Annotated in this window: 42 protein-coding genes and 2 tRNA genes (2 of these 44 only partly in view); 29 read left to right on the forward strand and 15 right to left on the reverse strand. The window is 57.9% G+C overall.

Translation table 11 applies throughout. The features are described 5' to 3' along the window. On the reverse strand, positions 1-112 hold the beginning of the coding sequence (locus FTW19_RS09090; RefSeq protein WP_147647325.1) for a VWA domain-containing protein. It extends 950 nt beyond the left edge of the window; only the first 112 of its 1,062 coding nucleotides appear in the window; the start codon lies at positions 110-112; its stop codon lies off the left edge, out of view. Positions 113-139: 27 nt separating this feature from the next. Further along, positions 140-3,178: a hypothetical protein gene (locus FTW19_RS09095; protein ID WP_147647326.1), complete on the reverse strand. Its 3,039-nt coding sequence runs from the start codon at positions 3,176-3,178 to the stop codon at positions 140-142. Between the two features lie 449 nt (positions 3,179-3,627). Between FTW19_RS09095 and FTW19_RS09100 the strand changes: the two genes are divergently transcribed. The 11 genes from FTW19_RS09100 (at position 3,628) to FTW19_RS09150 (ending at position 19,723) form a co-directional block, all read left to right on the forward strand. After that, positions 3,628-6,885, forward strand: a complete 3,258-nt coding sequence (locus FTW19_RS09100) for a TonB-dependent receptor (protein WP_246153654.1) — start codon at positions 3,628-3,630, stop codon at positions 6,883-6,885. Between the two features lie 168 nt (positions 6,886-7,053). Next, entirely contained in the window at positions 7,054-7,917 is an 864-nt protein-coding gene (locus tag FTW19_RS09105) for a c-type cytochrome (protein ID WP_147647328.1), read from the forward strand. 31 nt (positions 7,918-7,948) lie between these two features. Continuing rightward, positions 7,949-9,541, forward strand: coding sequence for an acido-empty-quinoprotein group A (locus FTW19_RS09110; RefSeq protein ID WP_147647329.1), 1,593 nt, complete (start codon positions 7,949-7,951; stop codon positions 9,539-9,541). Between the two features lie 13 nt (positions 9,542-9,554). Beyond that, positions 9,555-10,532: a ThuA domain-containing protein gene (locus FTW19_RS09115; RefSeq protein ID WP_147647330.1), complete on the forward strand. Its 978-nt coding sequence runs from the start codon at positions 9,555-9,557 to the stop codon at positions 10,530-10,532. Positions 10,533-10,559: 27 nt separating this feature from the next. After that, positions 10,560-11,627 (forward strand): sugar phosphate isomerase/epimerase family protein, encoded by a 1,068-nt coding sequence (locus FTW19_RS09120; protein ID WP_147647331.1) that lies wholly within the window; start codon positions 10,560-10,562, stop codon positions 11,625-11,627. Further along, positions 11,624-12,772 (forward strand): Gfo/Idh/MocA family protein, encoded by a 1,149-nt coding sequence (locus FTW19_RS09125; RefSeq protein WP_147647332.1) that lies wholly within the window; start codon positions 11,624-11,626, stop codon positions 12,770-12,772. Before FTW19_RS09120 ends, FTW19_RS09125 begins: the two co-directional genes overlap by 4 nt. A 166-nt stretch (positions 12,773-12,938) precedes the next feature. Beyond that, the gene (locus FTW19_RS09130; RefSeq protein WP_147647333.1) at positions 12,939-14,180 is read left to right on the forward strand and encodes an ROK family protein; all 1,242 of its coding nucleotides are present in this window, start codon (positions 12,939-12,941) and stop codon (positions 14,178-14,180) included. A 129-nt stretch (positions 14,181-14,309) separates the two neighbouring features. Continuing rightward, entirely contained in the window at positions 14,310-15,791 is a 1,482-nt protein-coding gene (gene xylB, locus FTW19_RS09135; RefSeq protein WP_147647334.1) for a xylulokinase, read from the forward strand. Positions 15,792-15,809: 18 nt separating this feature from the next. After that, a complete protein-coding gene (xylA, locus tag FTW19_RS09140; RefSeq protein WP_147647335.1) occupies positions 15,810-17,141 on the forward strand; it encodes a xylose isomerase in 1,332 nt (443 codons plus the stop codon). A gap of 208 nt (positions 17,142-17,349) precedes the next feature. Next, positions 17,350-18,705 carry a Gfo/Idh/MocA family protein gene (locus FTW19_RS09145; protein ID WP_147647336.1) on the forward strand — a complete coding sequence of 452 codons (1,356 nt, stop codon included), beginning with the start codon at positions 17,350-17,352 and terminating at the stop codon, positions 18,703-18,705. Beyond that, on the forward strand, positions 18,698-19,723 hold the full coding sequence (locus FTW19_RS09150) for a PmoA family protein (RefSeq protein ID WP_147647337.1): 1,026 nt from the start codon (positions 18,698-18,700) through the stop codon (positions 19,721-19,723). The genes FTW19_RS09145 and FTW19_RS09150 overlap by 8 nt, the downstream gene beginning before the upstream one ends. 317 nt (positions 19,724-20,040) lie before the next feature. Here FTW19_RS09150 and FTW19_RS09155 read toward each other — a convergent pair whose 3' ends face one another. After that, positions 20,041-21,093 (reverse strand): IS110 family transposase, encoded by a 1,053-nt coding sequence (locus FTW19_RS09155; RefSeq protein WP_147647338.1) that lies wholly within the window; start codon positions 21,091-21,093, stop codon positions 20,041-20,043. A gap of 692 nt (positions 21,094-21,785) precedes the next feature. Here FTW19_RS09155 and FTW19_RS09160 point away from each other — a divergent pair. After that, positions 21,786-27,338 (forward strand): RHS repeat-associated core domain-containing protein, encoded by a 5,553-nt coding sequence (locus FTW19_RS09160; RefSeq protein ID WP_187143387.1) that lies wholly within the window; start codon positions 21,786-21,788, stop codon positions 27,336-27,338. A gap of 629 nt (positions 27,339-27,967) precedes the next feature. On the opposite strand, the gene FTW19_RS09165 is transcribed toward FTW19_RS09160, so the two are convergent. From FTW19_RS09165 to FTW19_RS09185, 5 genes are all read right to left on the reverse strand, one after another. Beyond that, positions 27,968-28,849, reverse strand: a complete 882-nt coding sequence (locus FTW19_RS09165; protein ID WP_147647340.1) for an IS3 family transposase — start codon at positions 28,847-28,849, stop codon at positions 27,968-27,970. 146 nt (positions 28,850-28,995) lie between these two features. Continuing rightward, positions 28,996-29,244 (reverse strand): helix-turn-helix domain-containing protein, encoded by a 249-nt coding sequence (locus tag FTW19_RS09170; protein ID WP_147647341.1) that lies wholly within the window; start codon positions 29,242-29,244, stop codon positions 28,996-28,998. Between the two features lie 376 nt (positions 29,245-29,620). Further along, on the reverse strand, positions 29,621-30,031 hold the full coding sequence (locus FTW19_RS09175) for a hypothetical protein (RefSeq protein WP_222705550.1): 411 nt from the start codon (positions 30,029-30,031) through the stop codon (positions 29,621-29,623). Continuing rightward, positions 30,031-30,231, reverse strand: coding sequence for a helix-turn-helix transcriptional regulator (locus FTW19_RS09180; RefSeq protein ID WP_147647342.1), 201 nt, complete (start codon positions 30,229-30,231; stop codon positions 30,031-30,033). The genes FTW19_RS09175 and FTW19_RS09180 overlap by 1 nt, the downstream gene beginning before the upstream one ends. After that, positions 30,228-30,611, reverse strand: a complete 384-nt coding sequence (locus FTW19_RS09185; protein WP_147647343.1) for a hypothetical protein — start codon at positions 30,609-30,611, stop codon at positions 30,228-30,230. The genes FTW19_RS09180 and FTW19_RS09185 overlap by 4 nt, the downstream gene beginning before the upstream one ends. 297 nt (positions 30,612-30,908) lie before the next feature. On the opposite strand from FTW19_RS09185, the gene FTW19_RS09190 reads away from it, so the two are divergent. Next, positions 30,909-33,335 (forward strand): ABC transporter permease, encoded by a 2,427-nt coding sequence (locus FTW19_RS09190; protein WP_187143388.1) that lies wholly within the window; start codon positions 30,909-30,911, stop codon positions 33,333-33,335. 400 nt (positions 33,336-33,735) lie between these two features. Then, positions 33,736-34,788: an IS110 family transposase gene (locus FTW19_RS09195; RefSeq protein ID WP_147645765.1), complete on the forward strand. Its 1,053-nt coding sequence runs from the start codon at positions 33,736-33,738 to the stop codon at positions 34,786-34,788. A 368-nt stretch (positions 34,789-35,156) separates the two neighbouring features. Here the strand turns inward: FTW19_RS09195 and FTW19_RS09200 are convergent, their stop codons facing one another. The 3 genes from FTW19_RS09200 to FTW19_RS09210 all read right to left on the reverse strand — a co-directional run bounded on the left by FTW19_RS09200 (position 35,157) and on the right by FTW19_RS09210 (position 37,459). Beyond that, positions 35,157-35,510: a hypothetical protein gene (locus tag FTW19_RS09200; RefSeq protein ID WP_147647345.1), complete on the reverse strand. Its 354-nt coding sequence runs from the start codon at positions 35,508-35,510 to the stop codon at positions 35,157-35,159. Between the two features lie 142 nt (positions 35,511-35,652). After that, positions 35,653-35,728: transfer RNA gene (locus FTW19_RS09205), tRNA-Ala, on the reverse strand. A 129-nt stretch (positions 35,729-35,857) separates the two neighbouring features. Next, a complete protein-coding gene (locus FTW19_RS09210) occupies positions 35,858-37,459 on the reverse strand; it encodes a S41 family peptidase (RefSeq protein WP_147647346.1) in 1,602 nt (533 codons plus the stop codon). 213 nt (positions 37,460-37,672) lie between these two features. Here FTW19_RS09210 and FTW19_RS09215 point away from each other — a divergent pair, with 213 nt between their 5' ends. Together FTW19_RS09215 and FTW19_RS09220 are read left to right on the forward strand one after the other, a co-directional pair. Continuing rightward, entirely contained in the window at positions 37,673-39,475 is a 1,803-nt protein-coding gene (locus FTW19_RS09215; RefSeq protein WP_246153655.1) for a peptidylprolyl isomerase, read from the forward strand. Between the two features lie 224 nt (positions 39,476-39,699). Next, a complete protein-coding gene (locus FTW19_RS09220; RefSeq protein WP_147645765.1) occupies positions 39,700-40,752 on the forward strand; it encodes an IS110 family transposase in 1,053 nt (350 codons plus the stop codon). A 262-nt stretch (positions 40,753-41,014) separates the two neighbouring features. Here the strand turns inward: FTW19_RS09220 and FTW19_RS09225 are convergent, their stop codons facing one another. Next, positions 41,015-41,356, reverse strand: a complete 342-nt coding sequence (locus FTW19_RS09225) for a YXWGXW repeat-containing protein (RefSeq protein ID WP_147647348.1) — start codon at positions 41,354-41,356, stop codon at positions 41,015-41,017. 103 nt (positions 41,357-41,459) lie between these two features. On the opposite strand from FTW19_RS09225, the gene FTW19_RS09230 reads away from it, so the two are divergent. The 13 genes from FTW19_RS09230 (at position 41,460) to FTW19_RS09290 (ending at position 55,411) form a co-directional block, all read left to right on the forward strand. Further along, positions 41,460-42,452, forward strand: a complete 993-nt coding sequence (locus tag FTW19_RS09230) for a 3'-5' exoribonuclease YhaM family protein (RefSeq protein WP_147647349.1) — start codon at positions 41,460-41,462, stop codon at positions 42,450-42,452. A 254-nt stretch (positions 42,453-42,706) separates the two neighbouring features. Next, the gene (gene aroC, locus FTW19_RS09235; RefSeq protein ID WP_147647350.1) at positions 42,707-43,882 is read left to right on the forward strand and encodes a chorismate synthase; all 1,176 of its coding nucleotides are present in this window, start codon (positions 42,707-42,709) and stop codon (positions 43,880-43,882) included. Between the two features lie 111 nt (positions 43,883-43,993). Next, on the forward strand, positions 43,994-44,503 hold the full coding sequence (gene def / locus FTW19_RS09240; protein ID WP_147647351.1) for a peptide deformylase: 510 nt from the start codon (positions 43,994-43,996) through the stop codon (positions 44,501-44,503). 4 nt (positions 44,504-44,507) lie between these two features. After that, on the forward strand, positions 44,508-45,434 hold the full coding sequence (fmt, locus tag FTW19_RS09245; RefSeq protein ID WP_147647352.1) for a methionyl-tRNA formyltransferase: 927 nt from the start codon (positions 44,508-44,510) through the stop codon (positions 45,432-45,434). After that, positions 45,431-46,057 (forward strand): tRNA (adenosine(37)-N6)-threonylcarbamoyltransferase complex dimerization subunit type 1 TsaB, encoded by a 627-nt coding sequence (gene tsaB / locus FTW19_RS09250; RefSeq protein ID WP_147647353.1) that lies wholly within the window; start codon positions 45,431-45,433, stop codon positions 46,055-46,057. The genes fmt and tsaB overlap by 4 nt, the downstream gene beginning before the upstream one ends. A gap of 429 nt (positions 46,058-46,486) precedes the next feature. Then, positions 46,487-46,939, forward strand: a complete 453-nt coding sequence (rimI, locus tag FTW19_RS09255) for a ribosomal protein S18-alanine N-acetyltransferase (protein ID WP_187143389.1) — start codon at positions 46,487-46,489, stop codon at positions 46,937-46,939. A 32-nt stretch (positions 46,940-46,971) separates the two neighbouring features. Then, positions 46,972-47,172 carry a DUF465 domain-containing protein gene (locus FTW19_RS09260; RefSeq protein WP_147647355.1) on the forward strand — a complete coding sequence of 67 codons (201 nt, stop codon included), beginning with the start codon at positions 46,972-46,974 and terminating at the stop codon, positions 47,170-47,172. 330 nt (positions 47,173-47,502) lie between these two features. Then, positions 47,503-48,129 (forward strand): phosphatidylserine decarboxylase, encoded by a 627-nt coding sequence (locus FTW19_RS09265; RefSeq protein ID WP_147647356.1) that lies wholly within the window; start codon positions 47,503-47,505, stop codon positions 48,127-48,129. Then, complete coding sequence (pssA, locus tag FTW19_RS09270; RefSeq protein ID WP_147647357.1) at positions 48,129-48,962, forward strand: CDP-diacylglycerol--serine O-phosphatidyltransferase; 834 nt, start codon at positions 48,129-48,131, stop codon at positions 48,960-48,962. The genes FTW19_RS09265 and pssA overlap by 1 nt, the downstream gene beginning before the upstream one ends. Beyond that, positions 48,922-50,028: an Asd/ArgC dimerization domain-containing protein gene (locus FTW19_RS09275; RefSeq protein WP_246153656.1), complete on the forward strand. Its 1,107-nt coding sequence runs from the start codon at positions 48,922-48,924 to the stop codon at positions 50,026-50,028. The genes pssA and FTW19_RS09275 overlap by 41 nt, the downstream gene beginning before the upstream one ends. Before the next feature lie 3 nt (positions 50,029-50,031). Beyond that, on the forward strand, positions 50,032-51,018 hold the full coding sequence (locus tag FTW19_RS09280) for a magnesium transporter CorA family protein (RefSeq protein WP_147647358.1): 987 nt from the start codon (positions 50,032-50,034) through the stop codon (positions 51,016-51,018). 12 nt (positions 51,019-51,030) lie between these two features. Then, positions 51,031-51,117 (forward strand) — tRNA-Leu (locus FTW19_RS09285). A 334-nt stretch (positions 51,118-51,451) separates the two neighbouring features. Then, a complete protein-coding gene (locus tag FTW19_RS09290) occupies positions 51,452-55,411 on the forward strand; it encodes a hypothetical protein (RefSeq protein WP_147647359.1) in 3,960 nt (1,319 codons plus the stop codon). A 27-nt stretch (positions 55,412-55,438) separates the two neighbouring features. Here the strand turns inward: FTW19_RS09290 and FTW19_RS09295 are convergent, their stop codons facing one another. The 3 genes in view from FTW19_RS09295 to FTW19_RS09305 are tightly spaced (each overlapping or abutting the next) and all read right to left on the reverse strand, a layout consistent with a single transcriptional unit that may run on beyond the window. Next, positions 55,439-56,083, reverse strand: coding sequence for an SEC-C domain-containing protein (locus FTW19_RS09295; protein ID WP_147647360.1), 645 nt, complete (start codon positions 56,081-56,083; stop codon positions 55,439-55,441). Next, on the reverse strand, positions 56,084-57,250 hold the full coding sequence (locus FTW19_RS09300; RefSeq protein ID WP_147647361.1) for a nucleotidyltransferase domain-containing protein: 1,167 nt from the start codon (positions 57,248-57,250) through the stop codon (positions 56,084-56,086). After that, positions 57,251-57,671, reverse strand: the final stretch of a protein-coding gene (locus FTW19_RS09305) for an SAVED domain-containing protein (protein ID WP_222705551.1). It continues 599 nt past the right edge of the window; only the last 421 of its 1,020 coding nucleotides appear in the window; its start codon lies beyond the right edge, outside the window; it ends in the stop codon at positions 57,251-57,253.

Below are 57,671 nucleotides of genomic sequence, written 5' to 3' on the forward strand. Positions count from 1 at the left end.
GTACGAGTACGACGTTGACGCGAATACGTGAGGTGTCTTCCTGCGCACGCAGGCCACCTTGCAAAAGCACCAACAGACCCAATGACGTTCCAGTCAACAAATTCCTAAACATACTCAGTGTCCCGTAATCCCCAAAATTTCATTGCGCGCTGCTTGCCACTGCCTGCGCCGCTTTTTGTGCAGCAATACTATGCCGGAAGTCTTCTCCCGTTTCTCGCATGGCGCGGTCGAGTGCTGCCCAGTCCTCAATGTGCGATGCGAAGATCTTTGCCGTCATACGCCGTGTCAGCTCCGGGACAAGACGATGAAGCATGACGGGTTGATAGCCTAGCTCATCGGCAAGCCGAGCCCAATAGAAATTATTGGAGTCCCAACTTTCGCCGAAGAGGCGGCTCGAGAAGCCTCCGAAGAAGGGAAATGGCTTGATGGCCAAGAGATCGCGGCCATAGCTGGAGTCCATGACTGGATGCGGCACGCCGAAGTCGCGCGCAATACGATCAGGCCGAGATTCTTCCGGATGCTCTTTACTCAGTGTTTCGAGTTCCTGGCCGGCAGGACTCCATGCCGGCTCCTGCGGGAAGCGCGTACGGTACACCGAGGCGAGATAGAAGGCATCGGCTGGAGCTATCTTTGGCGGTGCGGGGGTTTTACTGTTCCATGCATCGTCTACCGTCATCATCTGACCGACGGTCAGGCGGTCTTCCAGGATGCTATGGACACGGGAACGGACTTCCGGGTTCTTGCGGGCGAGATCGATCAGGTCTTCTCCGGCTTTCTGATAGAGCGCGGCAGCGTGCATCTCCGGGGCGGTGATCTCCCACCAGCGCGGCATGCTCGCGGAGACCAGAAGCTCAGGAACCAGCTCGCGCCAGATAAGCGCCTGTACGTTCTCCGGAACGATAAAGTCCTGCTCCGACTTTGCCAGGGCAAAAGGAAGGTCGGCCAGAGAGCCGGCCAGATAAGCGCCGCCACTGGCGGGCGAGCCGGTACCGAAGAGCTCAGCGATCATCCAGGCACGTTCGGGGCTTGAAACGGTCATGCCAGTAAAGTCGTGCGCCCGCACGAAGACTGGATTATGGTGCAGCATCTGAGCGCCCGGCGGCTCGTAGTAAGCGTAGTTCAGACCCACCAGGGTGTCGCGGAGGAAGGCCGCCAGGGTGCCGCGTGCATTTTCAAGCTGCTGCTTGTTGGGTTGCGACTTCAGCAGCTTGGTCATGTCGGTGCGAGCCTGGAGCTGAGCATGGCGAATCGAGTATCCACGGGGAGCCCATTCAATGCGCTCCATGGTGGTGAGAATGGCGCGCGGCATCTCAAACTCGCGTAGTTGCTCGGCCATCGGCAGCAGCTTATCCGGGGTGGTTGTGCCTTGTGAAAGAGCAGAGAGACCGTCACTGAAGGCGAAGAGCGTATCGAGCGAGACCAGCCGCTGATCGGCCATGACAGAATGGATACGTCCCGCCATCTCCTGCTGCATGGCGCGGGCTTCGCGGCTGCTCTGGCGCGGGCCACCTAACAGATCGATCCATTCGTCCTGAGTACAGTTCGGCTTACCGGCGGCCGCCATGGCAAGCTGGCCGAGCGATTCGCGGGCGTGATCGAAGAGCTCGGTATCATTCTGTACCTTGTTGAATGGCTCCAGCATATGGAGCCAGGAAGCATTCAGCATCGTGGGCTGGATCTCATCCTGCCGCGCCAGTACCTGCCATATGCCGACTACAGCCTGGAAGGAACCGAGAGCATTGCCCCGAAGTGTCTCATTGGAGATGCCGCTTACAGCCTGTGCTGTATTGATGAACTGCTGAATCGAGTTATTGTCGAGTTCCGGGAATTCCGCAAAGAGCGGGAACCAGTTGGCGTACTGCGAGAAGTGCGAAGCCATCAGACGGACCGTCTGCGGATCGAGAGGTGTGGCGTTGCCGCGAGCGCGGTCGATGGCGTTGGCCTGGAAGAAGATCTGCAGCGGTCCGCTCTCCATATCAGTGCGGGAGATGCCAACCATTCCTTGCAGCACCTGATCCGGGCGATTCCATCCTTTCGCGTGTTTGGCCCATTCGCTTATCGCGCGGTTGCGCGGTGCATCAGCCAGGATCCTCTTCCAGGTATCGATATCGCCCGGAATATGAGGAGTGCCATCGGGAGCCCAGTTCGCACGGGAGAAGAGGACAAGAATATCCGGAGCGCGGCGGAAGACACCGCGGGTCGCAGGTGGATCCTGGTCGTACGGACGGAAGGCCTCGTAGAGCTGCTTCAAGCGCGTCGGCTCGGTGAGGTGAGCCTGTTGCTCACGGCTGGCGCGAGACAGAGAATCGAAGTAAGCCGCTGTCCAGCCACGGTCTTTCGCAAGCAGATGAAGGATGAAGTCTCCCGGTGACTGCGGGCTTGCTCCCACAATATCTTTCCAGGCATTGTCGCTGGCTGGGCCGCCAGGAACGATGACGCGGTTTTCGTGGACGTCGAGCTCGCCTCCATAGAAGTCGAGGACAGCGGCGACCGGCGCCAGGCGGCGAAGACCGGGCTGGTGCAGCAGCACGTTGCGTGTTTCAGGATCCAGCTTGCTCATCGCCCAGTAAAGACGCGCTACTGACGGATCGTCGACGATGGCGTCAATCAGGCTGCTGATGCCGCGGCGACGGCTGGTGCTGATGCTGAACCAGTCGCTCTCGTGCAACAAGCCTGGCACCTGCGAGTAGGTGTAAGGCATGGTGAAGGTCTGGCCGTTTTGCAGCGCTTCTTCAAGCTGGGGGAGGGGAAAGCCGGAATCGATCGTCAGGAAGGCCCGGTCGGGATCGGCGGTCATGAGCAGCGTGGTCTTTCCGCACCCATTGCGGATGCGGTAACCCAGGATCTGCAGGAGTGGCACTGCGTCCGTGCAGCTTGTCACCTTAAGAGCTCCCGCTGGTCCGGCGAGCGCCTGTAGCTCCCGTGCCTGGGCGACGTAGCGGTCCAGCAACATCAGATATTCGGATGGCCTGCCGCCGGAGTAGCCGCGGATAAAGACGCTACGCGCAAAGAGCGGAAGAATGTCTTCCGGAGCAGCCTTCTGGCTGACACCCGCCATGCGCAGGAACGAGCGTAATGGGCCCGGAATCAGCACAGTACTGTTTTGAGCAAACGCGACCGATCCAAGCCCGATAAGGCTTGCCGCAAAGATATATAACCCACGCCGATGGAACCGCATCACGGATACCTCGCACCTGGAAAAGCTTCTTTAAACTTGGTCCCGAAACAGAGCCGGTGTTCCGGTGCGAGCAAGACTACATCATCCCTTGTTCCGGGTCCAAGGTCGAATACGAGTTTTTGTTTCGTTGAATGTCATTTGATTGTCAGGCGCTTGCGAGGCGGGTCGAAGGAGCTGTAGCCGCTAAAACCGCCTGGCGAAGAAGGGCAGCCTCCAAACGATCTGAGACGACTCATAAAAACATTTTTTCTTCCCGCTTTTTGGCACCCATCAAAATTTCGGTTGACAGTCATTTGCCTTCTGCCTATATATTTTTGCCCGCGTAATAAAGCCGTCAAAGACGGAACTCTAAAAGCAGGTTGCCCTGTAACGCGGGGAAGTCCTCTTCCACACAGGGCAGCCACAGGAAGTCATTGAAACAGGGGGCGTATATGAAGCGAAGGCTTCTGATGTTTTTCCTAGTACTTATTTCGTCGATAGGAATTTCCGCAGCTCAGGCCGTGGACAGCCAGCAAATCACTGGTACTGTCACGGATCCATCGGGTGCGGCGATTCCTCAGGCTGATATCACGGTAACCAATGAAGCCACGGGCGTCAGCCGCGCGGTAAAGTCCAACGAGGACGGCAATTATGTCGTTCTGAACGTGCCCGTCGGTAAGTACACCCTTACCACGTCCGTATCCGGCTTCAAGAAGTCAGTGATTGCGGGCGTCCAGGTGGATGTGGGCGGAAAGCCTTCCGTTCCCATCACTCTCACCCTTGGACAGGCGACGGAAACGGTTGAAGTGCAGGCGGGTGTCGTTATGATCCAGACGACGACCCCTGAAATTGGCGGTGTTATCACCAGCCAGGAAGCTACACAGATTCAGCTAAACGGCCGCAACTACGTTCAGTTGCTTACATTGCAGCCTGGTGTTTCCACAACCGTGGCCAGCGGCTTCAATATCTTCGGAACCTATGGCGTGAATGGCAACTCGCAATCGGTCAATGGTATCCGTACCGACTCAGCAAACTACTTCATTGACGGCGTCGACAACAAGGACAACGGCGGTGGCGGCAATAACTTCGTGAACATCTCGCCCGACTCGTTGCAGCAATTCCGTAATGTGGCTTCCAGCTACGACGCCAGCTACGGCGGCACCTCGGGCGCGACGGTGTCCGTTGCCATCAAGAGCGGTGGCCGTGACTTTCACGGCAGCGCGTACGAGCACATCCGCAATGATGCAATTCAGGCTTACCCCTATCGCTTCCTGAGCCAGACCACGACTCCGATAAAGGCGCCACTTCGCTACAACGACTTTGGCTGGACGCTGGGTGGTCCGGTCTGGATTCCCGGGGTCTTCAACCGGAACCGTGAAAAGCTCTTCTTCTTCGCCGCCCAGGAGTTCAAGCGGCTGCGGAACTCAACAGCGACAGTGATCGCAGTACCGACTCCGACGGAGATGGCGAAGGCGCTTAGCGCTGGCTCGACAGCGACCGGACGGGCATTGGCTGCCACCGTGCTGACTGACCCTACTGGCGGCTTTAACTATCTGAGTCTGAACAATAACAACCAGTCCGAGTGGCTGATCAAGGTCGATTACAACCTGAATGAGAAGAACCAGATCAGCGGACGCTTTGTTCACGACAATGTTCTGAACGTCGGCAATCCGACCAACTTTGTTATCTACGACAGAACGATTCCCGGCCTTACATCTTCGGCTTCCTGGACGCATGCGTTCAATTCGAAGATCGTCAACGTTCTTACTGGCTCCTATTCAGGCAACATCATCAATGAAGGCAATAACATTCGCGCAAATCCTCAGTTCAGGGGAGCAAAGATTCTTCGCTCTGACTATGGGATGACGTATAAAACGCTCTACAGCGCCTCGAACATCATTCCCCAGATAAGCCTCGCCGGCTACAGTAACCCCAATGTCAGTCCGCGTCAGTTCGATAATTACCAACGCATCTATGCAATAAAGAACGACCTCTCGATGGTCTTTGGGAACCACTCCTTGAAGGCTGGTGGATACTTCTGGAGAGCGCGTAAGAACCAGACGGCCCCCCCGGCGCTGAATGGCCAGTTCACCTTCAATTCGCCTGCCAACGCTGCGCTGGGTACAACAGCGAAGGAGGAGACACTCAAGAGCCTCTTCAACGGAAACTTCGCAAGCTACACCGAAGGCAGCAATATTCCCCAGATTCAGGCGCGCTTTCCACAATTCGAAACCTATGTCCAGGATGACTGGACTGTAACCCGCCGTTTGACGGTGAACTTAGGACTTCGTTGGCAGCTGATGCCTCCGATCTCCAGCTGGCCTAACAACACCGCTTTCTTCGATCCGACTCTGTTCGATCAGACGAAGGCAGCAACGATCGGCTCGAACGGAAGCATTACCTCCAATCCTTCGCCGTACAACGGGCTCGTGCTGCCTGGCACCGGCTTCTCCGACAAGGCGAAGCAGGTGGTAGCGCCATCCGTATACAACAATCCGGCGGTGCAGGCGCTGTTCCGCAACAAGCCCGGCGGTATTGTCGAGACGAAGTACAACACCTTCGCGCCTCGTGTAGGTTTCGCCTACGATCTGAGCGGCAAGCAGGAAACCGTGCTCCACGGCGGCTATGGCATGTCGTACGAACGTGTTGAGGGTAACTATATCTATGGTGCGGCTTCACAGTTGCCGTTTGTAGCAGTGGCTTCACTGGCCAGCGCGGGTAACGCCGATAGCCTTGGCAGCATTGGAACGGCAGCGACGCCGACCAATATCACCAACTCAGCCGATATGAGTCTGTCTCCGCCGCGGATTCACAACTACAGCGTGGGTATCCAGCACAAATTGTTCGACAACACGTCTCTGGAACTGAACTACGTCGGTTCGCGTGCCGCCAACCTAACCTATCGCAAAAACCTGAATCAAGCTGCTGCCGGTACAGAGCAGGCGAATCCAGGTGTGCAGCGTAATGCTCTTCGTCCATACCGTGGGTATGGTGAGATCTACCAGTACACCAACGGCGCTCATGCGAACTACAACTCGTTGCAGTTCCGCATGCAGACCCGTTTCAAGCAGGGTGGACTTGTAACTATCTCCTATACCTGGTCTAAGGCTCTGACGATGGGCTCGGCCTTCGATTACCAGCCGCAGGACAGCCTCAACCTTGCGGCTGATTACGGTCCGGCAAACTTCAACCAGCCAAAGATTTTCGTTGCCAGCTATGTCTATCCCATTCCGTTCTGGCGGAACGGGAAGGAGTGGTACAAGCGCGCGATCGGAGACTGGCAGGTTTCCGGTGTGACTCGTATCGCAAATGGCCTTCCGATCAACGTCATCCAGGCCTCTGGTCTGTCGGTTGCTGGCAACCTGGTCACCACGGCCAACGTTGCCCAGCGTCCGAACCTGGTTGGTAATCCGTACGCCAACAATGGTAAGCAGTATCTGAACCCTGCTGCGTTTGCCACCCCGGCGGCCGGAACCTACGGCAACCTGGGCTACGACGCCATCAAGGGACCGCTATTCAACAATTGGGATGCTGCGGTGCAGAAGAACATTCCGATCCACGAGCAGATTGGCGCAGAGTTCCGTGCTGAGATGTTCAACGTGCCCAATCACATGTCCATGTTCACGATTGCCAACACGCTGGGTGCCTCGACCTTCGGCCAGGTAACCAGTTCCACCGGCGCGACGGACCCTCGGACCATGGAATTCGTTCTCCGCGTTCATTTCTAACCTCCAACGGGCCCCGGTTTTATGCCGGGGCCTGCATTTTCCCTGGACAACCCCGCTTGACACGCGATTTTCGCGCCTCTTATATTCGAGGCGGAAAATAAATCCATTTCTATTACGGCTGCGCCTTGCTTCTAATGGAGTTTGCGCGGCGCAAGAAGCGAAGGTTCGATGAGGCTCCGTTCCCGAAACATCCTGCTGGCCGCTGCGGTGGCGGCGCCAGTGATGCTGTTTACCTTTAGCCGTATGACAGCTCAGGCCCCACAGACTCCTGGTCAAAGACCCACTCCTGCTCAGAGACCCAGTTGGACGGTGGGGTCACAAGGTCCTCTGCCGGAGCATGCCAAGTTCACGCCGCTGCAGGCAGAGAGCGGTGGAGCGCTCTTCATCCAGAACTGCGCCTTCTGCCATGGCAAAGACGCCGGCGGTGGCGAGACCGGGCCCGACCTGACACGCTCGAAGCTGGTGACCGGTGATAAGAACGGCGAGGCGATCGGTGCAGTCATCCGCAATGGCCGTCTGGATAAGGGGATGCCGCGCTTCAGCCTGTCGGATACGGAAATCCTGAACCTCGTAGCGTTTATTCACACCCAGCAGGATGCCTCCATGTCGCAGTCGGGCAATCGCCGTGGTGTCGACGAGAGCGACCTGCATACCGGCAATGCCGATGCAGGCAAGAAGTATTTTGAAGGACCGGGCGGGTGCACGCAGTGCCACTCGGCGACGGGCGATCTGGCCGGGATTGCCTCGAAGTTCAGCGGCCTCAGGCTCGAGATGCAGATGCTGTATCCCCGCGACGCGAAGACGAAGGCGACGGTGAAGACCAAGTCCGGCCAGACCTTTGCCGGCACCGTCGAGTATGAAGACGAGTTCACGCTCGGCATTCGCGATAGCTCCGGTATCTATCACTCGTGGCCGATGACTGCGATCACGGCAAAGCTCGATAAGCCGGTTGAGGCTCACGTAACCGCCATGAGCAAGTACACCGATGACGACATTCACAATGTTCTCGCGTATATCCAAACCCTTAAGTAAGGAAAGAGAGCGCACGTTGAAGCAGGTCCGGATGAATTGGAAAAAGAGTGCACGGGTGCTGACGCTGGCTGCTGCCGCGACTGTCACCACGGGTTTGAATGCGCAGAACGTCGATAGTGCGATGCTGAAGAATCCTCCGCGCGATAGCTGGCTGGGATATCACGGTGACTACTCCGGCCGCCGCCACAGCGCCCTGACGGAGATCAATACGCGCAACGTCAGCGGGCTGTCGCTGGGATGGGCCTTTCAGACACAACAGAACGGCGTTCTGAAGGCGACGCCGATCCTGGCGGACGGCATTCTGTACTTCACCCTGCCGGACCACGTGTGGGCTATCGACGCGCGTTCCGGTCACCAGTTGTGGCACTACGCCGCCCCGCCGACCAAGGCGTTCCACATCGGTCAGCGTGGTGTCAGCATTCTGAAGGACAAGCTCTACTACATGACCTCGGACGCGCATCTGCAGGCGCTGGATGCGAAGACCGGCAACGTGTTGTGGGATGTGGAGGTCGCTGACTCGAAGAAGGGGCAGTGGGCAACGATGTCTCCGCTCATCGTTGGCAATCACGTCCTGGTGGGAGCGTCGGGCGACTTCGATAATCTGCAGGGCTTTCTGCGCGCTGTCGATCCGGATACCGGAAAGACACAGTGGACGTTTTATTCCACACCCACGGTCGATACACCACGGGTCGCCTACAGCGGCAACATGTGGATGACCGGTACCTACGATCCGGAGCTGAACCTGATCTACTTCGGCACAGGCAATCCTTCGCCAGTGCTGAATGGTAAGGTGCGGCCGGGCGACAACCTTTATACCTGCACGATCCTGGCGCTTGATCCCGAGACCGGCAAGCTGGTGTGGCACTTCCAGCCTTCACCGCACGACACCCACGACTGGGACGCGGTGGAGATTCCAGTACTGGCCGACGGCCTCTTTGATGGCAAGCCGCGCAAGATGCTGATGCAGGCTTCGCGTAACGGCTACTTCTTCGTGATCGATCGCACGAACGGCAAGAACATGCTGACCACAACCTTCGGTCCTGTGAACTGGACGAAGGGTGTGGATAAGGATGGCCGGCCGATTCCGAATCCGGATAAGGAGCCCGCTCCGGATGGACGCCTGATCGCACCGGACGAGGGCGGCATGACGAACTACCGTTCGCCTAGCTTCGATCCGAAGACTGGTTTGTTTATCGTGAGCGCTTCGCCGAGCTACAGCCTCTACTTCAATAAGCCCGCCGACGGCGCATATGGCTGGGCCGGAGCGGACTACGGCCTGTGGAGCAAGGGTGTCCTGGATGCGATCGACTACAAGACCGGCAAGATTCGGTGGTCGCATGAGCTCGGCCAGCGTGCGGGCTCGGGCGTTCTGACTACAGAAGGCGGACTGACCTTTACCGGTGATGCAACCGGGAACTTTCTGGCGCTGGATACAGCGACCGGCAAGACGCTATGGCATGCCGGCGCCGGCGGGCAGATTGCGTCGTCGCCTATCAGTTACGAACTGGACGGGCATCAGTACATCCTGACCAGCGGCGGCAATGTGATGTTTGCCTGGCGCCTGCCGGAGGCTCCTGCGGCGCCCGCAGCGAAGCGGACTCCAACTGCAGCAACAACGAAGTAAGAAGAGGCAAATCATGAAGCATTGGTTTCTTGCACTCGCAGTTGGCTTTGGCTCGCTGACACCGGCGGCGATGGCCGCATCGAAGATTCACGTTCTTATCCTTGACGGTGAGAGCGCGGCTCCTTATCACAACTGGGCGGCTGAGACGCCGGTCCTGAAACAGGAGCTGGAGGAGACAGGCCTCTTCGATGTAGAGGTGCTGACGATTCAAAAGGACGGCGACTTCTCTCAGTTCCATCCCGCGTGGTCAAAGTATCAGGCAGTGGTGCTGAACTACGACGCTCCGGATGAGCGCTGGTCGAGCGAGGTGAAGTCTTCCTTCGAGCAGTACATGAAGAATGGCGGCGGTCTGGTGACGATCCATGCTGCCGATAATGCCTTTCCCGATTGGGTTGCTTTCAACGAGATGACCGGTATCGGCGGATGGCGCGGACGCACCGAGAAGGCTGGTCCGCACTGGGTTTATAAGGATAGCAAGCTGGTCGCCGACGACAAGCCGGGCCGGGCAGGTTCTCATGGTTTGCGGCTTCCATTCCAACTCACGGTGCGCGACGCCAACCACCCCATTACCAAGGGACTACCGAAGCAGTGGATGCACCAGGGCGATGAGATGTATGCCAATATGCGTGGCCCCGGCAAGATGACCGTGTTGGCCACCGCCTATTCTGACCCCGAGAACCACGGTACTGGTTTTGACGAGCCGATGCTGATGGTCTCGCAGTTCGGGAAGGGACGCATCTTCCATTCGACACTGGGGCACGATGTGATGGCGATCAGCTCTGAGGATTACGTGGTGACCTTCCAGCGCGGTGTGGAGTGGGTTGCGACCGGCAAGGTGACTCAGCCTGTTCCTGCCTCGTTTCCGACCGCGAACTCGGTGAGCTATCGTACCGATCTGGCGGCGAAGGATCCGCACTACAGCAAAGGGCTGAACCCGATGGATGGGCCGCCGCCGATGCGCCCGGCTCCACAACCCACGCCGCAGAAGTAAGATGGTCGGGAGAGAACATCGCAAATCATGAAGACGATTAAGGGACCTGGAATCTTTCTTGCGCAGTTTGCCGGCGATGAACCGCCATTCAACTCACTGAACGAGATCTGCAAATGGGCCGCCGGAATCGGCTTCAAGGGGGTGCAGATTCCCACCTGGGATGGCCGCTTGTTCGATCTGAAGCGCGCCGCAGAAAGCACAGCCTATTGCGATGAAGTCCGTGGGATTGCGGCATCGCATGGTCTGGCGATTACGGAGCTCTCTACACATCTGCAGGGGCAGCTCGTTGCTGCTCATCCGGCCTACGATGCGCTCTTCGACAGCTTTGCGCCAGCGTCCCTGCACGGCAAGCCTGCTGCGCGTACGGAGTGGGCAATCGAGCAGCTTCGTTTCGCAGCGAAGGCTTCGCGAAACCTGGGACTCGATCGTCATGCCACGTTCTCAGGAGCGTTGGCATGGCCGTATCTCTATCCCTGGCCGCAGCGTCCTGCCGGCCTGGTCGAGACCGCCTTCGGAGAGCTGGCGAAGCGTTGGCTGCCGCTGTTGAATTTCTTCGACGAGCAGGGCGTGGATGTCTGCTACGAGATCCATCCTGGCGAAGACCTGCACGACGGTTCATCGTTTGAGATGTTCCTGGACCTGGTGAATGGCCACAAGCGTTGCAACCTGCTTTACGACCCCAGCCACTTTATTCTGCAGGGGCTGGATTACCTGGAGTACATCGACCTGTATCACGACCGCATCAAGATGTTTCACGTCAAGGACGCCGAGTTCCGGCCGACGGGACGGCAGGGCGTCTATGGCGGCTTCCAATCTTGGGCGAATCGCGCGGGCCGTTTCCGTTCGCTGGGCGATGGCCAGGTGGACTTCAAGGCGATCTTCTCCAAGCTGACGCAATATGGCTTTGACGGTTGGGCAGTGATGGAGTGGGAGTGCTGCATCAAGAGCTCCGAGCAGGGCGCTCGTGAAGGAGCGCCGTTCATCCAGAGCTGCATCATTCAGGCGGTGGAGAAGGCGTTCGATGACTTCGCCGGAGCGGCGACCGATCAGCAGATGCTCGACAACCTGCTTGGTATTGGAAGGAAGGACGCATGAGCAAGAAGCTCGGACGGAAGCTGCGCCTGGGCATGGTAGGTGGAGGCCCGGGAGCCTTCATCGGAGAGGTGCATCGCATTGCGGCACGCTTTGATGGCAAGTATGAGCTGGTAGCCGCGGCGTTGTCTTCCAATGCGGAGAAGTCGAAGACCTTTGCTGCAGAGTTGGGAATTCCGCGCGCGTACGGAAGCTTCGCCGAAATGGCTGAAGTGGAGTCGAAGCGCGAGGACGGCATCGACGTCGTTGCGATTGTGACGCCGAACGACACGCACTACGCGATTGCCAAGGCATTCCTTGACGCTGGTATCCACGTCATGTGCGACAAGCCCATGACGACCACGCTGGACGACGCGATCAAGCTGGCTGAAGAGGTTGAGCGCTCGGGCCTGATCTTCGCGCTGACACATACGTACTCGGGTTACCCGATTGTGCGGCAGATGCGCAGCATCGTGGAGAGCGGCGTACTCGGCAAGGTCCGCATGATCAATGTGGAGTATGTGCAGGGCTGGCTGGCGACTCCGCTTGAGAGCTCGGGATCAAACAAGCAGGCGGAGTGGCGCACCGATCCCAAGCGCAGCGGTCCGGCTGGGTGCCTGGGTGACATTGGAACGCACGCCTATCATTTGGCCTATTTTGTCGGTGGCCTGGAGCCGGCATCGATCTCTGCCGACCTGACGACCTTTGTCGAAGGGCGCCGGCTGGATGACAACGTCCAGGCGATGATCCGTTACGAGGGCGGAGCCAAGGCAAGTCTGTGGTCGTCGCAGATCGCCATTGGGAATGAGAACAACCTGAATCTGCGTATCTACGGCGAAGCCGGTTCGCTGGAATGGAACCAGGAGAATCCGAACTACGCACGCTACACGCCGCTGAATCAGCCGACGCAGATTCTGAGTCGGGGTGGTGGAGCGTTGAATGCCGCGGCGGCACGGTTGCCCGCAGGGCATCCCGAGGGATACTTCGAGGCCTTTGCGCAGCTCTATGCCGATCTGGCGGAGCGTATTACGGCCCGGCTGGAAGAGCGTGATCCTGCACCGGCGTCGTTGTTGCTGCCGACCTGCCAGGATGGCGTAAACGGACTGAAGTTTATTGAGGCGGCATTGCGCTCCTCAGCGAACCAATCTTCCTGGACATCGCTTAAGTAGTTACGGCGATGTGACTTGCTGTCGTACCATGGTGGCACTAGAGCATTTTCCCTGTTGCTGGGTATCCCGGAAGAGGAGTGCAGCGGCGTTTTCATTGCGGAAAACGCCCATAGATACGGAAGCCCGACTCTACACCTACAGGGAAAAGGCACAACTGATCGGTACGATGAGTTCTCTGAAGTCCAGAAAACCGAATGCACGGCAGACCCATGGAGTGCGCCAGATCGATCTGGCGTCGTTCCAGCCTGCCTCCAGCGAGATGGCTCGCGATATCAATCGCGATATCATCCTCGAGCTCATTCGTTTTAAGCAGCCGCTGGCGCGTGCGGATCTGTCGCGTTTCTCCGGTCTGCGCCCGAGCACGGTTTCGGCGATTGTCGAGCAGTTGATCCAGGAGAACTGGGTGCAGGAGGGTGCGGTTATCAAGCCCGCGCGCGGGCGACCCTCGACCATGCTTTCGGTCAACAGCGACAAGGTGACGCTGGCGCTTGATCTGCGTCCGGACCGCGCCATCCTTGCCGTGGCCGACCTGAGCGGCCGCTTCCTGTCTCGCGAGACCATTACGACCTCGTCGGATCTGAAGAAGACGGTGGCGCAGATTGGTAAGCGGATGCGGGCATTGCGCGACGAGCACTCCACCAAGTCGTTTGAGGGGATTGGGGTTAGTCTGCCGGGCCGCGTCCAGCCGGCGACCCAGCGTGTGCTGCTGGCGCCGAATATGCACTGGCATGAGTTCGATCTGAAGAAGGCGCTGGAAGATGTTTCAGGCCTGCAGGTAGAGATCGACAACGACGCCAACGTCTGCCTGATCTCAGAGCTTTGGTTTGGCCGGCTGCAGGGCGCCAGGGATGTCGTGCTGGTTGCCGTGGCCGAAGGTGTCGGCGCGGCCATTCTTACCGGCGGGCACATGCACTCCGGGTACAACGGTATGGCTGGCGAGTTCGGACACGTCTCGATCGACCCCAATGGACCGCTGTGTCAGTGCGGGCAGAAGGGCTGCTGGGAGATGGTAGCGTCCTCGCGTGCAGCCATTCGAAGCTTCAACGAGACCAGCCGCCGCAAGGTGAAGGACATCTATGAACTGCTGCAGCTCAGCGAAGAAGGCGATGAGAGTGCCATTGAAGCGCTCACCGAGCAGGCTCGCGCCCTTGGCCGGGGGTTGCGGCTGATCACGACCAGCATCTCCCCGGAGCTGATTCTGGTTGTGGGCGATATCACTGCCTCGTGGGATCGTTTTGGCCCCGTCGTTGCCCAGGAGCTGGCGGCATCCATGCTCGCTGGCCCCCCGCCGTTACTGCGCGCCGCGGGTGATGCAGAGCTGGCCCGCCTGAGCGGCAGCGCGGCGATGTTGATGCAGCGCCACGTCTCGTACCACCGTTCGACACACGACGCATCCCGCAGGTCCTGATTCCGAAAACGGTTTTCATTGACCATCGAAAGAACATGTTGATATATTTTTGGACGGAAAATAAAGAAACTGCGGCCCCTTCACAGCCTCCTTTCTTTAGAACTTTAAGCCAGATGGGAGCTCTGATTTATGTACTTGGGAATTGATTGCGGGACCCAGGGTACAAAGGCACTTCTCATCACCGAGGCGGGCGCAGTCCGTGGTCGCGGATATGCCAGGCATCAGTTGATTGAGCGTGCCAGCGGGGCTCGCGAGCAGGACCCGCAGTGGTGGGTCGATGCCTTGCGCACCAGCGTGACGCAGGCGGTGAGCCATCATGGCGCCGAGGTTTTGGCACTGGGCGTAAGCGGACAGCAGCACGGCCTGGTGGTTCTGGATGAAGCGAAGCAGGTGATCCGTCCCGCGAAACTGTGGAATGACACCGAAACCGCTCCGCAGAACGCCGCCTTGATTGAACGGCTGGGCGGAAAGAGCGCCATGATGGAGCGCTTCGGTATTCTGCCGATGACCGGCTATACCGTCTCGAAGCTGTTGTGGATCAAAGAGAACGAGCCCGAGAACTTTGCCCGTATCCGCCATATCCTGCTGCCACATGAGTATTTGAACTTCTGGCTGACCGGACAGATGTATGCCGAGTACGGCGACGCCTCCGGTACGGCCTTCTTCGACATCCGGACGCGGGAATGGGTTCGCGAGATTCTGGATGAGATCGATGGAGGTACCGGCCAGCTTGCGGCAGCCCTGCCTCCGCTGCTGAAGGTTGACCAGATTGTCGGTGCGGTTCGCCCCGAGGTCGCGGCTGAGCTTGGACTTTCACCGCAGTGCGTTGTCTCCTCCGGCGGTGGCGACAACATGATGGGCGCCATCGGAACCGGCAATGTGCGCCCTGGGATTGTGACGCTGAGCCTGGGCACCTCTTCGACGGTCTATTCGTTCCTGGAGAAGCCGTTAGCCAGCGTGGATCCGAGCGTTGCTCCGTTCTGCTCCTCCTCGGGTGGATGGTTGCCGCTGGTCTGCACCATGAATGCCACCAACGTGGTGACGCAGACTCTGCATGTGCTGGGCAAGGGCGTGGAAGATATAGATCCGATTCTGGCCTCGACCAATCCTGGTGCGGACGGAATTACCTTCCTGCCCTTCCTGAACGGTGAGCGTACGCCCGACCTTCCGACGGCACAGGGCAGCATGCATGGTGTGACGGCCACGAACTTCAGCGCCGGCAACCTGTTGCGCAGCGTGATTGAGGGCGTGACCTTCGGTGTGCTGAATGGCCTGGAGCTGATTCTGCAGGGCCAGCCTGCCAGCAAGATTCAAGTGATTGGAGGCGGTTCGCGCTCAGCGGAGTGGAGGCAGATGATTGCCGATGCCACCGGCGCGGTGATCCAGGTACCGATTGAAGAAGAGGCCGGCTGCCTTGGGGCGGCGATTCAGGCCATGTATGCCTATAAGAGCCAGCAGGAAACTCCGGTGACTTTTGCTGTGCTCTCCGAGCGCCTTGTCAGCGTCGATGAGGAGAAGACAGCTCACCCCCGGGCGGAGAAGCGTCCCGCCTATCGTGCGGCGCAGGACCGCTACAACGCTGTACTCAAAGCTCAGTTTCCGAACCTATGATCCAGATTGGAGAACCACTTGTCTGAAACTATCTTCAGCAACTTTCCTAAGGTGAAGTTTGAAGGTGCCGCGAGCACCAATCCCCTGGCCTATCAGTACTACGACGCCGACCGCGTCGTGCTGGGCAAGCCGCTGCGCGAGCATCTTCGTTTCGCCGTGGCCTACTGGCACTCGTTCGCGATGACGGGAAGCGATCCCTTTGGCGGGCCTACGATTCATCGTCCATGGACGGCAGCGGGTGATCCCATTGCTTTGGCGAAGCTGAAGGCCGATGCCGCGTTCGACTTCTTCCGCGTGCTCGATGTGCCGTTCTACTGCTTCCACGATGCCGATATCGCCCCCGCGGAGGAGACGCTTGCCGGCACGCTGAAGAACCTGCACACCATCGTCGACTACCTGGGCGAGAAGATGAGCTCGTCGAAGACGAAACTGCTGTGGGGAACCGCGAACCTGTTCTCGCATCCGCGCTTCATGGCCGGCGCTTCCACCAATCCTGATCCCGAGGTCTTTGCCTGGTGCGCTACCACGGTGAAGCACTGCATGGACGCGACCATGAAGCTCGGCGGCGCGAACTACGTTCTGTGGGGCGGACGCGAGGGCTATGAGACACTGCTGAACACCGACATGAAGCAGGAGCTGGAGCAGATGGGCCGCTTCCTCTCGCTGGTAGTCGACTACAAGCACAAGATCGGCTTCAAAGGCCAGATTCTGGTCGAGCCGAAGCCGAAGGAACCCACCTCGCACCAGTACGATTTCGACACGGCGACGGTCTACGGCTTCCTGAAACGCTTCGGTCTGGAGAACGAAGTGCGTGTGAACCTCGAAGCTAACCACGCTACGCTGGCCGGGCACACTTTCGAGCATGAGATTGCGACCGCGGGCGCCTTCGGCATCCTGGGCTCGCTGGACATCAACCGCGGCGATGCGCTGCTGGGCTGGGATACTGACCAGTTCCCGAACGATCTGTGGAGCATGACCATGTCGATGTACCAGGTCATCAAGGCCGGTGGTCTTGGCGTGGGCGGATGCAACTTCGACGCGAAGGTCCGCCGCCAGAGCTTCACGGCCGAGGACCTGGTGTATGCGCATGTCGGTGGTATGGACCTGTGCGCCCGCTCCTTCCTGACAGCCGCGAAGCTGATCGAAGAGGGCGAGTACGACGCCATCCTCACCGAGCGCTATGCCGGCTGGAAGAGTCCGGAGGCGCAGGCCATGTTCAACGGCAAGCTCTCCCTGGAGGAGATTGCGGCCAAGGCGGAGAAGGACGCGATTCAGCCTCAGCCTCGTTCGGGGCGTCAGGAGAAGATCGAAAACCTGCTCGCCCGCAAGATCTACCGCGACCTGCAGTAGATTTTCGTAACGCTTCTGAAGTGCACAAAAAGGCCGTGATGTCAGGAAAGACATCGCGGCCTTTTTTATTGCAAGTCGATGAATTGCCTGACCTGCGCGGGGAAGAAGACGGCCTGCGTCGGTTCGAGACAAGACAAAAGTACCGTTGGCTCTGTACACTGTCGGTCCGCCAGTAAAACCTTTCGATTTTGACGTACGGAGATGATCCATGGCCACTTCGCAGACCGACCGCCGCGAGTTCCTCAAGCTTTCCACTGCCGCGCTAGCCACCTCTGCGCTCTCGATGAACGCCCGCAGCTATGCTGCCGTCGTCGGAGCCAACGACCGTGTCCGCACCGCCGTGGTCGGCTGCGGCGACCGTATGCGGCAGGCTCTGATTCCTGCCTTTCAGGCCTGTAAGCAGGAGAACAACTTCGAGTTCGTCGCAGTATCTGACATCTGGTCAATGCGCCGCGAATCGGGCCAGGCGCTGCTGAAGAAGCTCTCCGGCGGAGACATCGCCATCTGCCGTAACAACGACGAGCTGTACTCGCGCAAGGACGTGGATGCGGTTCTGATTGCCACCGCCGACTTCCAGCACGCACAGCACGGTATTGAAGCTGTGAAGGCCGGCCGTGATGCCTATTGCGAAAAGCCGACGGCGGACATGATGTCAGACGCGCGCGATCTGCTGAAGGCCGTAAAGGAAAGCGGACGGGTCTTCCAGGTGGGAACGCAGCGCCGGTCAACGCCCGCGTATCAGAAGGCATATGAGTACATCCGCTCCGGTAAGTTCGGCGACATCAACATGGTGGAGATGACCTGGAACGTTAATCAGCCGGGCCGCTGGCGGCGTCCTGATGTTGTGCCGTTGCTGAAAGAGGAAGACACGGATTGGAAGCGCTACCTGCTGAACCGCCCGTATGAGCCGTTCGATGCGCGTAAGTATCTCGAGTTCCGTCTCTTCTGGCCGTTCTCCTCGGGTATTCCCGACCAGTGGCTGGTCCACCAGATCGACACCGTGCACTGGTTCTCCGGCCATCCGCATCCTCGCTCAGTCGTCGCCAACGGAGGCATCTATCAGTGGCATGACGGCCGCCGTAACTGGGATACGTTTACCGCGGTCTTCGACTACGGCCCGCAGGATGATCCGAAGAAGGGCTTCCAGGTGCTGTACTCGTCTCGGCAGACGAATTCGGCCGGCGGTATCAAGGAGATCTACTACTCCAACGGCGGCAGCTTGAACATGGATACGCAGGAGGTAACGCCGGATGGCGGCCTCACCACGAAGGCGGCTGCGGAGATGAAGATGCCGGCCAACCAACTGCCGAAGTTCTCGCTGGCTGAGAAGGCAGAGAAGGTTTCAACCGATGCGAACACCGGCGGCGACCCGATGACGACGGCCAACATGCATAACTGGATGGAGTGTGTGCGCAGCCGCAAGACGCCGAATGCCAGCATTGAGGCCGGCTATTCGCACTCGATCGCGCTGTGCATGTGCATTGCGGCGATGCAGACCGGGCAGAAGGTGACCTTCAACGACAAGACGCAGCAGATCATCGCCGGAGGCAAGGTCTATGCGTAAGTTGTTGGCAGCGGCTATGGTTCTGCTTCCACTTACTTCGGTTGCGCAGATGGTTAAAGTAACTCCGGTAGAGAGCGAACGCCGCATCGATGTCACTGTCGACGGCAAGCCCTTTACCAGCTATATGTGGCCCACCACGCTGGAGAAGCCGGTGTTATATCCGCTGACGGCTCCGGACGGCACCATCGTGACTCGCGGATATCCGCTGAAGCCTCAGAAGAACGAGCGCACTGATCATCCGCATCACGCTGGTCTGTGGTTCAACTACGGCAATGTCAACGGATTCGACTTCTGGAATAACTCTGACGCTATCAAGCCGGAGCAGAAGCCGAAGATGGGCTCGGTGCATCACACGAAGGTCGTTAGTACGCATAGCGGCCAGGGGAAGGGCGACCTCACGGTCGAGTCTGTCTGGACCAATGGAGCAGGGCAGGATGTACTGCGGGAGACGACGCAGTATGTCTTCGGTGTAAAGAACGGTGTCCGCTACATTGATCGCATCGGCAAGCTGACTGCGCTGGAGAAGATCACCTTCAACGACGATAAGGAAGGCGTGCTGGGCATCCGCGTGGCGCGCTGGCTCGAGTCGCCGACGGAAAAGGGTGGAACCTTCCTGGACGCCAGCGGAAATCCGACGCAGGTGGCTGCAGTGGATAACTCCATCGCGACCGGTGTGTATCTGACCAGCGAAGGCATCGAGGGCGATAAGGTATGGTCGACCCGTGGCCGCTGGTGTGTACTGGGCGGACATACTCCGGAAGGCAAGAAGGAAGCGATTGCCATCATCGATAACCCGAAGAACCCGGGATACCCCACCTACTGGCATGCACGCGGCTATGGGTTGTTCGCGGCGAATCCACTGGGAGCGCATATCTTCAATCCCAAGGCGGAGCCCTTCAATTACACAGTAGAGAAGGGAAAGACCGTCACATTTATCTATCGTGTTCTGATCTCATCCTCGCCTCTAACCTCGGATGAGATGAACCACGAAGCCGATGCATTTGCGAAACAGTACTAAATAGCTATAACGAACAAAGGCCGTGAAGGAATAAACCTTCGCGGCCTTTGTCTTTGCTTATAACCCATACACCAGGGTGCCCCTCGATAAGGAAGAAGACTGTGTCAAGGGTAAAAAGAGCGTACGTCATTATTCGATGCGAGAGCACCGTTTGAGAGTCCAGAGGCAAGGGGTTAGAGGACCGGTGTCTTCTGGGGTAACTCAACGCTGCATCACATCTCTGTGGGGCCTAGCCCCACCAACCATCGATTCGACCGTATGAAACAGGCCATGATGCTTCTATGCGGACATCCAGCCTGTGCTGGATGCGAGAGCGCTCACTCAACGTCACGACCATGGATGGCCAGGGGCACCCCCGAGCTGCTCTCGATATGGGCGATCTCTGGATACGGTTTATTCAGCCTGAGCATCCAGTAGAGCCGCACTGCTAACTTCCTTGCTGCCGCCACCTTGGCCACTGCTTTCGGCTTGTGGTGGCAGCGAGCCTGATACTGCTTTCGAAATCCTTCATCCAGCCGGCAGGCCGTCTGAGCTGCTTCGACCAGCAACTGGCGCATGAACCGGTTGCCCTGCTTGCTGATGGCTCCCAGTTTGCGCTTGCCGCCCGAGGTGTATTCGCTGGGGATCAGGCCCAGATAGCTGGCGACCTTCCCGCTGTACTCGAACCGGCTCACATCGCCGATCGTCAGTACGAAGGCCATCGCCGTGATCGGACCCACTCCCGGCTGGCTCATCAACAGCTCCGCCTTCGCATCCTCCCTGGCCGCCTGCACGACTGCCTCATCCAGCTCCTTGATCTGCTGATCCAGACCCTTCATCAGCTCCAGCAGATCCTTCCGTCGACGAGCACTCCAGCCCTCCAGGGGAAGCTTTTCCAACTCAGCCCTCCCCCGAACGCTCCACAGCCGCGACTGCTTCTGTACGCCACGGTTCATCGCCAGGTGCTGCAGCCCGTTCTTCACCCGGGTCCGGATCTCCACCAGCTTGTGACGGTGGATCAGCAGCTGACGAAGATCCCGCTGCTCGGCTGAAGGCGTCCACAACCGTGGAAACCGGTCCTCCACCAGCAGCTTCAGGATATGGTCCGCATCCCGGCGGTCCGTCTTCTGCTTCCGTACATAGCTGGCTCGGATCTTCGCCGCATCTCCGACCCACACCGTGTGACCCAGACTGCCTAGCAGATCAATAAACCACTGCGCGTTGCCGCACGACTCGATTCCTACAAGCGCTCCCGGAGACAGAGACCGGTAGAACCGTTCCGCCTCCCCATCACCGTTGACTAGCTTCGCTTCCCGGTACTCGCCAGTCTCCTGATCTAAAAATGAAACCTGCTGCCACTGCGGATGGAAATCACAACCTACAATCTGCATAAGAAGGCTTCTCCTGATCTTCCCGATAGGTCAGTCCTCTAACCCTTACCTATCTCGATCTTCGCTGAAGCCTTCTTCCTTATCCCATCAATGTCCCTAGGGGACATGGGTTATTCGAGCGAAGCTCGAATTGCTTTTTTGTCATTTCGCAGCGACCAACGGGAGCGGAGAAATCTGCTTTTCTCCCGGCGATAGACAAAATCTCAGGGACACTACTTTCCCACGCCGGTATTGGGCGGGAAGGAATGGGTTGAGAAGCAGCGTGGATTCAAGGTCCAAGCTGATTTCTCCGCCGCGCTGCGAAATGACAAACAAGAATGACGTTCCCGTCTGTTCTGTGCACCCAGCCACTTTGCCAGCGTGGCGCCGGTTGCCGCATCCATCGCAATAAACAGGGAATATGGTGCACTGTCGCAAAACCGAACAGCACTAAAGAATTTGTGAACTTGACAATCCACAAGCCAAGACGAGAGTCTAAGGCCACAACACAAAAATAAACCAAGTTTTTTCTTTTTCCCAGGTCCTGCTTGTCTGGAGGACTGTTCTTGATCTGCCTACAACTCGTTTCTTTCCTGCTGCGCTCTTTTCTTCGCGAGAGCTCTGATGTAGTGACTTCTTGCCGATCCGGCCTGTCCATCGGAACGACGAGCTCTATACCACGGCGTTCAATGAGGACTACGAGACTTGCATTCTTGCTTTCTCTTTTGGGCTACTCGGCTACGTGTTTTGCCCAGTATGACTACTTACCAAAAGTAGGGATCAAGGATTTCGCGACCTATCAACAGTCAAGCATTGACAGCGTTGACCTGGACACGGGCAACGTCAATCTGCATATCCCGCTCCTAGGCTTTCCCCAGAAGGGAAGCAAGCTTCGTCTGAACTTCATCGTCAGATATAACGAGCCGCAGTGGTTCAGCGCGATCGGTATGCCCCTCTACAACCCTACCATTGGCGGTTATTCCGCAGCTGGGTTTTGGAAGCTCAAGGACTTCAATAATCCGCGTCCTCTAGGTGTCGATGTAGTAAGAGACCAGGCGGTAACGAGCACCTATAACATGACTCCCCGAATAGCGCCGGGGTGTTGCGGTAACGGAGACCCTATCGACTATTATTCGGAGGGCGGTGGGATAAGGGATCGTTCTGGTGCCGTTCATGATCTTTGGGCAAGAGCTGGTACAGGCGGTCAAGTTGCGGCCCCTCTGGTAAATTTCCCAGCTCCTGATGGTTCGGGATGGGTCTTTGCAGCCGGAGGACTAAAAGACAAAGAGGGTGTGACCTACAGCAGCTTGACGATTCAATCAGGAGGGGTAAGTCGGCCAGCCTGGAACATCTCCGACGCCCACGGGAACACTATTACAACGGACGTTGATGGCTGGCATGACAGCATGGGCCGTATTATCCCCGGATCATGGGGAGGCCACGGCTCCGGATCGGTAAACAGCCCCAATGGATACCCGCCCTTGGAAGACGATCCATTTCCCGGCGTACCCAGCAGTGAGATGGCTCGCTGCAATAACGGAGCAGTAGCAACGAGAACCTGGACCGTACCTGCGTCCTCAGACTCGGGTGGATCGCAAACATATTACTTCTGCTTTTCGAAGTACACCGCGAACACACGCTTCAATTTCAATGGCAGGCTCGGACAGGTCAATAGTGCCGTTCTCGACGAAGCATCTTTCGATGCGTATCTCCTCACGAAGATCATTCTGCCAAACAACACTTCGTACTCCTTTCAATACGATCCTGATTTTCTCGACCTGACTCGCATCGATCTACCCACAGGCGGCGTGGTCGTGTATACGTGGGGAACCGTCAAGTGGGACCTCTGCTCTACAGCGCAGCCCATGAAACGTGTTGTCACAGCAAGATCTGTAACGACGGGAGGCGGTGTTTCATCCTGGAGTTACAACTGGGGGAACAACGGCGTGTGCGGTCCTCAGCCCGGAGATGCCATACCGGTGATTGTTTCCAGGCCCGATCAGAACGACGAGTGGCATTACCAAAGCCGCATAGAGGACAACGGAAAGCTCAATAAGTACGTTGTTTCTTATAAAGGGCATGCGAGTGGAGATGCTTATAAAGCAACAGGAACGATCTCGAAGATCGTTAAAACGTCGAGCAGCTTTCGCTCCACCCCCTTGTTTACGCAGACCCAGGACATCCTGGTCTCTCCAGAGACTGGCCCAGACGGCAATCCCATTGTGAAGTGGCTACCAGGCTATTCCACTCCTGAAACAATCCCAGGTCCTGTCGAGACGACGATCATGTCGCTCTACGACCTCACCACTCAGAAGGTGGTCTCATCTCAGGAGACCGACGCCACGCCTGTGCCCTCCTCGGGCACTATCGAGCGATGGAATCCCGACAATTACTGGTATCCAGCGCACGACACTTGTGCCTGTGTCAATTACACGGAGATAGCGACTGAAAAAGTCTACGACTTTGTTCAAGGCGCTGGTTCTGGTCCAGGGACTCTGCTGCGCAAAACCGATATGACCTACAGATTTCAGGATACCGGTGGAGCAGACTATGAGAATAATGGCCTGACAGGGCTTCCGTCGCAGATCAAAATCTATGATGGCGGTTCACATCAAGTGGCCCAAACCGGCTACACCTATGACGATTCGACCTACTCTGCTGGCGTTGTGGCTGGAGAAGTGACATCTGTCCGGAAGTGGAAAGACGCGTCTAACCATATCGACACATACTCCAGTTTCAACTCCGATGGGACATGGACAGGTTCCGTCGATGCGAACGGCATCAAAACTCATGTCGATTCCTTCGATTGTTCGAGTGCCTTTCCTAAGAGCGTCACGAAAGCCTACGGTACGTCGATCGCGGAAACATCTGTCTATTCTCACGACTGCAATACAGGGAAGGTTACGTCACACAAGGACGCCAATTCACAGACGACTTCCTATACCTATGCGGACTCACTGAATCGAGTAACGGCAGTAGACTACCCCGATGGCGGTCACACCGCCATCACATACACAGACGGTGCAAATTCATCGGCAAAGGTGCAGGTCGATACCGGTGGCACCCAGGGGAAGATGTCGCAAACAGTTAGTTACGATCTTGTCGGGAGGACGATCAAAGTTCAACAGAACGCAGGGAGCGATGTCATCAGCGTCGATACCAAGTATGACGATATGGGGCATGTCTACTCTACTTCAAATCCCTACACTGATACTCAAGGTTCGTCCAGTAGTGTGACCGTAAACACCTATGATGAACTTGAAAGGCCAATTCAAAAGACGAATCCCGATGGAAGCTCCCAAACGTTCTCTTATTCGGGAAATGTAGTCACAACAAAGGATGAAATAGGCAATGCCTGGAAGCGGACCTCAGACGCCCTTGGAGAACTGACAAACGTCGAGGAACCAAACGGCGCGAAGACAGCCTATACCTATACGGCACGTGGCGATCTCGCTACTGTCAGTCAAGCCGGCCTGTCAGGAGAGACCGCGCGCGCTCGAAGTTTCGATTACGATTGGCTGTCAAGGCTGAGTCAGTCTTACAATCCTGAATCCGGTTGGATCTGCTATGGCGCGACATCCAGCGGAGCAGCCAGCGGATCGAACTGTACCGCCGATTATGATGGCAACGGCAATCTTGGGCATAAGACCGATTCTCGTGGTGTAGTGACAAGCTACAGCTACGATGCATTCAACCGTCTCACGCTCAAACATGCCAACGACGGCATCACTCCCGATGTTGGCTACTACTACGACCAGACATCGAATTGGGGTGGAACTGTTGCTAACGGTATCGGCCGTCTGGGGCAGGTTAACTATGCATACACCAATGGCCATTACGTGAGCGAAACATACTCATACGATGCGTTGGGAAGGGTAGTCTTTCAGTTCGTCGCTCCCTCGAACGCAGGCGCAACTTGGTTTGCGACTACCTATGATCTTGCGGGAAATGTGATCGGGTACGGCCGTTCCAGCGGGCCGACGATAGAGCGTACTTATGATTCGGCAAGCCGGCTACAGAAGGTTACGCTGACTGGCTACGACGGTATCCCGTTAAGCTACGACTACTTGAAGTCGGCCAGCTACTTTCCTGACGGTTCTGTCCAGAGCATGACGTTCGGCAATAACGTGACCGAGAGCTACACCAGGAACAGCCGGCTTCAGATTAACGGATTCAAGGTCACAGGACCTTCTTCGGCGGGATCGCCTGTCTGGCTCAACCGCAGCTACGATTACCTTGCGGAGTGCAGTGGAACAAGCCATAAGAATAACGGCAACATCTACCAGATCAGCGACCAACAGAACTCTTCGCGCAGCCAGTGCTTTACCTATGACAGTCTCAACCGCATCAGTTCTTATCTAAGAGGCTCAACGGGGGGCTTCAATGGCGGACAAACCTATTCCTTTGATTCGTTCGGCAATGCAAGCCAGACAAACTCGGTCGGCCCGAACCTGGTAGATTTCGCGCCGGGCTTCGACGCGAAGAACCGCATTGCCGCAAGTGCTTTCGGCTGCGATGCTGTGCCGGGAACCATCGGTGTGGATCCGGCCAATTCAGGCTACGACCTTTCGGGAAATATGCTCTGCACAGGCGCGCGAAATTACACCGCGAAGGGGTTCGTCTTCAACGCCAGCGGGCAGGTTGCGCGTCTGTACTCACAATTGGGTTCAAATACCTATGCGCAAACGGAAGAGTATCTCTACAACGCCGATGGCAACCGAGTGCATAAAGGCTCAGGATCCGATTGGACCGATTATGCCTATGTAAACGGCCAGATGCTGACCGAGTTTCATCCCGACGGTGTCTCCGACTACGTCTATGCCAACGGACAGAAGATCGCACGCGCTGACAGCTATGACCAGCGAATCCATATCCACGGCAACCGTTGCGATCCGAACAACTGCGGGTGGCAGTCAGCGACATGGCATTTCCCGGTCCCTGCGTACACCATCAAAGCCGGCGACAAGGTCACGTGGCGTCAGTATCAGGCGGGCGGCGCTATCGGCGGGCTCACATTGTCTTTCAATAATGGCGCAAATACCAATTGGACGAGCACGGATACAGATGGCCAGGTGATGAACAATCTCACCTCTCACTACACATGGGTGACACGCACCGTCGATCTGAGTTCATTCGCGAACACCGTACTGGGGGACGGATGGATTGTGGCCGAAGGGCAAACGGCCGCTGGTGACTGGGATGAGTGGTTCGGCGAAATCGCGATCTACAGCACGGATGGAACGGTAACGCCGATCTATAACCGCCTGCGAAGTATCGGTCTTTCTTACTACGGCACGCCGGGCATGACGAACGTGCAAGCGAATGTCGAGCACTCCAATAGCGATGGGGATGCAAGCTTTCCACGGGCGAACACGACCTACTATGCGGCAGACCATCTAGGCTCGGCGACGATGGAATTCTCCGCTGGTGGAGTCAACGGCCCCGGAGGCTGGCCGATGTGGAGAGGAGAATACGCTCCCTACGGGCAGGAACTCACCGCCAGCATACCAACGGTAAACAACTACAAGTTCACCGGCAAAGAACGGGACTTAGAATCAGGGCTCGACTACTTCGGGGCAAGATACTACGGTTCGACTATGGGGCGCTGGATGAGCCCGGATTGGTCACGTGTGCCCACCGCAATCCCTTTTGCAACTCTCGATAATCCTCAGAGCTTGAATCTCTATAACTATGTCGGGAACAATCCGATTACAAAAAGAGATCCCGACGGACATCATCAAGAATGTGCGCCGGATAACAGTACTCTTGACCCACAAACGGGAGTTCTAACCGTTCATGCTGGTAGATGCCATGAAGTCGATGACTTGCCTTGGTGGCTAGCTTTCAACCCTTGGGGAAAGCTCGGAAGTCCAAGGCATCGCCAATCAGTGCGACAGCTCGCCAAACTGCTCCGTAGTGAAGGGTACGAAGTACAAACCGAAGTGAAAGTCGATACTCCTCAAGGAGCGAAGGCCTCTCGATTTGTCGATGTCGTTGGAGTGAAACCGCGGACAGGCGAAACAAAAATGTACCAAGTCGGTGAAGCAAATAAAGACGGTAGTCCGGTTGCCAGAGAGCGGAGCGCATTGAATGATATAGAGAAGGCAACTGGAATACGTCCGCAGTTTGAAGATAAGGGCGTTGGTGCGAGACTAGAGGCGATCGAATCAGGACAAGTTTCGCTGCGCACGCCAATTGAAGAAGAAGGAGAAGGCGCAGGTAGGATTGGAGGCGAGGAGCCAGAGATCCCGATCGATATCCCATGAGCAAGCAGTTATATTTTTATGCGACTCCAGATGAGATTCAACGAATCACTCTTCGAATGAGTGAGAGCATTGGTTTGTCAATGCTTAGCCCTACATCTTCGGCGCACGAACCTCTATGGCTTGATTCACCAATTCAAAACGAATCTCTTTTGTCGTCAGCGAACTCAAAATCCATCAAGTGCTATTTGATACCCAATGGCTTAGCAAATATTCGCTTCGAACACTATCCTAGAGTCTCAACGTGGCACATAACAGACGACTCGGAAATAATTGCCGTGTCAGGCTGCGACTTTGATGGTCAAGTCTTAGTGCGGGGTAGATTTTATTGTCAGACAGACATTTTACAAGGTGACCTGATCATCAAAAAACGACAGGAATTCATCCAATGGACCGATAGAGTTTTCAGCTTTGTGAAGCAAAATCTAAGACATTTGCCCGAGTGGGATGCTTATGTAGGATCAGACGCGTGGGAATGGCATAGACGCGGTGGCCGCTTCGCTACCATGGCGTTGCCGGGACCTAAGGTTATTTTCGCCGTTCCGCGGAAGAGTAGGAGAAACCCGGGGACAGGCGGGTGGAGTGCCCCCCTGAAGTGAGACGCAGTAATCTGGGGACAGGCAGGTTAGTAGTTATGGGTTGGCGCTGAGAGCTACGGTGGTGGAAGTAGCGGAGAGCGAGGCAAGCTCGAACTCTACTGGTGATAGATAGTCGAGAGCAGAGTGGAGCCGATGGCGATTATAGACGTCTTCGATGAAGCGGCGCATGGCGGATCTGGCATGTTGGATATTGCGATAGGAAGTGGCGTTGACTTCTTCCGCCTTGAGGGTTTTCATGAAGCTCTCGGCCATGGCGTTGTCGTAGGGACATCCTGGGCGGCTCATACTCGGTTGTATCCCCGCGGCCTGCAGGCGTGTGATGTAGTCACCACAGGCGTATTGGATACCCCGGTCTGTGTGGTGAACAAGTTCGCCAGGCGCGATCTTGCGATCACTTAGGGCCATCTCTAACGCTCCCAGCGCTAGGTTCGCGGTGAGCTGATTTCCCAACGCCCACCCCACGACCTTGCGGCTGAACGCATCCAGCACGACAGCCAGATACACGAAGGCCTCCGCCAGATGGACATAGGTGATATCTGCTACCCACAGCCGATTAGGGCCCATGGGAGTTATGTGCCGCGCCAGATTCGGCCATACCCGCCAACGATGATTGGAGTCCGTTGTCGCAGGGCGGAACGCAGCTTTGCGCAGGCATAACAGGTTGTCCTCCCGCATGACCCGTATCAGCCGTTTGTGGTTGACCACACGCCCTTCCCGCCGCAGAAGAGCTCCTATTCTCCTGTAGCCATAAGTACGATGGGCCAGAGCCAGGCGGTGTATCGTGTCTCGCAGCTCTGTCTCTTCACCCAGCGGCGCTGACTTTTCCCAGTCGCGATAGAAGCTCGCCCGGCTCACGCCGGCCAGCTTGCACATCCGCTCCACCGATCTCGATGGAGAGCCTTGCGGTAGCGTCATCGTCTGGATGCTGGCGAAGATGCTGTTGCGCCACGCGCGCTGTTTCGCTGCCGTGGAGCCTCGATGTGCCGCAAGGCTTGTTTGAAAAAATCCAGATCCAACTGCTGGCCTATCTTGCGCTCCAACTCTGCGATCTTGCGCCGCGCCTAGGCTAACTCGCTGGCTTCTTCCTCGCCGTGCTCACGCTTCAGCAGTTCCGTCTTCGATGGGCGGCCAGACTTCCTTCGAAAGGCCTTCTCTCCATCCTGCCGAACAGCATCGCGCCAACGATAGAGCAGGGTTCGCTTCACTGCCAGTTCTACCGACAACGCACCGCTGCTCTCGCCAGCCTCCATTCGCTTTACTGCCCGCAGCTTGAACGACCGGCTGAACGCCCTTTTCTCTTCCTGGGACATCGCTCCTCTTTCGATTCGCCTGTCCCCAGATTACCGTGTCTCACTTCAGGGGTGCACTCCAGGGGACGTAAACAGATAAGTTGAAGTATGGGATGATTTGCGCGAGTGGTTGCAGTCGGGGAGCCGCACACGTTAAACAGCGTGGCAATGCGAGACGGTACATTCTGGAAGACAATACTGACCGAGCGGTGTACTTGAAGTAGTTGCATGAGAATGTGCGACAACACAGAACGTCGCTACTAGGATGCGGTCTGATGTCCAATCATGCTCACCTTGTGTTGGTTCCTCATGAGCCGGACAGTCTGGCGCTGAGGTTGAAGCACACGCATAGGCGGTACGCTGGTCCCGGGTTTCCGCGATTGTCGCGAAGATGATCTCAAGAAAGCCCGGGTTGTTTCCGGGTCGCGAGGCTGACCCAAACAATTGCTATCAGGTAGGCCACACCATATCCCCACAGCAACCCGGCGGCAGCTACGCGCAGCACTTGTTCATTGAAACCGTAAAGGCCGTGGAACCAGCGCAGGGCTGCACCATCCAGTACCATGGCAAGCCCGCCAACCAGCGCGGTACCCGCAAGCAGTTGCTCATTGCTCAGTCTCCCAACAACCTTGCACAACCAAACGCTGATCACGCCGCCAACCGGCGCCAGTAGAAAGCGCATGATTTCACGTGTTTCTCCGGGATTGGGGTTGTGCTTTATTTGGTATGTCACGCCCGCCCACATGATGGCAGCAAGCAGGGTAAGGGCAGCAATTTGCGATTTCCTAAGCATGGTCTCAACCTCCATCACCTCTCGTCGTTCCACAAAAAGACCTCTTCTACCTGCTTGCCAAATACACGGGCAATGCGAAAGGCAAGTCCCAGGCCTGGCTCATACTTCCCCTTCTCAATCGCGATGATTGCCTGTCGCGAAACTCCAACGGCATCTGCCAAGTCAGCCTGCGTCCAGTCCTGTTCGGCCCGAAGAACTCGAATCCTGTTTTTCATCGATAACGCCACATAGCGATAAGGTGCCCAAGACCATAGGTCACCAGCATGAAAATCCAGATCCACGCGGCATGAAATGGCCCGACCAGCCCCGCCTTTTGCACATATCCGTAGACGAAGACACCGACTCCTGTTGTCAGAAAGGCGAAGGTCACAGCTTCAAGGCCCACCTGGCGCTTGAACTCATCAAGAAAGCGCACGATGTATAGGACCATCGCGATCAAGGCAATCTCGCCCGGCAGCGGAATCATTGCGATCCAGAAACGCTGTATCGGACTAAATCCGGTCTCTTCCAGCAGGCGAGATGCCCATATATCCAGAAAGCATGCGGCGATGACGATAGCAACAAGGAGAACTCGCAATCGGGTGCGCTCTGTCATGCTCTAAAAAGTAACTTATAAATTACTTTTAGTAAAGTTAAAATTACATCCGGATTACCTTTACCCTTTCACCCTCCTTCGACCATCGCCAACAGAGTGCGTTGGAATAGCCTGTGCCGAAAACGAGAGGAGGAAAATTGGTGACCACCGTCTCGATGAGTGAGGCTGCCCTGAATGCATTAATCGACAGGCCCGATGGATCTAGGCCGTCCAATTCGAACGAAGGTGTTTACGATTTCCCAGCGATATGCGTACAAGACGTCTGGCCTAACGTCTCATCCTGCAGAGGAAACACAAATGGAGAGATTGCTGCGGGATGTTCGTTTCGGGGTCCGATCGCTTCTGAGATCGCCGCGCTTTTCCGTTGGGGCAGTGCTTACTTTGTCGCTGGGAATTGGTGTCAGCACCGCGATGTTCAGTGTGATTCACTCGGTTCTGCTGAAAGCCTGGCCGGTTCAGGATTCCAGTCGTCTGATCGTTGTGTCGCAACGCCAGGCCAATGGGAACAGTAATCTCTTCTCCACGCGCGATTTTCTGGAATGGAAGCAGAAGGGCGGGCTACTGGCCCAAATGGGCGCACATGTTTCTTGGGCATTTAATCTCAGCGGATCTGGAGCGCAGCCCGAGCGGGTCGCAGGCGGCGAGGTCTCGTACGAGTGGCTGCCCGCTCTGGGTGTTCAGCCAATGCTCGGACGATTGTTTTCGCCGCAAGAGGATGTGGCGGGAGCTGGTGGCTTTGTCGTCCTCAGTTCGGCCTTATGGAAAGGCCGGTACGGCGCTAACCCAGATATCATTGGCAAGCCAATTCAGCTTAATGGAGCGCCCTATACCGTTGTCGGTGTGATGCCCGCCGGATTCAACGGCTTCACCGGGAAAGAATTGTTGTGGACCCCGTTACAGCTTCATCCGGGAAGCGGAGTCAGCTCGTCCTCGACTCTCCACTGGCTGAGCGGTTTGGTCCGCCTACCCGATGGAGTCAGCCTCGCGCAGGCGCGGAGCGAATTGGACTCGATTGCAGCCCGTCTGCATCGACAGGACCCAGGTGGTGATGAGGGTTTTGGGGTCGACCTGCAGACGCTTAATGATGCATTTACACGCAATGTGCGGCCTGCGCTGTTGATGCTGATGGGCTGTGTCTGCTTCGTGCTGCTGATTGCCTGCGCCAACGTTGCCAATCTCCTGCTTGCTCGCGGTGCGGCGCGGCAGCGCGAGATGGCTGTTCGTACTGCACTCGGGGCCTCTCCCTTTCGCATCGTTCGTCAGCTGCTGACTGAGAGCGTCCTGCTGGCAGGAGCAGGCGGAGTAATTGGTATTGGAATTGCCTTTCTTCTGCTGCGCGGAATGCTCGCCATCCATCCGACCTCAGTTCCTCGCATCGAAGAAATTGGCATCGACGGCATGGTTCTGATGTTTTCCTTTTTCGTTTCTGTGACGGTGGGCATTTTATTTGGTCTAGTACCCGCCATCGATGCCGCGCGTGTCGATCTGAACGACAGTTTGCGAGAACACGGTGGCACGTCCGGCCATCGATTTGGGCGCAATCGCTCCGTCCTGGTCATCCTCGAAACGGCGCTTGCGTGCATGCTTCTGATCGGGACCGGACTTGCTCTAAGAAGCCTGTGGTCTCTCAGGAGCGTGAAGCTCGGCTTCGCGCCAGAGCATGTGCTCACGTTCCGCATTGCTGCGCCGCCGCTACTTTCCGGATCAGGAATTTCCGGCTTCTACCACGATGTCGCCGAACGTGTTCGCGCCCTGCCTGGGGTGCAATCAGCTGCGATCGCGCGTGATCTTCCGCTTAGCGGCACCGATCCCTCCATGCCAATCGACACTGAAGGCAAAACGTCTTCGGCTGTTCCTGGAGAGATCGTGACACGATATCGGACGGTGGATGAAGGTTATTTCCACACGCTTCAGATACCACTGTTGCAAGGGCGCGCTTTTAGTCAACAAGACACGTCAACTTCTATGTCGGTTGCCATCGTGAGCGAGAGTCTCGCACGTAAATATTGGCCGGGAGAAAGTGCTGTAAGCAAGCGGATCAAGCCTCAATTCACCGGCAGTTTGTGGTGCGTGGTGGTCGGAGTCGCCGCCGACGTCCGTCACTGGGGCGCTGATGTTGTGATCGAACCCACGGCATATTATCCCTACACGCAGGTTCCCGACAGCATGCGCTCACTGATCGAAGCAAATATGGCGATTGCGATCCGCAGCCGAATGTCGCAGAACGATCTTCTTCATTCAATCCATTCAGCAGTGGCGAACGTCAACTCGCAAGTCCCGGTCTATGAGGTGAAGGCAATGGATTCGATGGTTGCCGATTCCGATTCGCTGCGCAATTTCGATGTCCTGCTTCTGGGGGGATTTTCCTTTTTGTCATTGGCTCTTGCTGCAGTTGGGGTGTATGCGGTCATGGCCTATTTCGTTTCGCAGCGTACGCGGGAGATTGGCATCCATATCGCGCTGGGTGCAAGTTCGCGCGAAGTCCTGCGGCTGATCCTCCGGCAGGGTGCACGATTGGCGATTGTCGGATCGGTCGTCGGCGTTGTCGGCGCATTTCTCCTGCGGAAGGTTATGGCTAGCTTTTTGTACGGACTCAGCGCCAACGATCCTCTTATCCTGTTCACCGCTCCGTGCATGATGGTACTTGTCATCGTATTGGCATGCTGGCTACCGGCTCGCAGGGCCACGAAGATCGATCCGATAACGGCTTTGCGTTACGAATAGAGAATTGATTCCTACACAGCAAAAAAATGCGGAGAAACCCGGAGAAACCTGAGACAGACGGGACGTAACCATGTATAGCAAGAAAAACCTGTGCTGCTGTCCGTTGGATCATATGGATGATGACGTCAGGCTGGTTGAGGATCAGAGGCTCGGCAGGCAGTCGATGGTTACGCACTGATTCGGGGGCCGTCTGCTTTAAGAAAGCAGATCCCTGCGGGATGGCAAACAAAATGGGCCGGATGATTTTCACCGCATGATCAGAATTGTCGTGGCCGGCTTACCCACATCTGGCGATAATGCTGCCAGATATTGATGGGATAAGGAAGAAGGCTTCAGCGAAGATCGAGATAGGTAAGGGTTAGAGGACTGACCTATCGGGAAGATCAGGAGAAGCCTTCTTATGCAGATTGTAGGTTGTGATTTCCATCCGCAGTGGCAGCAGGTTTCATTTTTAGATCAGGAGACTGGCGAGTACCGGGAAGCGAAGCTGGTCAACGGGGACGGGGAGGCGGAGCGGTTCTACCGGTCGTTGTCTCCAGGAGCGCTTGTAGGGATCGAGTCGTGCGGCAACGCGCAGTGGTTTATTGATCTGCTAGGCAGTCTGGGTCACACGGTGTGGGTCGGAGATGCGGCGAAGATCCGAGCCAGCTATGTACGGAAGCAGAAGACGGACCGCCGGGATGCGGACCATATCCTGAAGCTGCTGGTGGAGGACCGGTTTCCGCGGTTGTGGACGCCTTCAGCCAAGCAGCGGGATCTTCGTCAGCTGCTGATCCACCGACACAAGCTGGTGGAGATCCGGACCCGGGTGAAGAACGGGCTGCAGCACCTGGCGATGAACCGTGGCGTACAGAAGCAGTCGCGGCTGTGGAGCGTTCGGGGGAGGGCTGAGTTGGAAAAGCTTCCTCTGGAGGGCTGGAGTGCCCGGCGACGGGAGGATCTGCTGGAGCTGATGAAGGGTCTGGATCAGCAGATCAAGGAGCTGGATGAGGCAGTCGTGCAGGCGGCCAGGGAGGATGCGAAGGCGGAGCTGTTGATGAGCCAGCCGGGAGTCGGTCCGATCACGGCGATGGCCTTCGTACTGACGATCGGCGATGTGAGCCGGTTCGAGTACAGCGGGAAGGTCGCCAGCTATCTGGGCCTGATCCCCAGCGAATACACCTCGGGCGGCAAGCGCAAACTGGGAGCCATCAGCAAGCAGGGCAACCGGTTCATGCGCCAGTTGCTGGTCGAAGCAGCTCAGACGGCCTGCCGGCTGGATGAAGGATTTCGAAAGCAGTATCAGGCTCGCTGCCACCACAAGCCGAAAGCAGTGGCCAAGGTGGCGGCAGCAAGGAGGTTAGCAGTGCGGCTCTACTGGATGCTCAGGCTGAACAAACGCTATCCAGAGATCGCCCATATCGAGAGCAGCTCGGGGGTGCCCCTGGCCATCCATGGTCGTGACGTTGAGTGAGCGCTTTCGCATCCAGCACAGGCTGGATGTCCGCATAGAAGCATCATGGCCTGTTGTATATGGTCGAATCGATGGTTGGTGGGGCTAGGCCCCACAGAGATGTGATGCAGCGTTGAGTTACCCCAGAAGACACCGGTCCTCTAACCCCTTGCCTCTGGACTCTCAAACGGTGCTCCCGCATCGAATAATGACGTACGCTCTTTTTACCCCTTGACACAGTCTTCTTCCTTATCGAGGGGCACCCAGCGTGGGTGTCTCTGAAGTCTGGCGACATAAATCATGAAGAGCGTTGCCGCCCGAAGCGTTGAAAAGCGGGTCCTTCACTGTGTTCACGGTGACAACATGACAAGAACTTCTGAGACACCACCCTAGTAACTGGCTATCCTGCGGATGATGTCGAGCTTAGCGGGGTCGATGCCGTGGAGATCGTTTTCGGTGAGGCGGCCGGAGCGGATCATGCCGGCGAAGACTATGGGCAGTACGGAGTAGCGGTAATCGTAATCGCGGTCGATGCGGCGGCGCTGATCTCCGAGCCAATCTTCTATGTCCCAGAGTTCCGCGGGTTTGGTGATCTGTGCGATGCGTTCTTTTGCCGTACGCATAACGGTATCGAGGTCCTGGTGGAGCGCCTGCTCGAAGGCTCGGCGGGCGGCGATCTTTTCTGCCTGGCTCCACCTCCAGTCGCGCATGTGGATGGACTCTATGTCCTGTGTGCTGGGCATGCTCCAGTTCCCCCTTTGGCGGAATTGTAGCCCGAGAGATTGGCGCGGACATCGGATCTGTGAATAGAAAAGCAGATCCCTACGGGATGACAAACAAGAAGGATGTTTTTGGCGCGGACTGAGAGGAATGGCCGGGGGACTTTGGTGGAGCTGAGCGGGATCGAACCGCTGACCTCCTCGTTGCGAACGAGGCGCTCTCCCAGCTGAGCTACAGCCCCACAACAGAAGTCCGCGCATCTGGTGGGCGCGGACGGTGGCACAACCAACGAAAGTTAGTTTAGCAGACGAAGGGCGCGTCTCTCAACGCGCCCTTCGGTGTTTCCGTGATTCTGTGTTGCTGCACAGACTTACCGCAGTGCGGCCTGCTTCTGCACATTGGCGGCCTTGTCGGCCAGGGCCTGTGCCTGCGGAAGGTAGCCGACGGCCTTCTGGATCATCGGGTCCCAGTCGGCGCGGACGTGCAGACCTTCGGTCTGTCCGAACTGCGAGGTGAAGAGCTCAGCCTTGATGTTGGCCTTGATCCAGTCCTTCACCGCATCGAAGTCAGCATCGGAGTAGGTGATGTTCTGCGTCGACGGAGCAGACTTCAGGAAGCCCTTGAAGTCGGCGATCACAGCATCGTCCACCGTGAACTCCTTGGTGACCGGATGGTTCGCCAGGTAGTGCTTGGAGTAGTTGAAGAAGGCGTAGCCGATCAGCAACTGGTCCTGCAGGTGCGTTGACTTCGGCGTTTCAACCTTCTCGTCCGGTGTGATGCCGCCGCCGCCGTAGACCGTGCGTCCGCTGTCGGTGAGTTTCACCTCGCGGTTGGCGTTGTCCTTCGGCGTATCGCGTACGTAGTAGTAGTCGTAGAGCGAGACGTTGTCGTAGTTGCGCTGAATCAGGCGGCCGCTAGGCGTGTAGTAGTGATACGTGGTCAGCGCCAGGCCGGTATTCTCGCTCAGCGTGCTGACGGTCTGCACCAGGCCTTTGCCGAAGGTGGTTTCACCTACGATCAGGGCGCGATCGTGATCCTGCAGTGCGCCGGATACGATCTCGGCAGCCGATGCCGTGTTGCGGTTCACCAGCACGACGATGGGATATGACTTACCCTGTTCGCCGCGGGTGGCGCGGTAGACCTCATCCGGGAAGGCGCGTCCCTTCTGGCTGACGACGATCTGTCCCTTCTGCAGGAACTTGTCGCTCATCGCCACAGCTTCCTTCAGCAGACCGCCGGGGTTGCCGCGCAGATCGATGACCAGCCCGTCGACTTTGCCGAACTTCTCCAGGGCATCGGCGACCTCGTGGCTGGTGGTTTCCATAAAGCTGGAGACGTGAATGTAGCCAACGCCCGGCTTGATCTGGAAGGCCAGATCAACCGAATAGCGGGGAATCTCATCGCGGACGAGGTCAAAGGTCAGGTTTTTTTCAGAGCCTTCGCGGGCCATCACCACGGCAACATGGGTGCCGCGAGCGCCCTTCAGCAGGCTGGCCACCGCGGCCGAGTCCATGCCTTCGGTCGACTTGCCGTCGACAGAGACAATCACATCGCCCGGGCGGATGCCGGCCTTATATGCGGGCGTTCCTTCGAAGGGAGCGACGACCACGATCTTATTGTTCTGCGGCTGGATCTGCATGCCTACGCCGTAGTACTTACCGTGCTGGTCTTCGCGCATCTGCGCGTAGGCCTTCGGGTCATAGAAGTTGGAGTGTGGATCGAGCGTGTGCAGCATGCCCGGAATGGCGCCGTCGTAGATGGCCTTATCGATGCGCTCGCCGGTCATGGGGTCGGCATAGTTCTGCTCGACCACGGCATAGGCGCTGGTGAAGCTTTTAAGGCTGTCGCGAACTTTGTTTTCGTCAGTGGCCTGTTGCGCTCCAACTCTCTGGTTCACCAAGGAACCGGCAAGGGCGCATGTGGCTAGGAAAACGGTTGCAGAGAAGGCGGCACGGCGGGTGCGAAGAGCCATTGTGGAAGGTACCTCTTTATACAGGTAGGGAAGCAACTCGAACGCGGGCTGCTCTATCTCCCGCGTATGACGGAGTATAGCACTGGAAGGTGAGCCGAACCGAGGCCCAAAATCGCCTCGCGGGGCGTAGAATAGGCGAGTCGATACCCGATTTGGCACCTTCGCGTCGAATTTGGTATGGCAGTTCAACCGGCAGGGATTCTGTTTCGATTTATGACCATTCGTCCATCCATCCTGACAGGCAGCGCCAGCCTGCTTCTGGCTGTTTCCGCGTTCGCCCAGCAGCAGAAGTCCAGCGCTCCGCGCTATGTAAGCCCCATTGCCCAGAAGCAGCCGGTGAATTCGCCCACGCCCAAGGCCATCACACCCGACGCCGAGGTGGTGGAGGACATGGTCGTCCGCGTGAATGACCAGATCATCTCCCGCTCAGACTATGAGCGGGCCCAGCAGCAGCTCGAGGGTGAAATCACGCAGAACCGGCTGTCTCCGGAAGACGCTGACAAGCGCCGTAAGGATCTGCTGCGCGATCTGATCGACCAGCAACTGTTGATTTCAAAGGGCAAGGAGCTCGGCGTCAATGCCGACGCCGAGGTTGTTCGCCGCCTGGACGAGATCCGCAAGCAGAACCACTTTGATTCGATGGAGGCCCTGGAGAAGGCGGCCCGCGAGCAGGGTGTGAGCTTTGAGGACTTCAAAGCATCGATTCGCAACAATATTGTTACCGGCGAAGTGGTGCGCAACGAGGTCGGCCGTAAGTTGCAGATGACGCACGCCGACGAGCTGCGCTACTACAACGCCCACAAGAACGAGTTCAGCCAGCCGGAACAGATCCACCTGGCCGAGATTCTGATTCCCACCCCCGGCACCCCGACCGACGCCGATATCGCTGCCGCCCAGAAGAAGGCGGACGACGTAGCCGCGCAACTGGCCGCAGGAGCGAAGTTTGAGGATTTGGCCAAGACCGTCTCCGGCGGACCGACGGCGGCGCAGGGTGGCGACCTGGGTATGTTCAAGCGCGGCGCCGGCATGTTGGCGCAAGTGCTTGAAGACAAGACGTTTCCTCTGAAGGCCGGCGAAAATACCGCTCCCATCCGTACTCGTCAGGGTTTCGTGATCCTGAAGGTGACGGAGCATACTGCAGCCGGCGTTCCTCCGCTGGAGCAGATCGAGCCCCAGGTGCAGGAGGCGATGTACTCCGAGCAGATGAATCCGGCGCTGCGTGCCTACCTGACCAAGCTGCGTGAGGATGCCTATATTGATCTGCGGCCGGGCTATGCGGATTCCGGCTCTTCGGGCCGCCAGACTTCGTTTGTCTTTACCGCCTATACGCCGCCTGCTCCGAAGAAGAAGGTGAACAAGTCGCGCTTCGATACGGCGAAGACGGGCCGTCTTGCCCAGGCTCCCAAGGACGGAGCGCAGCTTGCCAGCCTGCCTCTGGATAAGAACGGCAAGCCGAAGAAGATCAAGCGCGAGAAGGTACGTTACGGCCAGGCTCCGCGTACGGCGCTGCCTGCGGCTCCTGAGGACCAGGTCGCCAACACCGGGGCGCAGCAGGAGGCTGCTCCCGGCACCGCGATCGCCCCGGTGGACAGCAATCCGCTGTCGCAGGCGAATGCCGATGCTGCCGCAGCGGCGGCTGCCGCCAATGTCGATCCGCTGGCTCCGAAGGCTCAGGTGGCCGATCATAAGTCGCGCTACTCCGCCAAGCAGAAGGAGTTTGAGCAGGCGAAGGTTGACCGCAAAGCTGCCTTTGCCCGTGAGAAGGCAGCTGCTATGCCCGATGCTCCGCAGGAGGAAGAGGTGCAGAGCCGCAAGGTGCAGTCTTCTGCTCTCGGTCTGAATGGCAACAACGGTAAGAAGAAGGTAAAGCGCAAGAAGGGTGAGGAGAAGAAGCGCATCCAGCAGACCGTCCAGGCGCCCTCGGAGACGCAGAAGGAAGTCAACAGCCAGCGCAACGATGACGGTACGTATAAGAGTCCGGTACCGCCGGGAACCGGCGATACGACGAATCGGTAAGGAAGAGAAAAGGCCCCGGAAACGGGGCCTTTCTGTTGTTCATGAAGAAGCGGATTTCTCCGCTTCGCTGCGAAATGACAAAAAAGACAATATCGACCCTTCGGTCGATACTCCCACATAAGCTACGCGTATGTTGATGGGATAAGGAAGAAGGCTTCAGCGAAGATCGAGATAGGTAAGGGTTAGAGGACTGACCTATCGGGAAGATCAGGAGAAGCCTTCTTATGCAGATTGTAGGTTGTGATTTCCATCCGCAGTGGCAGCAGGTTTCATTTTTAGATCAGGAGACTGGCGAGTACCGGGAAGCGAAGCTGGTCAACGGGGACGGGGAGGCGGAGCGGTTCTACCGGTCGTTGTCTCCAGGAGCGCTTGTAGGGATCGAGTCGTGCGGCAACGCGCAGTGGTTTATTGATCTGCTAGGCAGTCTGGGTCACACGGTGTGGGTCGGAGATGCGGCGAAGATCCGAGCCAGCTATGTACGGAAGCAGAAGACGGACCGCCGGGATGCGGACCATATCCTGAAGCTGCTGGTGGAGGACCGGTTTCCGCGGTTGTGGACGCCTTCAGCCAAGCAGCGGGATCTTCGTCAGCTGCTGATCCACCGACACAAGCTGGTGGAGATCCGGACCCGGGTGAAGAACGGGCTGCAGCACCTGGCGATGAACCGTGGCGTACAGAAGCAGTCGCGGCTGTGGAGCGTTCGGGGGAGGGCTGAGTTGGAAAAGCTTCCTCTGGAGGGCTGGAGTGCCCGGCGACGGGAGGATCTGCTGGAGCTGATGAAGGGTCTGGATCAGCAGATCAAGGAGCTGGATGAGGCAGTCGTGCAGGCGGCCAGGGAGGATGCGAAGGCGGAGCTGTTGATGAGCCAGCCGGGAGTCGGTCCGATCACGGCGATGGCCTTCGTACTGACGATCGGCGATGTGAGCCGGTTCGAGTACAGCGGGAAGGTCGCCAGCTATCTGGGCCTGATCCCCAGCGAATACACCTCGGGCGGCAAGCGCAAACTGGGAGCCATCAGCAAGCAGGGCAACCGGTTCATGCGCCAGTTGCTGGTCGAAGCAGCTCAGACGGCCTGCCGGCTGGATGAAGGATTTCGAAAGCAGTATCAGGCTCGCTGCCACCACAAGCCGAAAGCAGTGGCCAAGGTGGCGGCAGCAAGGAGGTTAGCAGTGCGGCTCTACTGGATGCTCAGGCTGAACAAACGCTATCCAGAGATCGCCCATATCGAGAGCAGCTCGGGGGTGCCCCTGGCCATCCATGGTCGTGACGTTGAGTGAGCGCTTTCGCATCCAGCACAGGCTGGATGTCCGCATAGAAGCATCATGGCCTGTTGTATATGGTCGAATCGATGGTTGGTGGGGCTAGGCCCCACAGAGATGTGATGCAGCGTTGAGTTACCCCAGAAGACACCGGTCCTCTAACCCCTTGCCTCTGGACTCTCAAACGGTGCTCTCGCATCGAATAATGACGTACGCTCTTTTTACCCCTTGACACAGTCTTCTTCCTTATCGAGGGGCACCCGGCGTGGGCAGTCCAAAACTAGTGGCGGTGCCAGTCGTGGTGGTCGCCGTGATCTTCACGGTCCCAGTGGCCTTCGTGAAGGCGCCAGCCTTCGGGATAGTGATCGTAGTGGGGGTGGGTGTAATACGCTCCGGCGTAGGGGCGGCGCTCCCAGCGGCCGGGAACCCAGATGTATCGGCCGCGGTTGATACTCCAGTAGCCATCAATCCATAGATAGTCAGGACCCGGGATGGGTGGGGGAGCCTCATAACGCAGTGGGGGCGGCGGTGCTCCGATGGTGACGCCAACGCTGACCTGCGCATTGCCAGGAGCTGCCAGTGCTCCGGCGAAGACGACTGCTGTCAACCATTTTGCTTTCATTGCGATCTCCGTTTTGGATACAGCTTTGCTTTAAGATGCGCGGTGCGTCAGATGGTGTTGCGCTGAGGGCACAATTGACGGGGTATTCTTGAGTTTCAAGGATATGAAGTCTTTCTTTATCGCAGACGCCTCGCAGTACGAGAACGAGGTCATTACCAGCTACTTTGCGTTGGGCTCCATCTCGGCGCGCGAGAAAAAGTCGGGTAGCGGACAGTACCTGGCGCTCACGCTGGTAGACAAGACCGGCACCATGGACGCACGCATGTGGGACGAGTTCGAGGACGCGCTGCGTACCTGCGAACCCGGCTGCTATGTGAAGGTGCAGGGACAGATCTCGAAGTACAACGGCCGTTTCCAGATCACGCTGCAAAAGCTTCGCCTGGCCGCTGAGAGCGAGGTCGACCCGGCAGACTTCCTGCCGCATACGCAGTACGACATCGGAGAGATGTGGCAGGAGCTGCGCTCGACCGTCGACGCCTTCAGCAACGTGCATCTGCAGCGGCTGGTGAATGCGTTCCTCGATGATCCGGTCATTGGGCCGGCGTTCATGAGCGCTCCCGCGGCAAAGGTACTGCACCATGCCTGGATCGGCGGTCTGCTGGAGCATGTCGTCTTCCTGCTGCGCATGTGCAAGCGGGTGGCTCCGCAGTATCCCGAGGTGGATCCCGATCTGCTGTGCACGGCGGCCATTCTGCATGACGTTGGCAAGACTCGCGAGCTGGAGTGGAAGTCGAGCTTTGCCTACTCGGCCGAGGGACAGCTTATCGGGCATATCTCCATTGCGATGGGCATGCTGCGCGACAAGCTCGCACTGATCTCGCAGGTGGAGCCGTTTCCGGAGAGACTGCGCATCCTGGTGGAGCACATCATCCTGTCGCACCACGGATCGCTCGAGTTCGGTTCGCCCAAGCTGCCTATGTTTGCGGAGGCGCTGGTCTTCCATGCGATCGACGATCTCGAAGCGAAGATGCAGAACCTGAGGACACAGCTTGCGAACCATGTCGCCGGCGGAGCACAGCCGGGTTCGGTGACCGACTGGATCCGGAGTATGGACCGGCAGTTGGTGGATTCGAAGGAATACTTGAAGAACGATTGAATGATTGAAGAATGGAAGAATGAATAAGGTTTGCCGACCCATGCTCTGGGTGCCCCATCCATCGCATCGCGATGGGTGGGCGACTAGCTAGTATTTTTGTCATTTCGTAGCGGAGAAATCTGCTTCTCGCCCGCTGAGGTCCATATCTAGAACGTGGAAAGCGGTTCGCGCGTAGCGCGAATACCTATGTCCCAGAAGCGGGACATAGGGCACCCGGTGTATGGGCTCCCCATCTCGCGATAAAATTGATGTTTATGCTTCGTTTCTCCACAGCAGGTGAAAGTCACGGCGAGAGTCTCGTCGCGCTGGTCAGTGGTATGCCCGCCGGGGTGCCGGTCGATCTGGAGTACGTCAACCGCGAGCTCTGGCGGCGTCAGCAGGGATATGGCCGCGGCGGCCGTATGCGCATTGAGCGCGATACGGCGCATGTGCTCTCGGGTGTTCGTCATGGCCACACCATCGGCTCGCCGGTCGCCATGACACTGGAGAACCGCGACTGGAAGAACTGGACCGAGATTTTGCCGGTTGAGCCGGGCGACCCCGCGAAGCACAAGGCTGTGGCTTCTCCGCGCCCTGGACACGCCGATCTGGCCGGTTCGCTGAAGTACGACTTTCACGATGCCCGCTATGTACTGGAGCGTGCCTCCGCCCGCGAGTCTGCTGCCCGCGTTGCTGCTGGAGCGCTGGCGAAGCTGCTGCTGAAAGAGCTTGGGATTGAAGTCGCCAGCCACGTCATCCGCGTAGGCAAGGCTGAGCTGCAGCGGCCCGTGACCTGGGATGAGATCAAGGCTCTGCACGGCAAGGACGAGATCCTGCTGAACTGCGCCGACCCCGAGAGCGAGAAGGCCATGAAGGGCGAGGTCGACGGCATCCTGCGCACGGGCGACACCATCGGCGGAGTCTTCGAGGTGGTCGCTCATGGGGTTCCTCCAGGTGTTGGAACGCACGTGAACTGGGACGAGCGTCTGGACGGTCTGCTTGCGCAGGCGGTGATGAGCCTGCAGGCGGTGAAGGCCGTGGAGATCGGCCGTGGTGTCACGGCGGCCGAGTCGAAAGGATCAGAGGTTCACGATGCCATCTCCTACGGCGAGACGGATGGCCCATTCACGCGCTTCGAGCGCGACCACAACAATGCCGGCGGTCTTGAGGGCGGTATCTCGAACGGTGAGGATGTGATCGTGCGCGGCTATCTGAAGCCGATCTCGACACTGCGTCGGCCGCTGGGATCGGTGAACTTTGAGACCCGTGAACCGGTGAAGGCGGCCTATGAACGCTCCGACGTCTGTGTGGTGCCGGCGGCGGGTGTAGCCGCCGAGGCGATGGTTGCACTGACGCTGGCGCGGCTGGTACTGGAGAAGTTTGGCGGCGATTCCTTGAAGGAACTGAAGCGCAATTTCGAGGGCTACTGCGTACAGATTCGTAACTTCTAGCAGAGTTCAAAAGCGGGTCCTTCGCTTCGCTCAGGATGACAACGCGATGCTCAGGATGACAACAAGAAGCGGGTCCTTCGCGATGCTCAGGATGACAAGATTTATAAGACGATGATCTATCCCATTATTAAGTTTCCCGACCCTGTGTTGATGAAGCCCGCCGAAGATGTCACGGTCTTCGACAAAGAGCTGAAGCAGTTGGTTGCGGACATGTTCGAGTCTATGTACGAGGCGCAGGGCATTGGTCTGGCGGCGCCGCAGATCAATATTGCGAAGCGCCTCTGCATCATCGATCTCTCGTTCAAGAAGGATCCGGCGCAGAAGATCGTACTGATCAATCCCGAGATCATCGAAAACTCAGGCAAGCAGCACGAAGAAGAGGGCTGCCTGAGCCTGCCGGAGATCCGCGAGAAGGTGAACCGCGCCTTCCAGGTGAAGGTTCGCGCGCAGGATGTCGAAGGCAAGTGGTTTGAGATCGAAGGTACAGAGCTGCTGTCGCGAGCCTTCCAGCACGAGATCGATCACCTGAACGGCATTCTGTTCATCGATCATCTCAGCCGTTTGAAGCGCGACCTGGTGCTGCGCCGCATTCGCAAGATGCAGAAGAACGGGGAGTGGTAGAGCGGTGCGCCTGGTCTTCTGCGGTACTCCGCAGTTCGCCGTGCCCACGCTGCAGGCGTTGATCGACGCCGGGCATGAGATCGCCCTGGTGGTGACGCAGCCAGACCGTCCCGTCGGACGCAACCAGGAGATCGTTGCTCCTCCGGTTAAGCAGCTCGCGCTCTCGCATGGGCTGCGTGTCCTGCAGCCGGAGAAGATCAAGACCAACGCAGAGTTCCGCGCGGAGCTGGAGACGGTTGCTCCCGAAGTGATCGTGGTGGTGGCCTACGGCCGCATCATCCCGAAGTGGATGCTCGATCTGCCGCGCTACGGCAACATCAATGGCCATGCTTCACTGCTGCCGAAGTATCGCGGAGCCGCACCGATTCAATGGGCTATCGCTCACGGCGAGACCGTCACTGGTGTGACCACCATGCTGCTGGATGAGGGCCTCGACACCGGCGCGATGCTGCTGAAACACGAGGTGCCGATCGGCCAGGAGCAGACCTCAGTGGATCTGTTTCCGATCCTGGCCGAGGTGGGCTCGAAGCTGATGGTGGAGACGCTCGCCGGGCTGCAAGCAGGAACCATTACGCCGCAGCAACAGGATGAGTCGCAGGCGACACTGGCGCCGATTCTTACGCGCGAAGATGGCCGCATTCAATATGCCCAGCCAGCGCAGTGGAATGTGAATCGCTGGCGCGGGTTTCAGCCGTGGCCGGGGTGCTTCACCCTCTTCCGCGGTAAGAAGCTGACGGTGCATGGCATGCATGCCATCACCGGTACTGGAGTGCCTGGAGCGGTCCGCGTGGATGGCGACAGCCTGATGGTGGCGTGTGCTGAGGACACCATGCTGGTGCTGGATGAAGTACAGCTCGAAGGCAAGAAGCGTATGCCTGCTGCTGACTTCCTACATGGCTACCAGGTGAAGTCTGGCGAGGTGCTGGGGTGAGCGATCGGCGTTTGCTGCTGATCGATACCTGCGGCCTGGGTGGATCGGTCGCACTATCGTCCGCCGCAGGCATACAGCAGGTGGAGCTTGCTCCACGGATGGCTGCTTCGCACGGTATGCGTGCGGTGCGGAAAGTGCTGGAAGAGGCTGGTTGTGGATTGAAGGATCTGGATGCCATTGCCGTGATGCATGGGCCGGGATCGTTTACCGGCGTGCGCGTTGGGGTTGCGATGGCGAAAGGGTTGTCCGAGGCCGCGGGCATTGGCCTGATTCCGCTGTCGCGCCTGGATGTGCTGCGGGCGATGCGTCCGGAGGCAGCATTTGCGGCGTTGGACGCAGGACGGGGCGAGTTTTACCTGGGCAACGCTGCCAGCCAGGAACTGGTGACGCTACAGGAGATGCTGAGCCGTGTGCCGGCGAAGGCGACGGTGGCGGTCTGTGAGGATCGCGTTGCCGATTCGCTGGATGCGTTGGTGGTAGTCCGTGTGCCCGAACCGACGGCAAAGGATGGCCTGGGGCTGGCGATTGCAGCATTGGATGCAGGCCAAGTAGTGACCGCCGAAGCTGTGGATGCACTATATCTGCGGCGGCCGGATGCTGAACGGGCCTTAGAGCGGGTGTAGGGCAGGGTGCCCCACCCTCGCAACACTGTTCCGTTCCAGGAGATCCTTTACAGTCGCTTTGTTCGAAATTCCTATTAATAGCGGCCGTAGTGGCTAGGGAAAGTGGGAAAAGTCCTTTCTTTTTCCAAGGTTGCGCAGCAACCGCCTTTTCCTGGCCTCTGTTGACCCCACAGGACTTCCGGCACAAAAGTGTAAAGGATCACATGAGACTGAACAGCAACGCTAGGGTGGGTGGGCGAGGAAACCACGATCTTTTTTAAAAGCAGATTTCTCCGCGCCCTTTGGTCGCTGCGAAATGACAAACAAAAAGACGGATCGAGCTCCCGCTCGATAGTCCCGCATCTGCTTCGCAGATATGGGGCACCCAGTTTGGTGGTTAGCGATAATTTCTCTATGACGAACGTGATCCGGAGGGCGGAGGAGCGGGATGTGGCTGCACTGCAGCATCTGCAGGCTGCGACACCTGGCATGCCAGAGTGGACTCCGGTCCACTGGCTGGGGCTGCTCTCTGGAGACGCCATCGTCGTGATCGCCGAGGCCGATGGGGAGGTGGCCGGGTATGCCGTGGCATCGCTGCTGCGGATTCCCGGCGAGGTCGTAGCCGAGCTGGAGGCGATTGTGGTGGCGTCCTCCCACCGCCGGAATGGCCTGGGGAACGGGCTCCTGCGGTATCTGTTGACTGAGGCCCAGGCCGCCGGAGCAATCCGGCTAATGCTGGAAGTTCGTACCGGGAACGGGGCGGCGCAGGCGCTCTATCGGGGGCTTGGCTTCCAGGAGGAGGGGCTGCGGCGGCGGTACTATCGCGACCCCGTCGAGGATGCCATGTTGATGTCCCTTCAGTTTCCACAAGAGACGGTTGCCGAGGAAAAAGGACCGGAGTAGAGTGCTTGGCATCAGTTTGGACGGAGGTATCCATGCTTCCTGCGCACACCGAGGCGTCATTTCGTCATGAGCAACTCACCCGCTTGCAGATGGAACACGCGCAATACTCTGAACGTCTTGACCATCTCGTCATGAATCCGCACCACTCGCCTGCGGACCAATGGGAAGAGATTCGCCTGAAAAAATTGAAGTTGAAGTTGAAGGATGCCATGGAGCATCTCCGGACGGACTAGATTCTTTCCGGAGCTGCGGAGCATCGTCTTGGTTTTGAGCCGGCAGTTAGGGCCGGACGTTGGGCCTTGTGCTCCTAGTGTGTCTCTAGGCTGCTCGAAGCCTTGACGGTTGTCATCTTGAGCGCAGCGAAGACCCGTTTTCTCCGCTTTTCGTTTCGGATATCCGAAACGAAAAGCGGTCGCGCGCAGCGCGATACCCATGTCCTTCGGCGGTTGGTGGCGGAGCCGAAAAAGCAGGTCCTTCGCTCCGCTCCAGGATGACAACAGAAAGCGCCGCGTCCATCGGACAACGACCTTTTCTCCCTGCGGCTCTATAATCGGAAGAACTTTATGGTGCGTGACGGTTTTCTGTATGCGCTCGGCCTGGGTGTCGTTGCGGTTCTTCTCTCGTTGACCGGGTGGCCCTGGCTGGCAGTGATTCCGGTTCTGCTGGCGGTGTTCTTTCTCTGGTTCTTCCGCGACCCCTCGCGTACGGTCCCGCAGGGCAGGGGAGTCATTGTTTCTCCGGCTGATGGCAAGGTCACCGAGGCCGAATGGATCGAGACAGGCGCCGGATCGCGTCTGCGCATCAGTGTCTTCCTCAGCGTCTTCGACGTGCACGTAAACCGCGCGCCGATCGAAGGTACGGTGACGCAGGTCGACCATCGCACGGGTCTGTTCAAGAACGCGCTGTCGCCGGATTCGTCGCTGGTGAACGAACAGACGTTGGTTGTCGTGGAAAATCCCAACTACCAGGTCAGCTTCAAGCTGATCGCCGGTCTGCTGGCGCGCCGCATCGTCTGCAATCTGAAGGTTGGCGACAAGGTTGACCGCGGACAGCGAATCGGTCTGATCAAGTTCGGTTCGCGTGTGGATGTGTTGTTGCCTTCGGATGCGGTGCTGAAGGTCAAGAAGGGATCGCGGGTGAAGGGCGGATCGACCATTCTGGCGGAGATGCCCGTTGCTTCGGAGGCTTGATGGTTGAGCTGAGCGAGCGCCGCCCCAAGCAACCGCGGCGCGCCATGTATGTTCTTCCGTCGTTGTTCACCGCGGGCAATATCGCCGTGGGGTACTACGCCGTGATGCAGAGCCTGCAGGCGGTATCGACCGGAGACCCCAGGTACTTCGACCGCGCGGCGATCGCTATCGCCTTCGCCATGCCCTTCGACGCTCTCGACGGCCGAATCGCCCGCATGACCAACACGGCCAGCGAGTTCGGCAAAGAGCTGGACAGCCTGGCCGACGTCATCACCTTCGGCGTGGCGCCCAGCATTCTGGCTTATCTGTGGGGATTCCGCATGCTGCCCATGGTGGGCCACCTGGTCTTCCGGCAGAAGGTGATGGATCTGGGGCTGTTCATCTGCTTTTTATTCCTCATCTGCGGAGCCAGCCGCCTGGCGCGGTTTAACATCACCAAGGACCCGAAGCCGCAGAATCCGGGACGGCCTGACCGGAAGTACTTTGTCGGTATGCCGATTCCTGCAGCGGCCGGTGTTGTTGCTTCTGTAGTGCATTGCTTTGATGGCCAGCCGATCGACAATATCTGGATCGCGCTGGTGTGGCTGTCGTTCGTCGCGTTTGTCGGGTTCCTGATGGTGAGCCGCTGGCGCTTCTGGAGCGGCAAAGAGATTAACCTGAGCCGGGGGCATCCGTTCCGGCTTCTGATTCTGCTGACGCTGGCCGTGGTGCCGCTATTCCTGTGGTCAGGGATTACATTGATCACGCTGGCGCTCAGCTATACGGTGTACGGTCTGTTCTCGCGCGTGAGCTATGGATGGATGCGACGCCGGCGTACACAGGCCGCACTGTAAGCGGCAACAGGAAGGAAACAAGATGGAAGAACGCGTGTATCACGTCGGCGTGGCCGGCGCATCGAGCCTGGCAGGCAAGGACCTGCATGAGGAGCTGGGGCAAAGCGTGCTAGCTGCCGCCGATGTGCGTCTGCTTGACCATGAAGAGCTGGCCGGAACACTGGAGGCCACGGAAGACGAGATGAGCTTCATCCAGAAGATCGACTCCGATGCCTTCGACGGTCTGGACCTCGTCTTCTTTGCCGGCACCTCGGCGCAGACCGCCGAGAGCTGGAGCTTCGCCCGCAAGTCCGGTGCCGGCATCGTCGACATGAGCTATGCCCTGGAAGATCAGCCAGAGACGGTCGTACAGGCTCCGTGGGTCGAACAGGTGCTGGCCGCCAAGGGCCCGGGCGCGGCGCTAAGCCTCAGCACGGTGGGAGTCATCGCGGCTCATCCGGGGGCGCTGATGCTGTCGCTCGTCGCGGCGCGGGCAGGGAAGAACCTTCCGCTGAAGAGCCTGGCCGCCGTGGTCTATGAGCCGGCATCGCAGATGGGCAAGGAGGCGATGGACGAGCTGCACCAGCAGACGCTGAACCTGCTCTCATTCCAGTCGCTGCCCAAGGAACAGTACGACGCGCAGGTAGCCTTCAACCTGCTGCCGGTCTTCGGCGACGGAGCGGTGCAGCGGCTGTCCATTACCGAAGGCCGCATCCGTAAGCACTTCGCACAGCTGTCCGCAGGACGCCTGCCGGAGCCGGCACTGCAGATCGTGCATGCCCCGGTCTTCCACGGCTATGTCATCAGTGTGCTGTTCGAGTTTGCGAAGCCGGTGGAGCTGGCTCTACTGGAACGCGCACTCGAAGGCGAGCACGTCGAGGTGCTGCTGGGCGACGCCGAGCCGCCAAGCAATGTCAGCGCCGCGGGACGGAAAGAGATCCTGGTCCGCCTGCCCGAGGAATCCGGTGCGCCGGTCTCGCGGGTGTGGCTGTGGTTGGCTGCGGACAACCTGAAGCTGGCGGCGCAGAACGCAATTGCCTGTGCAGTTGAGCTGGAAAAGCTGCGTCCGCAAGGCAAGGTGCAGTAGCCGATGCTGCGGTCGTTTCACGTCGAGGCCGGCAGGCTGCGTATCGATGAGGGCGATTCGCTCTCGCTGTTGCAGCAGGCCGCATGGATCGACCTGCTGGCGCCCACACCGGAAGAAGACCACGCGGTCGAACATGCGATGGCGCTCTCCGTCCCGACCAGGGAAGAGATGTCCGAGGTGGAGAGCAGCAGCAACCTCTACCGCGAGAGTGGGGCCTCGTACATTACGGTCCGGCTGGTAAGCCGTCCGCGCGATCAGCAGCCCAAGCTGGCCGCCGTAACCATGATCGTGACGGCGAGGCAGTTTGTCACGCTGCGCTATGCCGATCCTACGGCGTTCAAGCTCTTCTGCGCGCGTGTGGACAAGTCGCCGAAGGTCATCGAGCATCCCCGCGATGCCGTGCTGACTTTTCTTGAGACCGTGGTGGACCGCGTAGCCGACATCCTCGAGGAGATCGGCAACGGCCTGGATGTCCTGGCCGGCGAGCTCTTCGCGCAGGATGCTACCTCGACTAAGGTGGCGGTGGAGAAAGACCTGGCCGCCATGCTGCGGCAGATCGGCCGCAGCGGTGACCTGGCGGGCCGCGCCCGTGAGAGCCTGCTGAGCCTGACACGGGCGGCCGGCTTCCTCTCCGGAGAAGAGAACGGCGACACGCCGCATCAGGACCGCAACGAAGTCCTGCGGCTGAAGACACTGCAGCGGGATATCAAGTCTCTGCTGGAGCATGATGCGTACCTGCTGTCGCAGATCCAGTTCCTGCTGGACTCAAACCTGGGCATGATCAGTATTCAGCAGAACGCGATTATCAAGATCCTGTCGGTAGCGGCCGTCATCTTCCTGCCGCCTACGTTGGTGGGCTCGCTGTATGGAATGAACTTCGAGCACATGCCGGAGCTGAAGTGGCACCTGGGTTATCCGATGGCGATCGTGATGATGGTTTTATCGGCGGTGTTGCCATACTGGTACTTCCGGCGGCGTGGCTGGCTGTAGAATAAAAAGCGAGCCGGGATGGCGGAACTGGCAGACGCAGCGGACTCAAAATCCGCCGAGGGCAACCTCGTGGGGGTTCGACCCCCCCTCCCGGCACCAAGATTACAAAAGACTTATGTCAATTTTGCCTCTCGAATGTCGAGAGGCAAAATTGTTTGGTGGCTGTTCTGGTGGCTGTTTGCTTCGCGCGATCTCCACCTTGGCCGCAAACTGAGCGATGCATCGACAACGCAGGACAGCACTGCAGCATTTCAGTTGAGTACATCCACGCATAGCAGGTAACCCAACTGTTAGAACTACGACATACACTTAGTGAGCATCCAGACAGTAACTGTTATCTGGGCACTGCCTGTGAGGCGTCTTGGCTGAGGAGCATTTGGGCGACAATCCGGGAGGGGCAGGGCGCGACGCCTTGGCTGGATACGACTACCAGATGGACATGTCTGTCTGGCTGTCTTTGCTCCTCATTGTCGCCAACAAACAAGCCCAAGAGCTCATTCTCGAACCCGCAAGTCAGGAAGACATTGAAGGAACACTGGACGAGTTCGAACCTGGAAGGGTTACGGGAGAGGTCAGGCTGGGACAGTCGAAACTCGTCGTCCAAGCCAAGCTGCGCAGCGGCAATGCCTGGACCATCAAGACGCTTCAAACATTGCTGGAATATGGCGGGAAGAAGCGGGTTCCAGCGACTGAACGCCTGAAAGATCCGCAGGTCCACTACTTGCTCGTAACCAGCGCCGGACTAAACGGAGAGGCTGCCAGTCTGCGAGTGAAAAAACCCGGACGTTGGCCCAAGCCCGCTGACCTACCTTCTTCCTTCACTGAGGCTTTACCTGCCGACGCGATTGGCAGAATTGGAGTCTTCAGCAACAAGGAACCAGAGCAGCTCGAAGCTGACATCAGACTGTTGCTGATGGATGCTTTCCGGGTTCCCAACGCTCAGTGGAAGGCCTGCCTGAAGGAGCTGAGGGAAGAAGCAAGAATTCGCATCCGTGGCGCAGCTCAAGGGCGATGGCGGCGTGAAGATCTGGAAGAAGTTATCAAGAAACATGGTGGCTATCTCGCCAGTACGCCCGAGCTTGAGCTCTACGTCAAGCCCAAGAATTGGGATGAGTTGCGTCAAGCGATGCGTGAGCGCCATGGCGCAGTGATCATCGGCCCGTCCGGGACTGGAAAGACTTTGGCGACCCGGATGCTGTATCAAGAGCTCCGGGAAGAGATGCCTAACCTCGAACGGAAACCGATACGGCTGGGACCGGGCGAGCTTGAAGACGACCAGACGCCATCTCCAGTGTTGTACGACATCGAAGACCCCTGGGGCCGCTTTGACTTTGATCCGAAGAGCCGAGCCTGGAATGACCAGTTCGACCGATTTCTCTCAGGGTCCACCGCGAATCGTATGATCGTGGCCACAACCCGAAGAGATGTCGCTGAGCAGGCCAAGGGCGTCGACACGGTGACGCCGTGGCTCGTGCCGCTCGAGCCGGAACACTATGGCGCCAGCGAACGACAAAAGATCTTTGAGTTGCGCGTCCCGGGCCTACCGTGGGATCTGCAAGACCCCATCGGGCGCTCTCGGAGACTGGTTTTGAAACAACTGGAGACGCCGCTCGAGATCCAGAAATTCTTTGATGCCGTTCCGACAATTGATCGTGAGAAGTTCAGGAGTGGAAACGGACTGGTCGAAGAGGCGATCCGCCTAGCTCATCGGAACTCTATCGAGCAGACGGTCATTGAGCAGATTCAGGAGCGCCACGACATACGGGCAGCATCGGTGATTTGGGCGCTTCTGAAAGTGGCCGACAAGTTTTCGATATCGAGGGTTGCAGAGATCGAGGAAGCTCTTGCCGATGAGGACTCTGTTTGGGACAGAGGAATCATGCCTCTGGTTCGCTTTTTCGTTGCATCACGAAATCTCAAGCAGACCGATGAGATCGTGACGTATTACCACCCACGTGTGGAGGCGGGGATACTGCAAGCCCTCAATAACGACCGCTTGGCTGCAGGGAAGGCTCTCCGCGCTTTGATCAGCTATTGGTTATCGCTCGAAGACGGACGGACGTGGGGAGCGAAGGCGTCCGCCAAGCTTATTGCGGGAATCCCTAAAGACAGCAAGATCAACCTTAAGCTGCCGACGACAGCTACCCAGGCGATTGACTCCTGGCTCGAGACCAACCTCTCTGATCCGCCGGACAAGCTCGAACGTGCCCTCGATCTGATCGCAGAGGCGGGTTCGCCGTCCAGCTCTCAAGCCGAGATTGCACGGTACCTACTTGCAAGCGCGATGCGCCGAGGAGTCTTCCTCGATTCTTGGGAGAATCCTAAACATACCGATGAGTGGTATTCCAGCCGTCACGCTGATCCCACAACGAAGCCCCTGATCGAGCGGTTCATCCGCAAAGTTCTCCCTTGGTCGCACAGCCAGTACACGGAGAGCTTTGCGCGCGACCTCCTCCGACTGGCTCCGGATCTGAGCCAAGCCTTCTTGGACGCTGCTCTCGAGATCGTTCACCTCGGCGTGACTCACAATGATGATCCAATTGCCGAAGGCGCTCTTGAGGATCTTGCCGGTTACGAAAACGTCGTGAATGAGGCGGTTAAGGCCCGCGAACTGACGACGGAAGAGAGCGCGAAAGCAGATGAGCTACATCTCAGGCTAATAAACGGCGAGTTCAGCGAGGAGTATGCGGAACATCTCGCGACTTCAGATGAGGATGGCTACACCGCTGGGGAGCTTCTGAAAGCGTATGTACGCAGGCTCCACAAGACAGGCAACTGGAAGCAGATCGCTTCCCACGCCCATCGCGACAGTATGAGCTGGTTTTGGTTGACCGTTTTCAGGGATGACCTCAATCGCTCAAACGTTCTCGATGAGGAAGAGTCGGCACTGGCTTCGGAAATCAAAATAGACCAGGACGAGCTAGCCGCACTTTTCGAGCTGGCATTCAACTCGCGGCATGAAGATGACCTGTGGCATCTCGTTGGACTCGTCTGGGACGGTCGTTTCCTGGCGCCTCTTTTAGAACGGATGAAGCAAGGGAGCGACTCTAAGAAAGTCCGTGTCGCTGCGCTCCGATGCTTGCTCCTCTTTGCGCCGAACGAGTTCGAAGCAATCTGCGAGGACTTGCAGACAGACGCGAAGAACAACCGTCTAGTTGAGATCGCTCTTGACCTTGCACATCTTGAAAATCATGTGTCCGCGCTGTCGCGACGACACAAAGAGCCTGAACCTGATGCCGTTGCTGCGATGCGGCAACTACCACCTGCCGCGACCGAGTTAGGTCTGGCCTTTGCAGAGTTGTTGCACGACCGCAAGCCGACAATCGGTGAACAGGCGCAGCAATTTCTTTTCTCGATTTATAACGCATCGGAGGACATTCGACGCCTTCGCCTTGTTTTGAGCAAGGCGTCTGACGCTACTTGGCAGGAAGATGTTGATGCGCTTCTGACATCCGCTACAGAACCCGATATAGCCGCCGAAGCTGTGCAAGCAGCCGCGCTCGAAAAGCAGGCTGCTGTCCTTGAACAAGCACTCACACACAAGTTCGCAACTGTGAGGGCCACCGCCCTCCGGGCGATTGCAGAGGAATTGGCAGCGCCGCTTCCGGCCCGGTTGCTTAAGATGGCTTCCGATAAAGGGCAGTACGTCCGCCGTACTCTCGGGGAACTGCTCGTTCAGAAGGTTCATCCCGCACACTGGGCAGCTTTGATGACACTCGTTCGGGACAACTACTCGACCGGCAGTCATTACGCCGATGACCATGCCCAGTTCCCGATCGCGAGAGCTGCCGTGAAGACGATGAAAGAGTACCCGGTTTTGTCGCGCGAGAGTGCAGACGAGCTTCTGGAGATCGCCATCTCTTCTGGAGACCCTACTCTCCGGTGTAATGTCTTCGATACGCTTGCCGTACACGCCGGACCGGACGGGCAAGAGATGCTGGTTCAACTGGCCACGCAGCCAGGACGGCACATTATCCGGGGCCAGGCCGCGGCGGGACTTTTATCTGCTTTTGGTTCTGCAGACCCTGAATTAGTCGCAAAGATCACTCCTGACTTGCTAGCCTCCCAGCCCAGCAACGTAGCGGCGTCGTTGACTCTTTTACTTGGCGCTGGCGGTGAGATCGAAGCTATCGAGAGTGCAGCCACCGCACTTGCGGCCAACACCAAACGGCGTGTTCTGGTGTTGTTGCTGATTCACGTGGTCAACGGCCGCATCCCAGAGCTTGCGCCGAAACTGGCAGCGCTTATGCCCACCGATCATCCGGCACTCGTATGGGCATTGGGTGGCGAAATCGACTGGGAGAACGATAGGCCCTTGTCTGACCTGGGTGAACGTTCTATATGCGGCGAGGTCTTCGTATTTATGAAGCCAAGTGCGCCAGAGGCTTGCTAGAAAGTCGATCAAGAACCGGCCGTCTGATCATCGCGGCCCGTAGAGCAAAGAGCAGAACCAGCCGTGCCCGAGGTCACTCCGAACCCGATTAATGATTCGATTGTGGCATAGTCCCAGACGCTTGCCGGAACCGCACGGACACGGCAACTTATTCGCCTTGCGCTTCTTCAGAGTGAGGAGACGTACGAAACCGATTAAAACTTGGTCGTTCTCGACGCCGAGCATCGAGGCGAGATCATCGCGGAGCCCGGGCGCGCCGTGGGACAATTCACCGAAGGGAAGGTCTCCTCCGCCTTCGACAATCGAATAACCGTAAAGGTACGGAACCAGGCACCGTTCAACAAACGAGAGAAGAGAAGGCGTCTCTGCCAGAATGAGTCGCAGGCGAGTGGGCGACCCGAGGCACAGGTGTCCAGAATCGAGCTTGTGGAAGTTGCGCGGGATGCGATCCGCCGTCTCTCGTACCAGAGGAACCGTTCTGGGATAATCGGAAGCAACCGAGATGCTGATCTCGTAGCAATCAGAGATCGGTGCTTGACCGCGAGTCTGAGCTGAAAACTCGAAACGACCTGCGAGGACGGTCTCATCGTCGGCAGAGGGGTGGAGGCGGAGCTCAGGATACTTCTGAAGTACCTCTTCCACATACGCGCGTAGCAACGCCGACGTGCTCATTCATTCCGCTCCCCAAGGCCTCGGCGGGTTGCTGATTGCAATTGCCGGCGCGGAGTACGCCGCACTGCGGACCACCGGACTCACCGGTTGAAACTGTCGCAACTGCTCCTGCGTCAGGTCCAGCTGGAACATCTGACGCACCCGCCCAGCGAGCCTGTCGCCGCGGAGCAAGTCGGGTAGCACAGCCAGATCAGCCTTCACCTGGGTATGCCACGTCCAAAAATTCTGTTCGAGCCGCGCGTCTTTGGCCCACTTGTCGGCATAGTCCTCCGCAGGATCGGCGGGGTTAGGAACCCGCGGCCGTCCGGAGCGAATGAACGTCGGCATCCGGTCGACGATACCCGTCACGGCCGTGAAAATGTCAGCTTCGCCGTTGTATGCATGCGTCGCGAGATTGGTCAGAATCATCGAGATTGGGGCCAGCTCCGGGTTCTGCCGGAACATGACGTCCCGATGACGCTTGAGCAACTGAATGCTGCGCTGTAGCGGCGTCTTCCATTCATAGGCAGGAACATCTTCGACCGAACTGTATAGTCGTGATTCCACCAAACGCCGCAGTCGAGGCAGAGCGTAGCTTCGTGTGCGCTCCTCGAACCAGCGAGCAAACCCACGAGGATTACTGCTCAACCATTTCGAGCTGATCGTTGCGTACTGCGGGTGGCGCTTGTCAGTGATTGCGACTGCGCGCTTGGCAAGCTCGCGAGACACCCCGAGTCCGACAATGCTTTCAATGACACTCTGTTCCTCGGCGACGCAGGGCAAGCTATCCAGGTGAAACGTGACTTCGTCGGAGTAGTGCAGCCGCCAGCACCGGTTCATCTCTTCGATCGGAGACAACATCTGATGGGCTTCCGCATATCCACGAATCTCCGCACCAAAGAGCGTTTTCAACTGTTGCTGAGTCATCGCTGTCTTTGGCATGGTAAGCGTTACCACGTTATCGAGGTCGTATTCTCCGTCCGCATTCAAGGGCCGCGTGACCGTGCCATAGCGAAACGAGCCTTGAGGCGTGATGTGCGGGTTGTAGATTGCGACCTTGGATTCAGGGCGGCACAGCCACTCCCCGAGAGAGCGGTGCCGATTCGCCGCACGCTGGTAGTAAGACTCGGGGATATCGAGTGAATCAACAATGCCGTCCAACAGCTTTACTATGAGTTCATGCGCCATTTAGTTGGCCTCCAAAGATATCGATAAAGCAGGTACAAAGCCCCCACGTGCATTCACCTGGTCGTAGAGCTGCCAAGGCATGTCGGCCTTCGGCATACGCACTCGGCCGACTTCAAGACACGCGGAGACAGGTGCCGCGGCAAAGATATGCAGAATGGCGGACTGCCCGTGCGCGGACTTGATCCGGTCGAAGACCCGCCGTAACACTGCCCTCAGAGAGGAGAGCTGATCCCGGCTCTTCATCAGGTCGTTGTGCGGCGTTTGTACCGTAATCACCCAGATACTGGCGTCCTCCCCGAGCACCGAAGTGATCCGGCCGAGATCAATAGTCGCGCTCAACGACAAGACCAGCGCAGCTTTTCGGCCCTTGATCTGCGGCTCATGGATAAAGTATTCGGGCGCCGCCCCTCCCGATGGCCAG

This window comes from Terriglobus albidus (assembly GCF_008000815.1).
In the GTDB taxonomy this organism is placed as follows: domain Bacteria; phylum Acidobacteriota; class Terriglobia; order Terriglobales; family Acidobacteriaceae; genus Terriglobus; species Terriglobus albidus_A.

Excerpts from the sequence above, each read along its gene's own strand:
- FTW19_RS09095 (WP_147647326.1), bottom strand. The coding sequence starts at position 3,178 with ATGCGGTTCCATCGGCGTGGGTTATATATCTTTGCGGCAAGCCTTATC.
- FTW19_RS09100 (WP_246153654.1), top strand. The coding sequence starts at position 3,628 with ATGTTTTTCCTAGTACTTATTTCGTCGATAGGAATTTCCGCAGCTCAG.
- FTW19_RS09105 (WP_147647328.1), top strand. The coding sequence starts at position 7,054 with ATGAGGCTCCGTTCCCGAAACATCCTGCTGGCCGCTGCGGTGGCGGCG.
- FTW19_RS09110 (WP_147647329.1), top strand. The coding sequence starts at position 7,949 with ATGAATTGGAAAAAGAGTGCACGGGTGCTGACGCTGGCTGCTGCCGCG.
- FTW19_RS09115 (WP_147647330.1), top strand. The coding sequence starts at position 9,555 with ATGAAGCATTGGTTTCTTGCACTCGCAGTTGGCTTTGGCTCGCTGACA.
- FTW19_RS09120 (WP_147647331.1), top strand. The coding sequence starts at position 10,560 with ATGAAGACGATTAAGGGACCTGGAATCTTTCTTGCGCAGTTTGCCGGC.
- FTW19_RS09125 (WP_147647332.1), top strand. The coding sequence starts at position 11,624 with ATGAGCAAGAAGCTCGGACGGAAGCTGCGCCTGGGCATGGTAGGTGGA.
- FTW19_RS09130 (WP_147647333.1), top strand. The coding sequence starts at position 12,939 with ATGAGTTCTCTGAAGTCCAGAAAACCGAATGCACGGCAGACCCATGGA.
- xylB (WP_147647334.1), top strand. The coding sequence starts at position 14,310 with ATGTACTTGGGAATTGATTGCGGGACCCAGGGTACAAAGGCACTTCTC.
- FTW19_RS09145 (WP_147647336.1), top strand. The coding sequence starts at position 17,350 with ATGGCCACTTCGCAGACCGACCGCCGCGAGTTCCTCAAGCTTTCCACT.
- FTW19_RS09150 (WP_147647337.1), top strand. The coding sequence starts at position 18,698 with ATGCGTAAGTTGTTGGCAGCGGCTATGGTTCTGCTTCCACTTACTTCG.
- FTW19_RS09155 (WP_147647338.1), bottom strand. The coding sequence starts at position 21,093 with ATGCAGATTGTAGGTTGTGATTTCCATCCGCAGTGGCAGCAGGTTTCA.
- FTW19_RS09165 (WP_147647340.1), bottom strand. The coding sequence starts at position 28,849 with ATGACGCTACCGCAAGGCTCTCCATCGAGATCGGTGGAGCGGATGTGC.
- FTW19_RS09170 (WP_147647341.1), bottom strand. The coding sequence starts at position 29,244 with ATGTCCCAGGAAGAGAAAAGGGCGTTCAGCCGGTCGTTCAAGCTGCGG.
- FTW19_RS09175 (WP_222705550.1), bottom strand. The coding sequence starts at position 30,031 with ATGGAGGTTGAGACCATGCTTAGGAAATCGCAAATTGCTGCCCTTACC.
- FTW19_RS09180 (WP_147647342.1), bottom strand. The coding sequence starts at position 30,231 with ATGAAAAACAGGATTCGAGTTCTTCGGGCCGAACAGGACTGGACGCAG.
- FTW19_RS09185 (WP_147647343.1), bottom strand. The coding sequence starts at position 30,611 with ATGACAGAGCGCACCCGATTGCGAGTTCTCCTTGTTGCTATCGTCATC.
- FTW19_RS09190 (WP_187143388.1), top strand. The coding sequence starts at position 30,909 with ATGGAGAGATTGCTGCGGGATGTTCGTTTCGGGGTCCGATCGCTTCTG.
- FTW19_RS09195 (WP_147645765.1), top strand. The coding sequence starts at position 33,736 with ATGCAGATTGTAGGTTGTGATTTCCATCCGCAGTGGCAGCAGGTTTCA.
- FTW19_RS09200 (WP_147647345.1), bottom strand. The coding sequence starts at position 35,510 with ATGCCCAGCACACAGGACATAGAGTCCATCCACATGCGCGACTGGAGG.
- FTW19_RS09210 (WP_147647346.1), bottom strand. The coding sequence starts at position 37,459 with ATGGCTCTTCGCACCCGCCGTGCCGCCTTCTCTGCAACCGTTTTCCTA.
- FTW19_RS09215 (WP_246153655.1), top strand. The coding sequence starts at position 37,673 with ATGACCATTCGTCCATCCATCCTGACAGGCAGCGCCAGCCTGCTTCTG.
- FTW19_RS09220 (WP_147645765.1), top strand. The coding sequence starts at position 39,700 with ATGCAGATTGTAGGTTGTGATTTCCATCCGCAGTGGCAGCAGGTTTCA.
- FTW19_RS09225 (WP_147647348.1), bottom strand. The coding sequence starts at position 41,356 with ATGAAAGCAAAATGGTTGACAGCAGTCGTCTTCGCCGGAGCACTGGCA.
- FTW19_RS09230 (WP_147647349.1), top strand. The coding sequence starts at position 41,460 with ATGAAGTCTTTCTTTATCGCAGACGCCTCGCAGTACGAGAACGAGGTC.
- aroC (WP_147647350.1), top strand. The coding sequence starts at position 42,707 with ATGCTTCGTTTCTCCACAGCAGGTGAAAGTCACGGCGAGAGTCTCGTC.
- def (WP_147647351.1), top strand. The coding sequence starts at position 43,994 with ATGATCTATCCCATTATTAAGTTTCCCGACCCTGTGTTGATGAAGCCC.
- FTW19_RS09260 (WP_147647355.1), top strand. The coding sequence starts at position 46,972 with ATGCTTCCTGCGCACACCGAGGCGTCATTTCGTCATGAGCAACTCACC.
- FTW19_RS09265 (WP_147647356.1), top strand. The coding sequence starts at position 47,503 with ATGGTGCGTGACGGTTTTCTGTATGCGCTCGGCCTGGGTGTCGTTGCG.
- pssA (WP_147647357.1), top strand. The coding sequence starts at position 48,129 with ATGGTTGAGCTGAGCGAGCGCCGCCCCAAGCAACCGCGGCGCGCCATG.
- FTW19_RS09275 (WP_246153656.1), top strand. The coding sequence starts at position 48,922 with ATGGATGGATGCGACGCCGGCGTACACAGGCCGCACTGTAAGCGGCAA.
- FTW19_RS09280 (WP_147647358.1), top strand. The coding sequence starts at position 50,032 with ATGCTGCGGTCGTTTCACGTCGAGGCCGGCAGGCTGCGTATCGATGAG.
- FTW19_RS09290 (WP_147647359.1), top strand. The coding sequence starts at position 51,452 with ATGGACATGTCTGTCTGGCTGTCTTTGCTCCTCATTGTCGCCAACAAA.
- FTW19_RS09295 (WP_147647360.1), bottom strand. The coding sequence starts at position 56,083 with ATGAGCACGTCGGCGTTGCTACGCGCGTATGTGGAAGAGGTACTTCAG.
- FTW19_RS09300 (WP_147647361.1), bottom strand. The coding sequence starts at position 57,250 with ATGGCGCATGAACTCATAGTAAAGCTGTTGGACGGCATTGTTGATTCA.